The organism is Blautia sp. BCRC 81119, from assembly GCF_003184505.1.
GTDB lineage: Bacteria > Bacillota > Clostridia > Lachnospirales > Lachnospiraceae > Blautia_A > Blautia_A fusiformis.
Window position 1 is genome coordinate 1 of sequence record NZ_QJHD01000017.1, and the last position, 57,671, is coordinate 57,671.

Here is a 57,671-nt window from a genome sequence, read left to right on the forward strand (position 1 = left end):
ATAAATTCTGTCAGATAATTTCAAGTCTTTTTTAATGTTTCCACAGCAACTGCAAAGCTTTGATGATGGATAAAACCGATCAGCCACAATAAGCTGGATCCCTTTATCGCTGCACTTGTGTTCAAGCTGCTTTTTAAACTCAAAAAACCCCTGATTCTGAACTGCTTTTGATAAATGTCTATTTTTCATCATTCCACTAACATTCAAATCTTCAATACAAATAAATCTTGGTTTTCGACTTACAATTTCAGATGTAGTCTGATTCAAATAGTTCTTACGGATATTTGTTAATCTGTGATTTCGTTTTAATAAAAGTTTTTCCTTTTTGATTACATTATTTGTTTTGCAGTAACTTTCTCCTTTCTTATTTTTCTCGTAAGAGCGAGAGATACTACGCTGTAATCTGCGTTTCTGTTTTTCCAGTTTCTTTACTTTCTGACTTTTATTGATGTTCTTATACTTAGCTCCATCAGAGCAGATAGCCAGATCTTTGATCCCTAGATCTATACCAATCCCATCATCATTAAGTTTTTCTATGCAATCAGGAAATTCCACACATACGCTGATCCACCAGTTCAATCCGTCAAAGGATATTCGCGGATTCATATATTTAGCATCTGTAGGAATACGACCATGCTCTGCAAGTCTTACCCAATTTAGTTTTTGTTTATTTCTTTTCCTGCTCGAAGAAAATCCTTCAAACTTAACATGAGTATTGCTGAATTGTATCTTAATATTATCCTGATAGAACTTCGGCATTGCTCTCTTTTTTGACTTGAACCTTGGGAATTTCTGCAAACCTTTGAAAAAGTTCTTATAAGCAGTGCAGGCATCTTTGATCCCCTGTTTGGTTACATTATTTGAAATACTCAATAACCATGCGTATCCATCAGAATGTCTAAGCTTTGTAAATTCTTTTCTGAGTTCTGCATCTGAAATGAATTTTCCGCCTTTTTCATAGTTTTCTATTTCCCTTGCCAAAGCCCAGTTATAAGCAAATCTTGAAGCACCTGCGTACTGAAACATCTTAGTTTTCTGTACATTGTTTGGTATCAACATTACTTTTATGGCTTTTACCATCTACTTCCTCCTGTATCAGTTCCCGGATAAGTTTCTTAGCTTTATTCGCTCGTTTTCCTTGTAATTTGCAACTGAATACTGCGATCATCTGAACCAGATCTTCAACAAGTTCCTGCTGTTCGGATTTTTCAGTATTATCAATCTGTCGTTCCAGATCATCTTTCTGTTTATGGCTGGAAACGCGACAATATCCAATTGTAATGCGATTTTTAGGCTTTACATTTATTACCTGGTTGAGTTGCTCGTCAGAATAATATCTATAGCCGCTTACTGTAGTATGATGCGGATGAAGTTTTCCATTGGCATCCCAATTTCGTAATGTCTGGGCGGATACGCCTATAATTTTTGAAAATTCATGTATAGAATAATATTTACTCAAAGCATCAACTCCTTTCAATAATATTCTACTCTAATATCTTATAAAACCAAACATGTACTTATATGATTTTATAATTTATATTTAACTGTTAATAACCTCCTTATATAGAAATATAGAAATGAAAAACAGACTATAGGTGTAAAGTCCGATCCAGCTAATCTTAGCACAGTTTTTGACTGTGTGTAAAGAGAGGGAACGCAGATAAGTATCTTGTGCATCACGAAGCGTATTGCCGGTCACAGAATGAACAGCAATATGCTTCGCAGCGAATACGGATCGTCAATACACATCTGACGGTGAGAAAAACAGTACAGCCGGGAAATTTTTCGGCAGGAAAAACGCAGGATACAGAACGGTTTATAGGACTGTATAAAAAAATATGGAATTTTGCGTGCACATGTGGAAATGATAGCGTGCATGGAATTGTGTTAGGAACGGAAAAACAGATTATTCGGCAAATGACATTTATACATGTTTTGAGTTAGTAAAAACATACAAAAATACATATGTAAAAATGTTGGTTTTGCTACAAGGGGATAAATGAGCGCCAAAACATACTCAAAAATAGTAAAAATTGTGAGGGTATATAAAAAAAACGTAAAAGAAACTGGAAAAATGACGGATAATTAACAAAGTGTGAACAAAAAATGGATAAAATGAATAAAAAGTAACATTTTTCCATATTGAAATGACAATAATCCATTTATCATTTTTCCATGTGCAATTATAATAATATCAACGGTCAGGGACGTGAAAAAATATAAAAACTGACCAAAGAAAGAGGGAAAATAAGAAAGATTTAAAAGGAGGAAGAAGTTATGAATTTCAAAAGAGTAGCAGCATTATTGTTAGCAGGTGCCATGGTAATGACAGCAGTTCCGGTATATGCAAAAGGTGACGATGTTACACTTTCCGTATCCATCTGGGACACCAACCAGGAGCCGGGAATCAAAGAAATTCTCGCAGACTTCACAGAGAAGACAGGAATCAAGACAGAGATCTCCGTTGTTAAATGGGATGAGTACTGGACAATGCTCGAGGCCGGTGCACAGGGTGGTTCCCTTCCGGACGTATTCTGGATGCACTCCAACGAGAGTCAGAGATACATGTCCAACGATATGCTTCTTGATCTGACCGATAAGATCAAAGACAGCGATCTGATCGATCCGGAGAACTATCCGGAGGATATCTGGGGACTGTATACATACGATGATAAATATTATGCAGTACCGAAGGATATAGATACAATCGCTCTCTGGTACAACAAGACATTATTTGACGAGGCAGGACTTGATTATCCGACAGCTGACTGGACATGGGATGATGTTACAGAGGCAGCTAAGAAGCTTACTAAGGATGATGGTTCCCAGTACGGTCTCGCAATGAGAAATGATAACAACCAGGCCGGATACTACAACCTGATCTATGATAACGGCGGATACATCATCAGCGATGACAAGACAAAATCCGGCTGGGATGATGAGAAGACGATCGCAGCTATGCAGACACTGGAAGGATGGATCAAGGATGGCGTGATCCCGTCTCTTGAGACAATGTCCGAGAACAACGAGGACGTACTTTTCGAGGCTGGCAAGATCGCTATGACATGCCAGGGCTCCTGGATGCTTGCAGCATTTAAAGAGAACGAGTACACAGCAGCTAACTGTGATTGTGTAGAGCTTCCTAAGAACGCTGAGACAGGCAGAAGAGCTTCCTTATATAACGGACTTGGATGGGCAGCATCTGCTTCCGGTGAGCACACAGACGAAGCTTGGCAGTTGATCGAGTACCTCGGATCCAAAGAGGCTCAGGAGAAACAGGCTGAGCTTGGTGTTACAATGAGTGCATACAAAGATACATCTGATGCATGGGCTAAATCCGCAGACTTCAACCTTCAGGCTTATCTGAACATGATGGATGACATGGAGATCCGTCCATACTCCAAATCTACTGTAACATGGGAGAACGAGGACAACGAGATCCTTAAGGGCGTATACACAGGCGACATCACAATGGAAGAGGCTTGCAAGCAGATGGCTGATCAGATGAACGAGAAGCTGGCTGAGGAGTAAGCATTAAGAAACACCGATAATTAAGTGCAGTAATGAGAGGGGCCGCCGCACTCAGGTGCAGCGGCCTCATACATAGAAGGAATAGAAGGAGTGATTCTTATGGCTAAAACCACCAAGTCACAGGCACGGACAAAGAGAGAGCGCAGTGAGTTCCTCTGGGGCTGGCTGTTTATTCTCCCAACAACCATCGGATTGATCGTATTGAACATCATTCCGATCTTCCAGACTATTTACCAGAGCTTTTTCAAGACAGGAGATTTTGGTAAAGGAAATATCTTTATCGGTTTACAGAACTACCAGAAGGTTTTTGCAGATAAAGAGATCTGGCAGGCACTGATCAACACATTCAAATATGCGATCGTGGAGGTCCCTTTTTCCATTGTCATCGCACTTGTTCTTGCAGTACTTCTTAACAGAAAGATGAAGGGCCGTTCTATTTACAGAACCATCATCTTCCTTCCGATGGTAGCAGCTCCGGCAGCGGTAGCCATGGTATGGAGATGGCTGTTCAACTCTGATTATGGTCTTATCAATAACGTTTTCCATGTTCATGTAAACTGGGTTTCTAATCCGAAAATTGCAGTATTTGCAGTTGCGATCATCGGTGTATGGTCTATCATCGGTTACAATATGGTTCTTTTCCTGTCAGGACTTCAGGAAATCCCGAGAGATTATTATGAAGCAGCATCCATTGACGGTGCAACAGGCGTGAATGCATTCTTTAACATCACGGTCCCGCTTCTTTCACCAACCATTTTCTTCGTACTTGTTACCCGTGTGATCGGATCCCTTCAGGTATTCGACCTGATCTATATGGTTATTGACAAGTCAAACCCGGCACTTACCAAGACTCAGTCACTGGTTTACCTGTTCTATAAATATGCATTTATCAATAAGAACATGGGATACGGCGCTACGATCGTAGTAGTACTTCTTATTATCACCATGATCCTGACAGTATTCCAGATGATCGGTCAGAAGAAATGGGTATTCTACAACTAAAAAGGGGGGATTAACCATGGATAGTATGGAAACAAAAAAGAAATTAACCACTATTTTAATACATGTCATACTGATCATTGTGTCCATAACGATGCTTGTGCCATTTATCTGGATGATCCTGACAGCTTTTAAAACTGTAACGGAAGCAACATCTGTAGATCCTTTCACCATTTTCCCGAAAATATGGAGAAAAGACGCATTTATTTCTGTTATCAATAACATGAACTTCCTGCTTCTGTACAAGAATACACTGCTTCTGATCTTCTTCCGAGTAGTGTGTGCGGTTCTTACAGCAACTATGGCAGGCTATGCATTTGGACGACTGAACTTCAAGGGCCGTGATCTCTGCTTCAGTCTTGTACTGTTCCAGATGATGGTTCCGGTACAGATCTTCATCATCCCGCAGTACCTGATGGTCAGCAAGATGGGTATGCTGAATACGATCTTTGCCCTTGTATTCCCAGGTATTGTTACTGCATTCGGTACTTTCCTTCTGAGACAGGGATATATGGGACTGCCGAAGGATCTGGAGGAGGCTGCCAGACTTGACGGATGTAACATCGGTCAGACCTTCCTTTACATCATGGCACCACTTACAAGATCCAGTATGGTCGCACTTGGAATTTTCACAGCTGTATTCGCATTCAAAGATCTGATGTGGCCGATGATCGTTAATACAGATAAGGATATGCTGGTACTTTCTTCCGCACTTGCAAAGATGCAGGGCCAGTACGTATCCAAATTCCCGGAACTGATGGCTGCATCTCTGATCGCCTGCATTCCGATGATCGTGATCTACATGATCTTCCAGAAACAGTTTATCGAAGGTATTGCTACCAGCGGTGGAAAACTGTAATCAGAAATATTACATAAGGTAATACAAGACCGCTGACAATGTATATAACTGAGGATTTGGTTATTGAGGTTGTCAGCGGTATTTTTATCGAAGCAAATGCCAAAATGCACAGTTATTTGATGATTCTTAAGGAAAGAGGCGGATATTTTTATCCGCAGTAAACGAAAAAAGGAGAAAATTATGCCGATCAAATTTCACGAGGGATCAAAGACATTCCACATTTATAACAAACATTTAAGCTACATCACCTGTATCATGGAAAATGGCCAGATGGAGAATCTGTACTATGGAAAAGCTATCCGCGATAAAGAGGATTTCAGTTATCTTCACGAGGAGATCATGCGTTCCCTGATGGCTGTATGCGTTCCGGAACCGGGACTTCTTTCCATGCAGTATACCAAACAGGAGTATCCTGTTTACGGAACCGGTGATTTCAGAAATCCTGCCCTTACTGTTCGTCAGGAGAACGGAAGCGAGATCGTAGATTTCAAATATGTTTCTCATGAGATTTACGGCGGCAAGAAGAAGCTTGCCGGTCTTCCGGCAACCTACACAGAGAACGAGGAAGAGGCAACATCTCTGGACATTACACTTCATGATTCTGTGATGGACACAGACCTTGTTCTTACATATTCCGTATATGAGGATTACCCGGTGGTCACCAGAAGTGCACGCCTTGTTCAGAAAGGGAATCAGAAAATCCGTCTTGAGAACGTGATGAGTGCAGCAGTGGAGTTCCCGGATATGGATTATGAGATGATCCATCTTTCCGGTGCATGGGCACGTGAGCGCTATGTAAAAACACGCAAACTTGAGATGGGTATACAGGCTGTACAGAGTCTTGCAGGAACCGGCTCCAGCTCTGAGCAGAATCCGTTTATCGCGCTGAAGCGTCCTCATACAACAGAAGATACAGGCGAGGTTTTCGGCTTCAGCTTTGTGTACAGCGGCAACTTCCTTGCACAGGTCGAGGTTTCCACCTACGAGATGACACGAGTTATGATGGGAATCAATCCACAGGGATTTTCCTGGGAGCTTTCCAGAGATGAGGAATTCCAGACTCCGGAGGTTGTTATGGTATACAGCGATAAGGGCTTAAACGGAATGAGCCAGGCTTACCACAGACTGTACCGTGACCGCCTGATGCGCGGAAAATGGAGAAATCATGCACGCCCGATCCTTCTTAATAACTGGGAGGCAACCTATTTTGATTTTGATGAGGAAAAAATCCTCAATATTGCAAAAAAAGCCAAAGAGGTTGGGGTAGAGCTTTTCGTTCTGGATGACGGATGGTTCGGAACCAGAAACGATGATTACCAGGGCCTTGGCGACTGGTTCGTAAATAAGAATAAGCTTCCAAACGGAATTTCCGGACTTTCCCGCAAGATCGAGGAGATGGGCCTGAAATTTGGCCTCTGGGTAGAGCTTGAGATGGTAAACAAGAACAGCGACTGCTACAGAGCACATCCGGACTGGCTCATCGGAGCACCGGACCGTTTTGAGTCCCACTCAAGACATCAGCACGTTCTTGATTTTTCCAGATCTGAGGTTGTGGATTTTATTTATGATTCCATCTCCAAGGTTATCGAGGAATCTTCCATTTCCTACATTAAATGGGATATGAACCGCTACATGTCCGAGCCTTTCAGCCGCGGCGCATCTGCAGCAGATCAGGGCAAGACTATGCATAAATATATCCTTGGTGTATATGAGCTGTATACAAGACTGACAGAGAGATTCCCTGACATTCTCTTTGAATCCTGCGCAAGCGGCGGAGCAAGATTTGATCCAGGAATGCTGTACTTTGCACCGCAGACATGGACCAGTGATGATACCGATGCAGCAGAGAGAGAAAAAATCCAGTACGGTACCTCCTTTGTTTATCCGATCGTCAGCATGGGATCTCATGTATCAGCAGTACCGAATCATCAGCTGCACCGTACCACACCGCTTTCCACAAGAGCAAATGTGGCATATTTCGGAACCTTTGGCTATGAGCTGGATCTGAACCTTTTAAGTGCCAAAGAGATCGAAGAGGTAAAGGCACAGGTGGAATTCATGAAGGAACATCGTGACCTGATCCAGGTGGAGGGTGATTTCTACCGTATCTTAAGCCCGTTCGAAGGAAATGATACTGCATGGATGGTTGTTTCCAGAGACAAAAAGCAGGCAGTTGCCGGATACTATGAAAGACTGAACAAGGTCAATGCTTCCTGGATGCGTCTGCGCTTCAAGGGTCTTGACGAGGATCAGCTTTACAAAGTAAAATGGGAAGATAAGTGCCTGAAAGCTTACGGAAATGAGCTGATGTATGCAGGAATCCCGGTTGATCGTGACTACTGCAATAAGACAAACGGTGATTTCCATTCTGTATTGTATACAATTGAAGCAGAGGACTGATTTCTGTAAATGATGGAATAAAAATTATCTGCAGAAAAACATCCGCCTGACCAGAAAAATAACAGGCCGCCGGATATGGCGGCCTGTTATTGGGTGGCGAAGCAGCTCACAGGCGGAAACATAATATATGACATCAGGGAGGTGACAAGTTGCTTCACACAGTTGGTTTTACAAGCTCGGACAGCTTTAAATGTCTGGAGAATTTAAAGAAAGGTGCGGTGGATCTCTGTCTTACTTATTGTGGGTGGGAAAAATGCGATCCGGGACATCGATTTGGACCAAATAAAAGGATCTCTCATGTACTTCATATCGTGGAATCCGGAAGCGGAGTTTTTGAGATGGATGGCCATCAGTATCATCTGACAGGTGGAGAAGCATTTCTGATCCCATCCAGTGTGGAGGCCTGGTATGAGGCAGACATGGACAATCCCTGGACATATCGCTGGGTAGGATTTGAGGGAATGACTGCGGAGGAAGTGATCCATGTAAGCGGCTTCAGCCGGGAAAATCCGGTCCGAAGGATCCACTGCATGGAAAATGCTGCAAAATATATTGATGCAATGGTCCAGACCAACAAGCTCGTTTTTGAAAATGAACTGAAACGGAACGGACTTCTGATGCTTCTTTTTTCTGACCTGATCACAGATAACCGGGATGCATGTCTGAGAGAAGGCAAGCTTCTCCCATCCCACAGATATCCAAATTCCGTTTATGTGGAGCATGCAGTGGATTACATTGCAGCTAACTTTGACAAGCGGCTGAAGATCAATGAGCTGGCAGACCGCATTGGCGTCAACCGGAGCTATCTTACCAGCTCGTTTAAAAAAAGCCTCGGATGCTCGCCGCAGGAATATCTTATGAATCTTCGCATCGAGAAGGCAAAGACTCTTCTGAAAAATGGAGGTATTCAGGTCAGTGAAGTAGCTGCAAAAGTAGGGTATGGAGATCCGCTGGCTTTTTCCAAGGTATTCAAGGCAAGAACAGGAAGAAGTCCGAGAGAATACAAGGAAGAAAAGAGAAGACTTGTAGTGAAGGGAAAGAAGGGCGATTATATGGAATCTGAGTCCTGATAACTGGCAGTACCTTTTGTTGCTGGCAGACCTTTGTAATAAAAAATAACAGCTCTCTGTCCGAATCAGGATATATATGATCCTGGTATCGGATGGAGAGTTTTTGCATTATGGAAAATTACTTTGCAATGTTTCGAAAACATAAAAAAGCATAAAAACGAATGGAAGTAAATTTTATAGGAAATATGTTTTATAGGAAATTTCTGAACTGTATCAGTAAACGGGCATTTATATTTCATGCAACAAAACAACAATTATTGACATCAAAGTACATATTTTAAAGATGCTTCCGGTAGTATCATAAAACCATAATAATAACGAAGCGGGGCTGCGCCGCAGAATCAGCAGAAAATCAGGATTTTTGCCAAGAACAGAAAAATCTGTCACAGAAAAATCCAAAAAGACAGGCAGGAGGAACGAACATGATCAAAATTACATTTATGGGAGCAGGAAGCACGGTTTTCGCAAGAAATGTACTTGGAGACTGTATGTGCACACCGGCACTTCGCGAAAGCGAGATCGCACTTTATGATATTGACGAGAAGAGACTGGAGGATTCCAGAATTATCTTAAGTGCCATCAACCACAACGTAAACGAGGACCGCGCAGTGATCAAAACTTATCTCGGTGCCGAGAACCGTAAAGATGCACTTCGAGATGCAGATTTCGTAGTCAACGCCATTCAGGTAGGCGGATATGAGCCATGCACAGTTACAGATTTTGAGATCCCGAAGAAATACGGCATTAAACAGACTATCGCAGATACCCTGGGAATCGGCGGAATCATGCGTGCACTTCGTACCATTCCGGTCCTGGAAGAGTTTGCCCGGGATATGGAAGAAGTCTGCCCGAACACTCTGTTCCTGAACTACTCCAACCCTATGGCAATGCTTACCGGCTATATGCAGCGTTTTACAAAGATCCGTACTGTAGGCCTCTGTCACAGCGTTCAGGTCTGCTCCCAGAAGCTTCTTGAGGGAATGGGAATGGAAGACAAGATTGAGGGACGTACCGAGCTGATCGCAGGTATCAACCACATGGCATGGCTTCTTGAGATCCATGACAAAGATGGAAACGACCTGTACCCGGAGATCCGCAGAATTGCAGAGGAGAAGAATACATCCGGTGAGAAACATGAGGATATGGTACGTTATGAGTACATCCGTCATCTTGGCTACTACTGCACAGAGTCCAGTGAGCACAATGCAGAGTATAATCCGTTCTTCATTAAATCCAAATATCCGGAGATGATCGAGGAGTTCAATATTCCGCTTGACGAATATCCGAGAAGATGTATCAAACAGATCGAGGGCTGGGAAAAAGAGCGCGAGGATATCCTCAAGGATGGCAAGATCGGCCATGAGAGAAGTAAAGAGTATGCTTCCTATATTATGGAGGCTGTTGTTACAAACACACCGTACAAGATCGGTGGAAATGTTCTTAACAACGGTTACATCGATAACCTTCCGTCGGATGCCTGCGTAGAGGTTCCATGCTATATCGACGGAACCGGTGTACATCCGGTAAAAGTGGGCAAGCTTCCTACACAGCTGGCAGCTATGAACTCATCCAATGTCAGCCCGCAGCTCCTTGCTATTGAGGCAGCAGTGACCAAAGACCGCCAGAAAATCTATCAGGCAGCCATGATGGACCCGCACACAGGTGCAGAGCTGAACATCAAAGACATCCAGGCAATGTGTGATGAGCTGATCGAGGCACATGGGGATTATATGAAGATGTACCGCTAAGGCAGAAAATGATCGGAAGGCAGCAAAAACTTTGAAATAAATATGCAAGGCGACATATAAAGGCCGGAACACCAGAATGGGGAGGGTGTTCCGGCCTTTCTTTATATGGAACTTTTGATAAATAATAAAAACAACAGATCGCTGTCCAGGTTATGGAAGAACTGGAACGTCAGGGCAAAAAGATCCCGGAAGATGTTGCGGTAACCGGCTATGATAATTCACTATATGCAAGACAGGGACAGGGCATTACCACTATCACCCATCCCCAGGAAAAACTGGGAGATCGATGCTTATCCGGTTAATGAGATCGCAGAATATGTTCAGGATGTAAGTCAGGGAGATATTGATGTTCTGGTAGAAGAATATTATAATAAATACGATATGATTCTGGATGGACGTGCCCCTGAGGAATTTAAGAAGCATGTAGCAGTCCAGGCAGGGATCGAGATCGGTTTTGAGCGCTTCCTCGAGGAGAAAAATTATCAGGCTATCGTAACACACTTTGGTGATCTGGGCTCCCTGAAACAGCTTCCGAGACTTGCGATCCAGCGACTGATGGAAAAGGCTATGGCTTCGGTGGCGAGGGTGACTGGAAAACAGCAGCTATGGGTATTGAAGCGGTGGCGATACAACGATCCGGAATCTGCAGAATGAGCTGAGATGGAACAGCATGTATTTCAGCAAATAATACGGGAGGTTTTTTACAATGGGAGTAAATGAGGCAAAAACAGCAATTCTTGAGAATCGTACGGCTCTTGGTATTGAGTTTGGTTCCACAAGGATCAAGGCAGTTCTGGTGGACGATAAGAACCAGCCCATCGCATCCGGAGCCTATGAATGGGAGAACCAGTATGTAGATGGTATCTGGACATACAGCCTGGAGGAGATCTGGAAGGGTCTCCAGGGCAGTTACCAGGATATGGCAGAAGATGTTCAGAAAAAATATGGAGTGGAGCTTACAAGCGTAGGTGCGTTTGGTGTCAGTGCCATGATGCATGGCTATATGCCGTTTAATAAAGAGGGAGAGCTGATGGTCCCGTTCCGTACCTGGAGAAACAACATCACAGGAGAAGCCTCTGAGAAGCTGGCAGAGCTTTTCCATTACAATATCCCTCAGAGATGGAGCATCGCACACCTGTATCAGGCGATCCTTAACGGTGAGGAGCATGTAAAAGATATCGATTATATCACCACTCTGGAAGCCTATGTGCACTGGAAACTCACCGGAAAAAGAGTTCTTGGTATCGGTGATGCGGCAGGTATGTTCCCAATCGACAGTGAAACGAAGGACTATAACGAGGAGATGGTTCAGAAGTTCGATGAACTGGTTGCGCCTTATGGTTTCCCATGGAAGCTTCGCGATATTATGCCGAAAGCTCTGGTGGCAGGTCAGGATGCAGGAGTTCTTACTGAGGAAGGCGCAAAGCTTCTGGATATAAGTGGAAAGCTGAAAGCTGGAATCCCGATGTGTCCGCCTGAGGGAGACGCAGGAACCGGTATGGTTGCCACAAACAGTGTCCGTCGGCGTACCGGAAATGTTTCTGCGGGAACATCTGTATTTGCCATGATCGTCTTGGAGAAGGCACTTTCCAAACCGTATAAAGAAATCGACATGGTTACCACTCCGGCAGGAGATCCGGTTGCCATGGCACATTCCAACAACTGTACTTCGGATCTGAACGCATGGGTAAATGTGTTTAAGGAATTTGCAGAAGCTATGGGCATGGAAGTAGATATGAACAAACTGTTCGGAACTCTTTATAACAAAGCCATGGAAGGCGACCCGGACTGTGGCGGACTTCTTTCCTACTGCTATTTCTCCGGCGAGCATATGACCGGCTTTGAAGAGGGACGTCCACTGTTTGTACGTTCTCCTGAGAGCAAATTTACACTGGCAAACTTTATGCGAAATAATCTTTACACCTGCCTCGGCGCCATGCGTGTAGGTCTGGATATCCTTCTGAATCAGGAGCATGTAAAGATCGATAAGCTTCTGGGCCACGGCGGTCTCTTTAAGACAAAGGGTGTCGGCCAGCAGATCCTTGCAGATGCGGTAGATGCACCGGTATCCGTAATGTCTACAGCAGGAGAAGGCGGAGCCTGGGGAATCGCACTTCTGGCTTCCTATCTTGTTAATAAAAAAGATGGCGAGGATCTTGCAGATTTCCTGGATGAAAACGTGTTCAAGGGAAATGAAGGCAGCACACTCGCACCGGAAGAAGAGGGCGTGAAGGGCTTCAATGCTTTTATGGACCGGTATATGAAAGGCATTGGCATTGAGCGTGCAGCTGTAGAGTCGGAGGTCTGGTAGGCTTACAGGCTGGCTGCCAGCTTCCTGATATCTTCAAGCTTTGGACAGGCTTTCATGCTGCCTTTATCCAGCATATTCGGGACGGTGATGATTCCTTTATCCTCCCACTTGAGATAAGCGGTCATTCCCTTGTACTGTGCAATGGCCGCGTCAAAAACATGATCAGCGCCTGCGTCAAGAAGAAGTGCAGTTTTGTTAAAATGGAATCCTGTGCTTCCGCAGGCGTACAGACGGTCAATAACGGTCTTAAGCTGTGCGGTCATATCGAACCAGTAGACCGGTGATGCAAAAACAACCATATCGGTGTCGGAAAGCTCTGCGAGAACGTTTTCCATATCGTCATCCTGGACGCACTTTCCGCCGTGGGAGTAGCAGTATTTGCATCCGAGACATCCGCGGATGTTCATATTTGCGATATTAAGGATATTTACGGTGTGACCGTTTTCTCTGGCAGTTTCTGAAAAAGTATCTGCCATGATCTGTGTGTTACCGTTGTGGCGTGGACTGCCGTTTAAGATTGTGATCTTCATTTTGAATTCCTCCGTTTATTATGTATAGCCGAAGCAAATGCAGAAAAAAATCTGCATTTGCTTCGGCTATATTGTAACACAAAAATATAAAAGGAATAAAAAAATTCGGGTATAAGCTGGTTATTATATAATAAATAACCGTATATTGACACTTGCATCAGCGTGGTAATATAATCATTTTATAGATGACTAAAAATGTCAGAAATGGTCAAAAAAAGGAGGAAGCAGATATGAAAAAGTATTTGACAAAGATCAGTGCGGCATTACTGATCATGGCTATGTGCATTATAGGATTTGGTGTAGTTTCGGTACAGGCCTCTATGAACAGTGAATCTATAGACTACAGACTGGGAGAAACCTGTAAGGGAAAACATCATTCAAATGCATATTACAAATTTGTACTTAAACAGAAATCGCATGTCTCATTAAAAGCGACGACATTAGATGGGGAAGTATTGTTTTCAATATATAATTCTTCAGGTAAAGCAGTTATGGTGCCTGGTAATGTAACATTCAAGCAGAATAATGCGACTGGAAAAGGTAGTGCGAGGGTATCCAAAACTTTAAATGCAGGTACGTATTATCTGGAGGTATATGCCTGGGATAATGTTTATAGTGACCGGGAATACTATTTCAAAATCCAGGCAGAACCGTTGATCACTCTTTCACGTGGAAGTATTACATCGCTTAAAAGTAAAAAAGCCGGACAGGCAACGGTTGTCTGCAAAGCAGCATCCAATGCGATTGGATATAGAATTCAGTATTCTACGGATTACCGCTTCCGCAAAGGCGTAAAAACAATATATTCTCCCACAAGAACCAAAACCCTTACCAAACTGGCAAAAGGAAAAAGATATTATGTAAAAGTTTGCCCGTTTACCGTATATGATGATGGTGAATATGTTTTTGGGATGAATTCTTATGTGAAAGCAATATACGTGAGAAAAAAATAAATTTTATTGAAAATAATTCTCCGTAATGATATCATGAGACACGAAAAATACAGAAAAAATAAGAGAAACCGTACATATACAGGAGGAGAAAAAACAATGAAATTAACCATGCTTGGAACCGGAAATGCTCTGGTAACTGAGTGTTACAATACCTGCTTTGTGCTCAGCGATGAGTATGGACATTTTCTGGTTGACGGAGGCGGCGGAAATACCGTGCTTTCCCAGCTGAAAAAAGCAGGCGTTGATCTGATGGATGTTCATGAGATCTTTGTTACACATAAGCACGTAGACCATATCATGGGGATCGTGTGGGTGATCCGCATCATTTGCCAGAACATGAAAAAAGGCACTTATCAGGGCGAGGCAAACATCTATGCTCATGATGAAGTGATCGGACTTCTCAAAGACATGGCATTTAAGCTTCTGAATAAGAAGGAGACACAGTACATCGGTGACAGACTTCATCTGATCGAGGTAAAAGACGGCGAGGAAAAAACAATTCTTAATAAGAAAGTGACCTTCTTTGATATCGGTTCCACCAAGGCGAAACAGTTCGGTTTCCAGATGATCTATGACGGTGGTAAGGTACTTACCTGCTGCGGAGACGAGCCATACAATGAATGTGAAGAGAAATACGCAAAAGGCAGCGACTGGATGTTCCACGAAGCATTCTGTCTGTATGGACAGCGTGATATCTTCAATCCATATGAGAAACATCACTCCACAGTTAAGGATGCCAGTGAGCTGGCTGAGAACCTTGGAGTTAAGAATCTTGTCCTGTATCACACAGAGGATAAGAACATTAAGAAACGTAAAGAGCTTTACGGAGCAGAAGGCAGAGAGTATTATCACGGAAATTTGTTTGTTCCGGATGATCTTGATGTGATCGAAATGTAATAACTGTAAAAAGAAAGACTGGAAGTATGGCATATGCTGTATTTCCGGTCTTATTATGTTTGGAAACAGAGAGGATACTAATAAATTTCATAGTACATCTGTCAGGTAGAAAAATACTTGTATGGCAAAAAGGTATCGTTTACAATAAAGAATACACACATAGCATTGCAAGAGCATGTCAATAAGAACAGATCTGAAAATTACAGATTCAGATCCGGCAAAAATAAGATTTTACAAATTACGAGGTGACAGAACATATGCCAGCAACAGATAACATCACACTTGAAAAAAAATACAGAAAACTTCAGGAAATCCTCCGTTCCTTTGGAAGTGTAGCCGTAGCTTTTTCCGGTGGAGTGGACTCCACATTTTTGCTGAAAGCTGCACAGGAAACACTTGGTGACAAAGCTATGGCCATTACCGCATGTCCATGCTCTTTCACCGACAGAGAACTGAAAGAAACGCAAGATTTCTGCCAGGAAAATCACATTTGCCAGGAGATATGCAAGATCAACGAATTCGACATCCCGGGGTTCCGTCAGAATCCGCCGGACCGCTGCTATATCTGTAAAAAAGCCATCTTTACCAGACTTTGGGAAGCTGCAAAGGCGTGCCATATGAACATGATCGTGGAAGGTTCCAACATGGATGATCTGGGCGACTACCGTCCGGGAAAAAGGGCTATCCAGGAGCTTGGGGTCCGCAGTCCGCTCCAGGAAGCAGGCCTCTATAAAGAAGAGATCCGGGAGCTGTCAAAAGACATGAATCTTCCGACCTGGAACAAGCCATCCTTTGCCTGTCTTGCTTCCAGATTTGTATACGGTGAGACCATTACCAAGGAGAAGCTTCACATGGTAGATCAGGCCGAGCAGTTTCTGATGGATCTGGGATTCCATCAGTTCCGTGTTCGCATCCACGGTACCATGGCAAGGATCGAGGTTCCAGAAGAAGAGATCCTGAAAATTGCAGATAATGAAACAAGAACAAAGATCACAGAGAAATTCCGCACATTGGGATTTTCTTACGTGACTCTGGATCTTCAGGGCTTCCGTTCCGGAAGTATGAATGAAACACTGGGAAAATAAGTATCAGAAAATAAAATAATCCCCCGGAAATACCGCGCGAGAAGTATTTCTGGGGGATTGCTGCACGAATAGAACCGGAGGCTCCGTTACTGTGTTCAAATCTCAATTTTCGGATTGAGAATATCTGTCTGGCAGGCTGTATATCTTACATATAATCCTTCAGCACATCATGATCCCGCAGTACCTTCTCAACCACAGTACCCTTCACAACATTAAGAAGTGGTTTCTTCAGTGCATTTAGCGGCCCTGGCAGCTGGATCTCCAGCGGGGATTTTCCGTCCATCAGCTTCACACTGCTGTCCAGAAGCTCACGGATATCGTAAACGCTTCCCCATACTTCCGGAACCCCACGGTCTACACCGAAAAGTCCGTATACAGCCTCCATTGCAGTACGTACGGAATATTCTGTTGTGAATACGGTATCACGAGGAGTTTCCGCAAACTGGCCCAGGAATGCAAAGTTTACACAGCCATCCGGGATAACATCCGGGCGGTCACCTTTGGTACGGGGCATGAAGAATGCGGTGATGTACGGCATCATGGTCGGAACGCAGACAGCGCTGTTTTCTGCCATATCGTCGATCTGATCTACCGGAACACCCAGGTGGTACAGCCACTCGGCGGTAATTTCCTTACCGGTACAATCTTTCATCGGTTTCTTGATATAGTCACCAGGAACATCGGTAAACAGTCCGTAAACCCATACGCAGACCTTTTTCGGGTCCTGATCCTTGAACTGTCCCTGACGGTTGATGGTCCAGCTTAAGAGCCACTTGGAATCCTGGCAGCTTACGATACCGCCGGTAACAACCTTGCCGGTACGTGGGTCACGCTGGCAGATGTTGGTGATATACGGGATGATATGGTCGTCCAGAGTGGTGACAGTAGCGGATTCCCAGTTTGTCTTGGCAATGTCTGAGCAGAATTTCTCCGGATGTCCGAAGGACGGATCCTGAGCCGCGATATTTTTCCACAGGGACCAAACGCCACTGGTACGGACCTCCGCATCGCCGTTTGGCGCGTGGTTCTGGTCGCCGTAGATCGTACCCTCTGTACAGCTTCCGTTAGTGACGAAAACATAATCATTTTCTGTAAGAAGGATGCCCTGCTCCACATCTTTTACCTTGCATTCGATAGCAGTGGCGATCTTTTTGCCATCTTTAAAATTAAAGATCACGTTTGTGACCTCAGTATTAAACTGGAAGTCAACACCTGCATCCTCCAGATATTTTTTCATGGGAAGAATCAGGGATTCGTACTGGTTGTACTTGGTGAATTTCAGGGCGCTGAAATCCGGAAGACCTGCAATGTGGTGGATAAAACGCTGGAAGTAAAGCTTCATCTCCAGAGCACTGTGCCAGTTTTCAAATGCGAACATGGTCCTCCAGTACAGCCAGAAGGTGGAATCAAATACTTCATCATCAAATACATCTTCGATGGTTTTATCGTAAAGATCCTCATCCTTTGTCATGAACAGCTTCATGATCTCCATGCAGCCCTTCTGGCTCAGGTTAAATTTTCCGTCGGTGTGGGCATCCTGTCCACGGTTGACGGTTGCACGGCAGAGAGAATAGTTCGGGTCGTGCTTGTTCAGCCAGTAGAACTCGTCCAGAACAGAAGCACCCGGTTTTTCAAGGGAAGGAATACTGCGGAAAAGATCCCACAGGCACTCGAAATGGTTTTCCATCTCACGACCGCCACGCATGATATAGCCTCTGGACGGATCAAAGATTCCATCGCAGGCACCTCCGGCAATATCCATGGCTTCCAGGATGTGGATATGATCACCTGGCATCTGTGCGTCTCTTACCAGGAAGCATGCAGCAGCCAGGGAAGCAAGACCGCTTCCTACAATGTAGGCATGCTTGTCGTCCACACCTTCCGGTTTTTCCGGACGGGCAAAGGCTTCGTAGTTACCGTTGGAATAATAAATCCCTTTGCTGTTTTTGTCATGCTTTCCACGCTCGGTGTTGCGGTAGTTTGTAGTAGTTTCTTTCACATGGAGGTTTTCCTCTTCGTTGATCTCTCTTGTTTTTTTCATCAGCATGGCTGCGCCGGCTCCGGCTGCCGCAAGTGCTGCAAGTCCCATGAATCCTTTTTTATCTGACATATGACATCCACCTTTCGTAAATGAGATACCTGTTTGTATCGGATTAACTGTTCTTTGTTGCTGTTGAGGCTATGATAGCCCATCCGGAAAAAAGATTCTATTTACAAAATACCGAAAGTGTTCAGTTTTTTATCATTATGTCTGTTTTGATAAGTTTTTATTCTGTATGCATTTCTGCTGTTTTGTTTCTGGCGGCAAAATTGCGGATGGCGTTGTCGATGCTTCCGTACAGTGCGGTTGCGGTATCATCTGCGATTTCGCGATAATCTTCGCGCATGCCGTTTTTGATCCAGTCCAGCATGATCCCTACAAAGCTGTATTTATATAGATCTGAGATAAAAATTTTCTGTTCATCCGTGATGGGGATATCTTTTGATTTTTCTGTTACCACGCCCATAAGAAGATCGTAGGTAAGCTGGAACAGATAATTCTCGATCTGTTCCCGCCCCACGCAGCGGTATACATTTAAGATAAACGGCTTGTTTTCCATCACGGCATCAAAGATCTGCAGAAGCCCTTCATGCCAGGTGGAAGAGGTTTTTTTGCCCTGAAGGGCAATTCTGGCATCTTCCAGACAGCACCACTCCACAAGATCATAGATATCTTTGAAATGATAGTAAAAAGTCATGCGGCTGATCCCGCAGTCCGTAGTCAGGTCGTTGATGGTGATCTTATCTAAAGGCTTCTTAAGAAGCAGATGTTTCAGGGATTCTTCCAGGGCAAGCTTGGTTGCGTTTGTCATGTCTTGCGGCCTCCTTTGGCAAGGTTATAGTTATTAATATAACATGAAAGTGCACAGAAAATCCATGTTAAACAGTGACTTTTCTGTGAAATTATGATAGACTGAACCTGGAATATTTTGCGGAACAGAACGGAGCGTACTATGAAGAAAAAATCAGTTTGTATCCTGCTGATCTTTGCTGCCGTGATAGTACTTACTTATGTGACAGGAGAATCCTATTACAGAGGAATCAGTGAAAAAGCAGGGTTGGATAAACAGGAAGAGAAAATATATAAATATCAGTATGACATGATCGTGGACAGCCCCGATTCCCAGTTCTGGCAGGCAGTATATGACAGTGCGAAGAAAAAAGCAGCTCCCAATAATGTACTGATTGAGATCATGGGGCCGGACAGAGAAACATCCTATGATAAACTTGATTATATGAATATGAGTATTGCGGCCAAGGCGGATGGTATTATCCTGCAGTATAATGGAGAAGCCGGTCTGGAAGAAGCAATCAATACTGCAGTAAGAAACGGAATACCGGTGGTTACAGTCATGAGTGATGCGGTGCACAGCCGCCGCCAGAGCTTTGTGGGAGTCAGCGATTATCAGCTTGGCATGGCTTACGGGGAAATTGTTGCCAAATACGTGGATGAGAACACGAAGAAGATCCTGATCCTGCAGAAACGGGACATTGATGATATGAACGAAAGTCAGATATACACTCAGATCAGCAATGCGGTGAAGATGGCAGCTGGTTCTGAGGATATTGAGATCAAGGGAAGGAATCTTCTGTCAACAGGAACCTTTGAAACAGAGGAGGCAGTTACTGATATTTTTCAGCAGAAGCGGAATGTTCCGGATATCCTTGTGTGTATGGATGAGGAGACAACGGAGTGTGCAAGACAGGCAATTCTGGATTTCAACCTTGCAGGAAAAGTGAAGATCATTGGTTATTATACATCTGAGGATATTCTGGCGGCAGTTGAAAAAGGTGTTATTTCAGTTACCTGTGATGTGGACACGACCCAGCTGGGACAGTACAGTGTGGAGGCAGTTACCAGCTATATAGAAGATGGAAGAACCAATTCTTTCTACAACGTAGACATTAATTTTCTTGACAGAACAGCAGTGAAGAAGATGAGGAGGGAGGCAGTCACAGATGAAAAAGATCCGTTGGAGTGACTTTTCTCTTGTAAGCAAGATCATGATCGAGGTTGGCGTGCTGGCAGTTTTACTGTTCAGCATCAACATGCTGTTTTATGCGCGGATCAACAACTCCATGCAGGAGATGGATGATGTGTATGCCAGCAATGCCCAGATCACAGAGCTTGGGCAGGTTTTTGACGATGTGCAGGACAGTATGTACCAGTATCTGAAGGTAAAAAACTCTCAGGCACTGATGGATTATTATCAGAATGAGGCGAAATACAGGCAGGAGCTGGAGAAGTTAAATGAACGGAATATTGATGATTCCGTAAAACTTCTGGAGAAGAAGATACGTAAGATGTCGGAATCATATCTTTCCTGTACCGCAGGAACTGTAGCTGCCAAGAGAGGCAGGAATGTGGAGAAATATAAGCAGGAATATGATGAAAGTCTGGAGCTTTACAGTTATATCCAGAGTTCTATGGATGAGCTGAACAAGCAGCTTTTTAAAGAAAATTCCCAGACTTATGCAGCTCTCCGGGCGGTTATGAGATATCTGGAGATCAGTAATATGATGATCATGCTTCTGGTGGTGATCTGTGGAATGTTCCTTCTGATCATGGCAACAAGGGAGATGTTCCTGCCGCTGACTAATATGGCAGAAACTGCACAGCTGGTAGGTCAGGGGAATTTTAATGTAAAGATGCCCCCAGCAGATTCCAGGGATGAGCTTGGAACGGTAACAAGAGCCTTTAATACCATGGTGGATAATCTTGGTCTTTACATTGCCAGGACAAAGGCCAGCATGGAAAAAGAACAGCAGATGATAGAGAGGGAGCTTTTGATGGAAACACATCTCAAGGAGGCACAGCTTAAGTATCTCCAGTCTCAGATCAACCCGCATTTCCTTTTTAATTCCCTGAATGCAGGAGTACAGCTTGCAATGATGGAGGATGCAGAAAAAACCAGTATCTTTGTGGAAAAGATGGCAGATTTTTTTCGCTACAATGTAAAGAAGGGTGAGGAAGATGCCACACTGGAGGAAGAACTGGAGGCTGTGGATAATTACATTTATATTCTGAATGTACGGTTTGCCGGGGACATCCATTTTTCAAAAAAAGTGGAATGTGATGTGGAAAATGTACGTGTTCCCAGTATGATCCTGCAGCCGGTTGTGGAAAACGCAGTCAATCATGGAATCCGGAATATAGATTGGGAAGGACATATTGATCTCAGTGTGGAGAAATGGAACGACCATATTGAGATCAGTGTTCGGGATAACGGACTGGGCATGACCGGAGAACAGATACAAAGAGTACTGTCAAAAAAAGTCCACAGCAGTTCAGGCGAGGGTGATTCCACGGGAATCGGAATGAATAATGTGATCAGCCGTCTGGAACTATATTATGAGCGGGACGGATTAATGGAAATATACAGTGAAGGTGAAGGAATGGGAACAGAGGTAGTGATCAATATTCCTCTGGAGAGGAGCGAAAAAAATGTACAGAATCCTGATTGCTGATGATGAGGGGATCATGCTGGAATCCCTGAAAAATATTATAAGTTCCAACTATGGAAATGAATGTGAGATCCATACAGCCAAGACAGGCCGTGTGGTTGTGGAGGAGGCGGAGAAATATCCGCCGGATATCTGCTTTATGGACATTCAGATGCCGGGCTTAAGTGGGATCCAGGCAATCCGGGAAATTCAGAAATTTAACAGATCTGTGGTCTTTGTGATCATTACAGCCTATGATAAATTTAATTATGCCAAGGAAGCGGTAAATCTTGGAGTTATGGAATTTCTTACCAAGCCGGTAAACAAAAAGGTGATTTTGGAAACATGCTCCAAAGCTATGGAAAAGGTAGATTACACAAGACAGAAGCGAAGCGATGATCTCCGTATCCGTGAAAAGCTGGAGACAGTTGTGCCCATGATCGAAAGCGGATATATCAATAATATTCTTCTGCAGGATGATTTTCAGACATATCAGGATAATTACAGGGAGCTTCTGGATATCCGGGAAGAATATGGATATATGATCGTGGCTGAATTCGGGGATTCCACGGAAAATGGCGTTCTTACCAATGCGGTGGGGGCCAGTGTGAAGGCAAACAAATTTTATTCCACATTCCGGGAAATCGCTCAGGGATTTTTTGAATGTCTGGTAGGACCCATTATGGGAAACCGTATTGTACTGCTTGTTCCATACCGTAATTCCAGGGAGTCCTATGAGGAACGTGTGGAGGTTGTAACAAGAACCAGAAACATGGTACATAAGCTGGAAAGCAGGATCGACAGTAAATTTCGCTGTGGTATCGGCCGGGTGAAGGAGATGGGAAGCACCATGAAAGAATCCTTCAAGGAGGCCATGATCGCACTTCGGGAAAGCACCAGCCATGTTATACATATTGAGGATGTTCCGGCTGCACAGAAATATGACGGCGAATATCCAAGAGATCTGGAACGTCGCTATGAAAAGCGGGTGATGGATAAGGATGTGGCAGGAGCTTTAAGCTGTGCCGAGGAATTTATCAGGTGGATGGAGAAGCAGCCGGGAGTAGATCTGGAGGACATGCGCATCAAGATCCTGGAGCTTGTGATGGGAGTGGAAAAAAAGGCCTTTTTTGCAGGTACCGTGAAATATGCGATCAGCTGCCGCAGAAATTATATTCATGAGATCCAGGAATATACAGATATAGAAGGAATGAAAAAATGGTTCCTGGGCAAAACATCAGAAATCTGCAGTAACATGGAAAGTGCAAGGGAAAAAGAAGCGGTTTCTATTATCGAAAAAGCAAAGTCCTATATTCGGGACAATTACAAAAAAGATATTTCACTGGATGAGGTGTCACGGGAGGTGGATATCAGCCCTTATTATTTCAGCAAGCTTTTTAAGCAGGAGACCGGAGGAAATTTTATCGAGTATCTTACAGAAGTGCGGCTTCGGAATGCAAGAGAACTTCTCAAAGATTCAGGGCTTTCCATCAAGGAGATCTGTGCGGAATCCGGATACAGCGACCCCAATTATTTCAGCAGGATATTCAAAAAATACGAAGGCGTGACACCAAGTGAATTCAGAGAGAGGTTGAGGTAGACAATATGAGCGGGGGGAAAATGATCAGGAAGCTGTTGATCTTGCTGTGTCTGTTGACATTGATGCTGAATGGCTGTGCTTCCGAAAAAATAAAGCAGACAGCTGCACAGGAAAACGATACAGAGGAAGACAGTGGTGAAAAGAAAATTCAGATCGGTCTTACAGTGGATTCCTTTGTTATTGAGAGGTGGATTCGTGACAGGGATGCATTCGTGGCAACCGCAAGGGAATTGGGAGCGGAAGTGAATGTTCAGGATGCGGGAGCAGATACAAAAGAGCAGATCAGCCAGATCGACTATTTTATCAGGAAGCATATGGATGTGATCGTGATCATTGCCAGAGACTGCAAGGCATTATCTGAGGCTGTGGAGCGTGCCCACAATGTAGGGATCAGGGTGATCTCCTATGACCGTATGGTAAATGATGCGGATACAGACATGTATATTTCCTTTGATAACCGGAAAGTCGGAGAGGTCATGGCACAGTCCATGATGGAAGCGATCCCTGATGGCGGAAAGATTTTTATGGTCCAGGGATCTGCTTCAGATAACAATGTGGACATGGTAAAAGAGGGATTTGAAGACACTCTGAAAAACAGTGATCTGAAGGTGGTTTACGAAGCCAACTGTGAGGGCTGGGTCGCGGAGCTGGCAGCAGATTATGTGGAGGAGGCACTGGAAGAGTACCCCGATGTAAAGGGAATCATGTGTGGAAATGATGATATTGCCAGCCAGGTGATACAGGTTCTTGCGGAAAACCAGCTTGCCGGACAGGTGATCGTGGTAGGCCAGGATGGTGATCTGGCTGCATGTCAGCGTATTGTAGAAGGAACCCAGTACATGACAGCATTTAAATCTATCGAAGATCTGGCATGCCAGGCAGCTGAATATGCGGTGAAGATGGCAGAAGAGGGAAAGCTTCCGTCAGATGTGACAGATACCATGAACGATGGAAGCTACGATATCCCGGCGAAGGTGCTGGAACCGGTTGCCGTTACAAGGGATAATATTGATGAGGTGATCATTGACGGCGGTTTCCACAGAAGGGATGAAGTATATCTCAATACAGATTATGATACAGAGTAATGCAGAACAGATTGCATACCGGCATATATGTGGTGGTGAAATTCTGCAAGTAATGTGGCAGTGTAGCCATATGTGCAATAATACACAATTATGACAAAAATCAATAGCAGATTTTTGGTGCAAAAATGTCTTGCCTGATGCAGGGCATTTTTCTTTTGCAAAAAAATGTCTCTGTCATTGCCAACTATGTCCAGACAGTCCTGTGCTATAGTAACATCATCGAAGGAAACGTGATTCAAAAAACAAATAATGAAACGGAGGATTTTACAATGAAAAGAAAAATGGTATCTGCACTTCTTTGCGCAACAATGGTAGCTGGTATGGTGGTAGTTCCGGCAGCAACAGCACAGGCAGCAGACAAGAAACTGATCGGTGTTACCATGCCGACCAAGGATCTCCAGAGATGGAACCAGGATGGCGAGAACATGAAGAAAGAGCTGGAGGCAGCAGGATATGAAGTAGACCTTCAGTATGCATCCAACGACGTAAGCACACAGGTTTCCCAGCTTGAGAACCAGGTAGCAAACGGATGCGACCTTCTGGTTGTGGCATCCATCGACGGAAGCAGCCTTGGCGAGCCTCTGAAACAGGCCAAAGAAAAAGGAATTCCGGTTATCTCCTATGACCGTCTTCTTATGAATTCTGATGCAGTTTCCTATTATGCAACATTTGATAACTACAAAGTAGGACAGAAACAGGGCGAGTACCTGGTAGACGCACTGGATCTTGATAATCAGGATGGACCGTTTAACATCGAGCTGTTCACAGGAGATCCTGGTGATAACAACTGTAACTTCTTCTTCGGTGGTGCAATGGATGTTCTCCAGAAATACATCGATGACGGTAAGCTGGTAGTAAAATCCGGACAGACAGAGTTCGAGCAGGTTGCTACCGCAAACTGGGATAGTGCAAAAGCACAGGACAGAATGGATACCATCATCGCAGGTAACTACTCTGACGGAACAAACCTTGACGCAGTTCTCTGCTCCAACGATTCCACAGCCCTTGGTGTTGAGAATGCACTGGCAGCTTCCTACACAGGAGAATATCCGATCATCACCGGTCAGGACTGTGATACACCGAACGTTAAGAACCTTGTAGCAGGAAAACAGGCAATGTCCGTATTTAAAGATACAAGAGCTCTTGCATCTGCAGTAGTAAAAATGGTTGACTCCATCATGAAAGGTGAGGAGCCGGAAGTGAACGATACAAAATCCTATGATAACGGAACAGGTGTCATCCCGACATACCTTTGCGATCCGGTTGTTGTTACAACAGATAACTACAAAGAAATCCTGATCGATTCCGGATACTACACAGAGGATCAGATCAAATAATCATAATTTTTAAGAAAGAAATTTATCACATGCAGGCGGGGAATATAACCGCCTGCATGAACAGTGGAAAGGGAGGGAAATTGAGTTGGCTAAGATACTTCTGGAAATGAAAAATATCACCAAAACTTTCCCAGGTGTAAAGGCACTGGATAATGTTAATCTCCAGGTCGAGGAAGGCGAGATCCACGCACTGGTAGGTGAGAACGGTGCCGGTAAATCTACATTAATGAATGTATTAAGTGGTATATATCCGTACGGCTCGTATGAAGGAAATATTATTTACGATGGTGAGATCTGTAAATTTAACACCATCAAAGACAGTGAACATAAAGGAATTGTGATCATTCACCAGGAACTGGCACTGATCCCGTATATGACTATCGGTGAAAACATGTACCTGGGCAATGAAAGAGGCAGGAGCTTTTCCATTAACTGGAATGAAACTTATGGGGAAGCAGATAAATATTTGAAAATAGTGGGACTGGAGGAATCCTCCAGAACTTTGATCAAGGATATCGGTGTAGGTAAACAGCAGCTGGTTGAGATCGCAAAGGCACTTGCAAAGAATGCAAAGCTGCTCATTCTGGATGAGCCTACCGCATCACTGAACGAAGATGACTCCAAAGCTCTTCTGGATCTTCTTCTGAAATTCAAGAAGCAGGGAATGACCTCTATCATCATTTCCCATAAATTAAATGAGATTTCCTATGTGGCAGATAAGATCACAGTTATCCGAGATGGATCTACCATTGAAACACTGGATAAAAAGAAAGACGATTTTTCTGAGCAGAGGATCATTCAGGGAATGGTTGGACGTGAGATGACAGACCGGTTCCCGAAACGTCCAAATGTAAAGATCGGCGATGTTTCCATGGAAGTTAAGAACTGGAATGTTTACCATCCTCTGTATACAGAACGTAAGGTGGTAAATAACGTATCCTTTAAAGTACATAAAGGAGAGGTTGTCGGTATTTCAGGACTGATGGGAGCAGGACGTACAGAATTGGCCATGAGTATTTTTGGCAAGAGCTATGGAACTAAGATTTCCGGCCAGGTGTTCATGAATGGAAAAGAAGTGAAGCTGAATACAGTTCAGGAGGCTATTGACAACAAGCTCGCCTATGTTACAGAGGATCGAAAAGGAAACGGATTGATCCTTTCCAAGTCCATAAAGATGAACACTACGCTTGCAAACATGTCCGGTATCAGTAATGGAAAAGTGATCGATACGGATAAAGAATACGCAGTTGCTGAGGAATACAGGAAGAAACTGAAAACCAAGTGTCCGACAGTTGAGCAGAATGTCGGAAACCTGAGCGGTGGTAATCAGCAGAAGGTCCTTCTTGCAAAATGGATGTTTGCAGAGCCGGATATTCTGATTTTGGATGAACCTACAAGAGGTATTGACGTAGGTGCCAAATATGAAATCTACTGTATCATCAATGACCTGGTCGCAGCAGGAAAATCTGTGATCATGATCTCTTCTGAGCTTCCGGAAGTGCTTGGAATGTCAGACAGAATCTATATCATGAACGAGGGCAGATTCGTAGGTGAGGTAAGTGGTGAGGAAGCTACATCTGAGCTGATCATGTCCAGGATCGTGAAGTCAGGTAAAGGAGAGTAAGAAGATGGAGAAAAAGATTAGTTTTTCAGAAATATTAAAAAAATATACCATGGTCATTGTTCTGGTATTTGTTGTGATCATGTTTTCTGTGAACACAAAGGGCGTTATGCTTCTTCCGCAGAATGTAAATAACCTGGTAGCCCAGAATGCATATGTATTTATTCTTGCAACCGGTATGCTGTTCTGTATTTTAACAGGTGGTAACATTGATCTGTCAGTTGGTTCTGTTGTATGCTTTGTTGCTGCTGTCGGTGGTAAGATGATGGTTCTCAACAGTATGAACCCGTATCTCACTATGATCGTGATGCTTCTTGTGGGTATTGCCATTGGTGCATGGCAGGGATTCTGGATCGCTTATGTACGAATTCCTCCATTTATTGTTACTCTGGCAGGTATGCTTGCTTTTCGTGGCCTTTCCAACGTAGTTCTGGAAGGACAGACCCTGGCCCCGATGCCGGATGCTTATCTGGCTCTGTTCAATAACTATATTCCGGACTTCCTTGGTGGAGGTGAAGGATTTAACAGAACATGTTTTGTAGTTGGCATTATTGTCTGCATCGTCTATGTTGCACTTGTTATGAAAAACCGTGCAGACCGTGCAAAAAAAGGCTACAGTGTTGAGTCTTTCGGTGGTGTTGCAGTGAAGATGGTTCTGATCTGTGCAGTTGTTCTTGCATTCATGTTCAGACTTGCTCAGTACAAAGGTATCCCGAATTCCCTTCTCTGGGTTGTAGTGATCATCGCAATCTATACATACATTGCTTCCAAGACTACAACAGGTCGTTATTTTTATGCAGTTGGCGGTAATGAGAAGGCAACAAAGCTTTCCGGTATTGATACGAACAAAGTTTATTTCCTTGCTTACTTGAACATGGGTCTTCTGGCTGCTATCGCAGGTATGGTGACAATGGCCAGATTGAATTCTTCCAACCCGCAGGCTGGTACAAACTTTGAGATGGATGCGATCGGTGCTTGTTTTATTGGTGGTGCTTCTGCTTATGGTGGTACCGGTACAGTTCCTGGTGTTATCATTGGTGCACTTCTGATGGGTGTTCTGAATCTTGGTATGAGTATCATGGGTATTGACCAGAATATCCAGAAGGTTGTTAAAGGTATGGTTCTTCTGGCAGCGGTTATCTTCGATGTTGTCAGCAAGAGAAAATCTTTTATCGTAAAATAATAATAGTCAGCGAATCAGGACAGCAGGTTTTCGGAGTGATCCGGAACCTGCTGTTTTTGGGTGTATATACGGTTGTTTTATGTAAGGTTATTTTGTTACTGTTCACTGGTCAATGTCATTTAGTTAATTTTCAAGGTTAGATCTTATACATGAGGTCTAACCTCTTTTTTAGTTTTTCCCTAAATAGGGGTTGACACTTCAACTCAAATGTGCGGCCGCTCTCACTACTGATTGGTTTTTAGAAGTAGTGAGAGCGGCCCTTGTAGTTAAAGAAGCATCTGCACGATGCAAATACAACTACAAGGAGATTTTTTTATGCTACAAAACCAAATCAAAACCATATTTAAAAGGGCACTGAAAAAGTCTGATTCTAAAAAAGAATTGGGCTTTTTTGTGAAAATTTCGGTCGCCCGGCAAAGGAACCAGAAATGATGTTTAAACTGCTTTTCCTGAAAAAACTGTATGATCTTTCTGACGAAGCCCTGATTAGCAGCGCCCAGACGGACATGGCATATAAATTTTTCCTTGACCTGGAACCAGAAGCAAAAATGATAGATCCCAGTCTTCTCACAAAATTCAGAAAAACTCGTATTACAGAAGATATTCTGGAAGAAATGTTAAAAGAAACCATTCAACAGGCTTTGGATAAAAATCTGATCAAATCGGGAACCATTATCGTTGATTCCACCCATACAATTGCTTCTGTCTGGGCAAAATCTCCAACGCAGATTCTGCGGGATATGAGCAAACAACTTCGGAAAGAGGTTTATAAAACAGCTTTTGAATTATCAGAGCGATTTCCTGAGAAACCCTCTTTGGAAGCAGGACTGGATGAAGAAATTGCCTATACTAGGGAACTACTCCAGGTTCTGGAGGAAGGAATAAAATCCTGTGGAAATAAAAAGATACAGAAACTTTCTCATGAAATGAAAGAACTACTAGAAGATGAGCGGCTCAAAGAGATCCGATCCAAAGATGATAAAGATGCACGGTTTGGACATAAAACGGCAACCAGTACGTTCTATGGATATAAGAATCATCTTGCGATGACTGAAGAACGTCTCATTGCGGGGATCACTGTAACAGATGGAGGAGCACCAGATGGGCAGGAATTACCAAAACTGATAGAAAACGCGAAGGAAAATGGAATAAAAGTTACAGAAGTTATAGGCGATATGGCATATGTCAGTGATGACAATCTGGAAGTCTGCGGAAAAGAGATTACATTGATTGCCAGAACCAATACAGCAGTAGCTGCTGCAGCAAACGGGAACCTTGAGGAAGGTTTCTGCTTTAATAAAGATGCTGGGATGCTGCAGTGTCCTGCCGGAGAGCTTTCCACGCGTGTAGAAAAAAGAACGGCAAAAAATGGGAATACTTATTTAAGATATATATTTAGCAAAGTAACGTGTCGGAAATGTCCCCAAAGAGAAAAATGCCGTGTAGGAAGATCAAACGCTAAAACAAGAAGCTACAGTATCACGCAAGCAAGCGAGAAAAATCTTGAAAGGCTTAAATTTGAAGAAAGCGAATATTTTCAGGAGCGAATGAAGATTCGGCACAGGATAGAAGAAAAGAATGGAGAACTAAAGGAAGCTCACGGTTTGCGTAAAGCAGATTCGAGAGGTTTATTTGCTATGCATCTGCAAATGTATTTTACGGCATTTACAGCAAATGTAAAACGAATAGTAAGATTAGATGAGCTGGCTATGGAGTAAACCATAGCTTTTTATGATTTTCCTAAGTAAAGATTTGAAAATAATATAAAAGAAAAACTTCCACTTAAGAAGAAATGGAAGTTTTTCAGTGCCCTTCAAATACAAGGGGTGTGGCACTTTTATCTGCATACACGAAACATAGTAATGTTTTATCTCCGCTTACTTTTTTTCTGAATTCCTTTCATTTTCCGTTTTGTTATGAATTGATAGTCTGTTCTGAATCCACAGGTTTCGTGGAGATCGTCAGTGATTTTCTGACGTTCATATACCGGCATGAAACCCTGTTCTTCTACATCTGCAAATTTTATGTCTTTTAAAATATGGAGCAATTGTTCTGTAGTATAAGTTCCTTTCAAAGCGCGGTTTAATAACCGGATTTGTATAGGACTGAGTGATATAAAAGGACTCGGAATTTTTTGATTTTGATGTTGTTATACGCACAATAATTACCGCTTCCACTGTTATAGTACATATCACTAAATATTACTATATAATAAAAATAAAAATTTGACAAAAAAATAAGCCTGTTTCAAGGCTTTGCGGTACTTTTTTGAATTTCAATGTGTCAAACTCCCGTGTAACAAGAAAATAAAAAAATATAAAGTTTTAGTTGTTGCCCGTTATCTTTTCTGATATAATAAGTCCAAATCTTAATACTCTGCCGTGATAAAATGTGAAACTGTCACGAAGGAGGCTAAAAGGAGAAACTACAAATGAAAGAAAAGAAAGAACGGGCCAAACGTCTGCCCACTTTTGCGGAATCGATCACACCGATCGTCGCAATGCTCCTGATCCTTACCATCGGAAAAGGCGTATTCGGCTACAGCACAGAGCCGCTTCTGATCATGGTAGCTGCAATCGCAGCATTTATCGCGTTCCGTGTAGGCATTACCTGGGATGAGATGATGGATGAGATCTGCACCAAGATCGCAAAGGGCATGCCTGCCATCCTGATTCTTGTATGTGTTGGCGCTATGGTTGGTACCTGGATGGCATCCGGTACCATTCCGATGATGATTTATTACGGCGTCCAGATCGTAAACCCGAAATTCATGCTGGTTACCGCGTTCCTGATCGAGGCAGTGGTTTCGGTTGTTACCGGTACCTCCTGGGGTTCCGTTGCAACCATGGGTGTTGCCCTGATGGGAATCGCAAGCGCCCTTGGCGTATCCCTTCCGGCTACTGCAGGCGCCTGCATCGCAGGTTCCTACTTTGGTGACAAGATGTCTCCGCTGTCCGATACCACAAACCTGGCTCCGATCGCGGCAGGCAGCACACTGTATGAGCATATCGGACATATGTTCTACACCACTGTCCCAGCAACCATCGTTTCCCTGGTGGTATATGCCATTGTTGGTATGAACGCAGATGTAAGCGCAGATATTACTTCTGACACCGTTACTACTTTATTAAGCCAGCTTTCTTCCATGTACAGCTGGAACCTGCTGATCATCATTCCGGTAGTGATCGTGCTGGGCGGCTCCCTGCTTCAGAAGCCAACCATTCCGGTTATGCTTCTTTCTACTTTTGTAGCAGGCTTGGAGAGTGTCTTCATTCAGCACGTAGCGTTAGGAGATGTGTTAAAGGCAACCGTAAACGGTTTTGATGTATCCATGATCCACCGTGCAGGATTTGACACCGAGACCTGTTCCGAGGCCGTAACCAAGCTGTTAAACCGCGGCGGTATGAACGGCATTATGAGCACCACACTTCTGGTATTCTGCGCATTCTGCTTCGCAGGTATCATGAGCCGGGCTGGCTGTCTGGATGTGGTACTCCAGAAGATCTTAAGCGTGGCAAAGAGTACCGGTGCGCTGATCACCGCAACCGTTGCAGCCTGCATTACCATGGCACTGACCACCGGTAACTCTTACCTTGCCATTCTGATTCCGGGCGAGATGTTCCGTGACGCTTACAAAGAGCGCGGGCTTGCGGCAAAGAACCTGTCCAGAACCCTTGAGGATGCCGGTACCGTAGTTGTACCGCTGATCCCGTGGTCCGCAGCAGGTGCTTACATGGCTTCCACCCTTGGCGTAGAGACTTTGGATTACCTTCCATGGGCAATCCTGTGCTACACCGGCTGGATTTTTGCAATCATCTGGGGCTTTACCGGATTTGGTATTGCCAAGCTCGATGATGAGAAGAAAAAGGAGAACTAAATACGATGTCCAGAGTGCTTTTGATTAAAAACGCGAATCTGTATGATCCGGATCCAAAAGGAATCCGTGATATCCTGATCGTAGATGAAAAAGTATTTTCTGTGGCAGAACACATCGATCCACCGGAACTTTCTGCTCCGGTGGAAGTTGTTTCTGCAGATGGAAAAATGGTAATTCCTGGTTATGTGGACCAGCATGTTCATGTGATTGGCGGGGGCGGCGCAAAGCTTCTGGTTACACGGCTTTCTTCCCTGCATGAGGAAGTGCGTGATGCTGTAAAGGCAGGGGTTCCGGTGGAAAAAGCCATCCGCATCTGCGGGGAGAACCCGGCCAGAGCCAACGGATTATTCCCGAAAAAGGGCTGCATCCGTCCGGGCAGCGACGCGGATCTTGTGATCCTGGATGAGGAATTTCTGGTAGATACGGTATTTGTCCGTGGACAGAAAATGGTGGAGTATGGAAAAGCACTGGTAAAAGGCACCTTTGAGACAGACTGACAGAAGCTTTGAAATAGAAAAGCGGAAAAGAAAGAGACAGGAGAATTGACATTATGATCAAGTTACTGAAAAACGCGAATGTGTACGCACCGGAGAAACTGGGAAAGAAAGATATCCTTATTGAGGGGGAAAAAATCCTTCTGATGCAGGATACTATTGAGGGATATGAGGGACTTCCGGGAGTGGAAACCTATGATCTGGAGGGAAAGACCGTTGTTCCGGCTTACATTGACATGCACGTGCATATCACAGGCGGCGGCGGAGAGCAGGGGCCGGCATCCCGTGTACCGGAATCCCAGCTCAGTGAATTCTTCAAAAATGGTATTACCACGGTAGTCGGACTTCTGGGAACCGATGGCGTAACCCGCAGTGTGGAAAATCTGGTCGCAAAAGCTCGCGCCCTGACCGAAGAGGGCATGACCGTGTACACTCTGACCAGTTCCTATGGTTACCCGCCGACCACCCTGACCGGAAGTGTAGAGCGCGATATCATCCTGGTTCCACCGATGATCGGTGTGAAGGTAGCGGTATCGGACCACAGAAGCTCCAACCCAGGCGGAGAAGAGCTGATCGCGCTGGCTACTGCAGCGCGCAGAGCCGGCTTACTCAGCAATACCCCTGGCCTGGTAACCATGCACATGGGTGACGGAGAGGGAAGACTGGATCCGATTTTCTATGTGCTGGATCATTCCGACGTTCCAGCCAAGAACCTGCTGCCGACCCACATCTTACGCAATCCTGGACTGATTGATGCCGGCGCGGATCTGGTGCGCCGTGGCGGCTACATTGACTGCACCGCCGGCGCCGATGATGTGGAGGTCGAATCCGATGCTCTGAAGCTCTATGAGCTGTTGCACCGCGAAGATGTGAGCCTGGATCATGTAACCATGTCCAGTGACGCGTTCGGAAGCCAGCCGCGCTTCAACGAAGAGGGCGAGTGCATTGGCCTGACCTACGCGTCCCCGAAGTATCTGCACCGTACCATCCAGATCCTGGTAAGAGAGGGCATGCCGCTGGAGGATGCCTTACAGCTTCTGACCAGCACTCCGGCCGTACTCCTTGGCAAAGAAGGAATCAAGGGCTGTGTAGCGGAAGGCGCAGACGCAGACCTTCTGGTACTGGATGAGAATCTCAACATCAACAGCCTGTTTGCCCGCGGCAAGGTCGCTGTGTGGGAGCAGGAAGTGAAGATGAAGGGCAGATTCGAGCAGTAAGGAAAAACATACAGGAGAAGGACTGTGATTGACTTATTGGTGGTGCTTCTGCTTATGGTGGTACCGGTACAGTTCCTGGTGTTATCATTGGTGCACTTCTGATGGGTGTTCTGAATCTTGGCATGAGTATCATGGGTATTGACCAGAATATCCAGAAGGTTGTTAAAGGTATGGTTCTTCTGGCAGCGGTTATCTTCGATGTTGTCAGCAAGAGAAAATCTTTTATCGTAAAATAATAATAGTCAGCGAATCAGGACAGCAGGTTTTCGGAGTGATCCGGAACCTGCTGTTTTTGGGTGTATATACTGTTGTTTTATGTGAGGTTATTTTGTCGGTTTTCGTGGTTTTATGGGGGATGTGCTTGTTTTTAGGAGAACGTTATATTATAATAAGGGCAAGTGACAGAAAATACGAAATTATGTTGTCGGGAGGCTGTAATGGGAAATACAGTAACGATCTGTTTTGCAAATAATAAGGGCGGCAGCGGAAAGTCCACCAGCTGTTCCAATGTGGGAGCGGCACTGGCCGGCATGGGTAAGAAGGTACTGATGGTAGACGGTGATATGCAGCTGAATCTTTCCCTTTCTTTTTTTTCGGAGGAAGAAGTGCTTGAGATGGCAGCAGGGGAAAAGAATCTCTATTATGCTATCGGTCATCAGTCGGATCTCAGCGATTTTATCGTGCATACGAAGTATGAGAATCTGGATCTGGTTCCGTCGTCTACGCTGATGAGCTCCGTGGAATATGAGCTTTTTACAAAATGGCAGAGAGAGTTTATCCTGCGGAAATGTCTGCAGAAGGTTAAAGATTCCGGAGTGTACGATTACATTCTCATTGATGCACCGCCTACTCTTGGCGGCTGGGTGATGAATATTTTATGTGCATCCGATTATGTTCTTGTTCCGGTAGAGGCAAGTCCGTGGGGTATGTTTGGTCTTGCAAATATGTTTGATTTCCTCAATGAAGTCAGGGAGATCGCTCCGGATTTAAAGGTTTTGGGAATCGTAGTAACCAAGGCAGATGCCAGAAAGAATTATTTCAAACAGACTATGGAAACACTGAAAGAAATGGAAGGAATCTATCTTTTCGAATCTTTTATCCGTGTAGACAGCTCCATCGAATGGTCCCAGGACAGCAGTGAACCAGTTGTGGAGTTCAAAAAAAGCAGCCGCAGCGCAAAAGAGTACATAGCATTGGCAGAGGAGGTAATGAATCGTGTCAGTAGGTAAAGCAAGCATCGCAAGAGCAGTAAATGCAGAAAAAGCATCCAAAACAGAAACAAAAACAGAGGTAAAAGAGGCTGAGGTTAAAGCAGCAGAGAAGCCGTCAGAGGTAAAAGCTGAAACAGCTGAAAAAGCGGCAGAAAAAACTACAGCAAAGAAAACAGCAGCCAAAGCTCCTGCAAAGAAGACCACAGCAAAGAAAGCAGCCGCAACAAAAACAACAGCAAAGAAAACCACTACCAGAAAAACAACAGCACGTAAAACCGCAGCAAAGAAAACAGCTGCAGCAGAAACAACAGGAACTGTAGCCCAGAACGTGATCAGCGGAGGAAACGCCGACGAACTCCAGGCCAAATTCCTCACCCCAAAGAAAGATGAGCCGGACAACAACCAGCCAGTAGGAATTAAAGACGAGCTTCCGGTTTATCTGCTGTAATCTTTGATTGAATTTTTTGAAAAGATAGTAATTGACAAATAAAAAGACTGCTATATATCTATATCACTATTGATAAGGTATACAGCAGCCTTTTATTTTGCCCTATAAAAATCTCAGTGGGACAGCGAAGCGCCTCCCTCGTATCTTTCTACATATTGTAATATGCAGCATACAATCCATTCTTCTCAAGCAGTTCAGCATGAGTGCCTCTTTCGGCGATACCCTCCTCCGTGATCACAATGATCTCATCCGCATCACGGATCGTAGAAAGCCGGTGCGCGATCGTAATGGTAGTACGATTTTTTGAAAGCTCCTCCAGACTCTTCTGGATCCAACGTTCGCTTTCGTTATCCAGAGCGCTGGTGGCCTCATCCAGGATCAGGATCGGAGGATTCTTAAGGAATACACGTGCAATGGAAATCCGCTGTTTCTGTCCGCCGGAAAGGCGTGTGCCACGTTCTCCGACATAAGTGTCGTATTTATCCGGAAGCTCCATGATAAAGTCATGGATACTCGCACATTTGGCGGCTTTGATGATCTCTTCATCGGAAGTTCCGGGCTTTCCGTAGGCAATATTATCCTTGATGGTTCCATCAAAAAGATAGACATCCTGCTGTACCATACCGATCTGGCTTCGAAGGCTCTTAAGAGTCAGCCCGCGGATATCCTTTCCGTCTACAGTAATGGAACCGCCGGTCACATCATAAAATCTGGGCAGGAGAGAGCAGATCGTGGTTTTTCCGCTTCCGGAAGGTCCCACCAGGGCAATGGATTTTCCAGCCGGGATATCAATAGAGATATCGGAAAGCACAGGAGTTTCATCATCGCTGTAATGAAAAGAAACATGGTCGTAACGCACATGTCCTTTCACGTCCGTAAGCTCCGCAGCGTTGTCTGCATCCCTGATCTCGGATTCTGTTTCCATCACATCCAGGAAACGGCGGAAACCGGAAAGACCCTTCTGCATCATTTCCACAAGTTCCACCAGGATCTGGATGGGGCTGATAAAGATTCCAATATACAGGGCATACATGGCAAGATCTGCAGTCTGCATTTCACCCTGAGCGATCAGATAGCCGCCGTAAACAAGAGTTACCAGGTACATCATGCCCTGGAAGAAAAGATTGGAACTCATGAAGCTTCCCATGCAGTGATAATTATCTCTTTTGGAAACAAGGAACGCTTCATTGCTTTTCTTAAATTTGGCACGTTCGATGTCCTCGTTTGCGAAGGACTGCACCACGCGGATTCCGGAAAGCGTATCCTGAAGACTAGCATTTACATCTCCGATCTTACGACGGTTTTCCATGAAGGTTTCCTGCATTTTTGCATTCTGGCGGAAGGAAAACACAAACATTACGATCACCAGGAGGATCAGCGGCAGTGCAAGCTTCTTGTTGATAAAGACCAAGAAGATAAAAGCACCGACGATCTTTACCAGAGAGATAAAAAGATTCTCAGGACCATGATGTGCAAACTCGGAAATGTCAAAAAGGTCACTGACCAGCTTGCTCATCATCTGACCGGAATTATTCCTGCTGTAATAGGAAAAAGACAGCTCCTGGTAATGGTCAAAAAGCTCCCGGCGCATATCACGTTCCATCTTTGCACCCATCATATGTCCCTGATAGGTTACATAATATTTGCAGAGACTCTGCACAATGTACATAACAAAAAGAGAAGCTGCAATCACAGGGAGGGCATGAAGAATAATATCCTTATCCTGTGTAAAGAGAGTTTTTGTCATAGTACGAAGAATCTGGGGATAAGCAAGATCTACCAGACTGATAACGGCTGCACAGATCAGGTCAATAAAAAAGACCGCTTTGTACGGGCCGTAGTAGTGGATGAATTTCTTGATGGTATTCATCGGAAAAGTACCTCCGTTTTTATGAAATGTATAGTGTGGTCTGGGCAAAAAACATTGCTGCCGGACATTCTATGTTCATCTTATCATAAGTAAGAATAAAGTCAAGATAAGTGAATTTCCGGTCTGTTTCGTTTCTGCATACTTTCTGAGAATAGAAGCTATATGGCTGCTGTTCACAGGTAATATTCCGCGAGGGATTGCTGGCAACGGAGCGGATCGTGATATGAGGAGATATCTTTTTGGGAAAAAATTAAATTACTCCTTGACACAGAAGAACAAAACCCGTATAGTGTATTTCAGATTTGGTGTGTAACTGATAAGCAGGCATTAACCAGTCATAAATGTTATTATTTGACGTTTATGGGGGTTGGTGTCTTTTTTTGTTGCCCACTTAAAAGACTCCCGCTCCAAAACGTCGAAAGAAAAGGAGAGAAAACATGAAAGACAAGATTTTCGGAGTTTTGCAGCGAGTGGGACGTTCCTTTATGCTTCCCATAGCAATCCTTCCTGTGGCAGGCCTGCTTCTTGGATTCGGCAGTTCCTTCACAAATGAAACAACCATTGCAACCTACGGACTTCAGAAGATTCTGGGAGACGGAACGATTTTACATGCACTCCTGATCATTATGAACAAAGTCGGAAGCGCGGTATTTGATAACCTGCCGCTGATCTTTGCAGTAGGTGTGGCCATCGGTATGGCAAAAAAAGAGAAAGAGGTAGCAGCTCTTTCTGCACTGATCGCTTACTTCGTTATGAATGTAGCCATCAATGGTATGCTGGTAGTAAATGGTAAGATCACAGCAGACGGACAGATCGCAAAAAGCGTTCTGGAAGGTACTGTAACCTCTGTCTGCGGCATCCAGTCCTTACAGATGGGTGTGTTTGGCGGTATCATCGTCGGCCTTGGTGTTGCGGCTTTGCATAACCGTTTTCATAAGATCGTGCTTCCAAACGCACTTTCCTTCTTCGGCGGTTCCAGATTTGTGCCCATCATTTCCACCATTGTATATATGTTTGTGGGAATCCTGATGTATTTCGTATGGCCGGCAGTCCAGAACGGTATTTATGCTCTGGGCGGTCTTGTAACAGGCAGCGGCTATATCGGAACTCTGATCTTCGGTATTATCAAACGTGCGCTGATCCCCTTCGGACTTCATCACGTATTTTATATGCCATTCTGGCAGACAGCCGTTGGCGGGACTATGGAGGTTGCAGGCCAGATGGTACAGGGCGGACAGAACATCTTTTTCGCCCAGCTTGCAGATTCCGCAAATGTAGCGCATTTCAGCGCAGATGCAACAAGATATTTTTCCGGAGAGTTCATTTTCATGATCTTCGGTCTTCCGGGAGCAGCTCTTGCCATGTACCGCTGTGCAAAGCCTGAGAAGAAAAAAGCAGCAGGCGGACTTCTTCTTTCCGCAGCCCTTGCATGTATGCTTACAGGAATCACAGAGCCACTGGAGTTCTCTTTCCTGTTTGTAGCTCCTGCATTGTTTGCGGTACAGGTTGTTCTTGCAGGCGCGGCTTATATGATCGCACATATGCTGAACATTGCAGTAGGACTTACCTTTTCCGGAGGTTTCCTTGATCTGTTCCTGTTCGGGATCCTTCAGGGAAATGCAAAGACAAGCTGGCTCAGGATTATCCCGGTAGGTATCATTTACTTTATTCTCTATTATGTGATCTTCACCTTCCTGATCAAAAAGTTCAACTTCAAGACTCCGGGACGTGAGGATGACGACACAGAAACAAAGCTTTATACAAAAGCAGATGTAAACGCGAGAAAAGAAGCCGGAAAAGCCGGTGAAGCAGCAGGAAGCACATCCGCAGATCCGGTAAGTGAAGCCATCACAGCCGGTCTTGGCGGAAAGAAAAACATCAGTGATGTGGACTGCTGTGCAACAAGACTCCGTATCACCGTCCATGATGCAGCAAGAGTTAACGACGACATTCTGAAAACAACAGGCTCCAGAGGAATCGTGAAAAAAGGCCAGGGCGTGCAGATCATCTACGGTCCGCAGGTAACTGTGATCAAATCCAAGCTGGAGGATTATCTGGAGACAGCGCCGAATGAATATTTTGAAGGTGCAAATGAGAAAGAAACAGACAATGCGGAAAATCAGGCTCAGTCTGATACAGAGCGTACAGCAGAAAGTACAGGTGAGGCTGCTCAGAACACAGCTCCGACATCCGAAGCCAACATGCAGCCGGAGAAAAAGGTTCTCAGAACAGCGATTGTCTACAGCCCGGTAACCGGTATCGCTGCAGACCTTTCCACAGCGCCGGATGAAGGCTTTGCGGAAGGAATGATGGGAGAGGGTGCTGTAGTCACACCGAAGGACCCGGTGATCTGTGCTCCGGAAGACGGCGAGGTAGAGTTTATTTTTGACACAAAGCATGCCATCGGATTCCAGACAGATACAGATCTTCCTATGCTCCTCCATATCGGCATTGACACTGTAAAGCTGGAAGGAAAAGGCTTCGAGATCCTGGTAGAGCAGGGACAGCATGTAAAAAAAGGCGAGCCGTTGATGAAGATTGACATCCCGTATCTTACAGAAAACGCTCCGTCCTTATGTTCTCCGATCCTTTGCACAGAGATCGAGGATAATCAGAGAGTACGCCTTCTTGCCAATGGAGAGATCAAGGCAGGAGAGCCGCTGTTCGCAGTAGAGACTGTGGAAGAATAGGAAATTTTTCAGCAATAATATAGAAGATTGGTTTTGTGAAAAGCGCGCCTAATGCCCGGGCGCGCTTTTCCTGTGGCAAAGAAAATAACTGTCTGTCAGAAGGACTTTACACAAAAGAAAGATTCTGTTACGATAAAGAAAATCAACAGCTGCAGACAAAAATGTCGACTGAAAATCCGGGGCAGACAGTGGTGGAATGTGGAAAAGCAGCAGGATATATAAAAATGGTGGGGAAAAAGATGTACAGAGTGAGCAAGGTATTAAACAATAACGGCATCATTGCCATAAATATGGAAGAAAACCAGGAATATGTACTTCTGGGAAAAGGTGTGGGATTTGGAAAGAAGGTCAGCCAGCGTTTTGAGGCTTCGGCAGACTGTACTATTTACAGGCTGGCTCAGGAGACAGAACGTGGCTCAGCAAAAGAACTGGCAAAGAGCGTAGCACCGGAATTTCTGGAGATCGCAGATGAGATATTGAGAGAAGCTGAGAAGACCTTTGGGGATACCATAGACAGAAGGATCCTGTTTCCCCTTGCTGATCATATTTCCTTTGCAGTGGGACGTATCCGGAATCATGAGCAGATCAGCAATCCTCTGACTGATGATATCAAGGTGCTTTTTTACAGCGAATTCAAGGTGGCGGAGGTATTGAAGAAGATCCTGAAGGAGCGGATGGATATTGAGATCGACGAGCATGAGGTGGGATATGTGGCACTTCATATTCACTCAGCACTTGGAGATGAAAAGGTGTCTGTTGCCATGCAGACAGCAAGAACGGTACGGGAATGCATCGCCATGATCGAGATGGCCACAGGAAGAAAGATCGATGTGATCTCCCTGTCCTACAACCGTATGATGAACCATATCAAATATATGGTAGCCCGTGTCTCCACAGGGGAGACACTGAAGCTGGATATGAATGAATATATAGAAGAAAAATATCCGGAATCCTACAGGATCGCAGAGGATGTCTGCGAGAGTCTGGGCAAAAGCCTTGGGAAAAAGCTGGACCCTATCGAGATTGGTTATCTTGCCATGCATATTGAGCGGACAGTGGAGCAATAAATATAAATGGCTGATCCGCCTCAGGGATTTACACAATAAATTCAATAGCTTTTTTGACAGCAGTACTCATGGCAGTACTGCTGTTTGTGACTAAGCAGACCTCTCTCTGAGGGAGCGGCTCCTTAAGCTGAAGGGCAAAAATCTTCCCGTCATTGATCACTTCCCGTGCAAGGGGCTCGGGGTAAAAGCCGATTCCCAGATTGTGGACGATCATGGGAAGGACCTGGTCTGTAGTTGCTGCCTCGATGTCAGGATGAAAAGAAACACGGTTTTCCATAAAGTAATTCATATACATTTCTCTGGTGCTGGTCCCTTCCGCAAGACCTACAAAGGGCAGATCCTGAAGCTCATGGATGCTGATAGGGGCAGTGGTCAGATCCTTATATTTGCTTCCGCATACAAGGATCTCCCGGTAACGCAGGAGACTTTTTTTCTGTAAAGGTTTGCGGATGGAGATCGGAGTGGTGACAATAGCGAAATCCACCGCATAATTTTTCAGTGCCTGTACTGCCTGAGGAGTAGAATGGTTAAAGAGGCGCAGGCGAACATGGGGATATTGCTCGCGGAACAGCTCCAGCTTTTCCAGAAGGATCAGACGCAGGGCATTTTCGCTGGCGCCGATGGAAACCAGACCATGCTCCAGCTCTCCGTTCTGGCGGATCTCCTCCTCGCCTAGGGACAGCTGCTCAAAAGCCAGGGCAACGTGTTCATAAAGCTGGCGGCCTTCCGGTGTAAGTGCGATTCCTTTGTTGGAGCGGAGAAAGAGCGTACATTTCAGCTCCTGCTCCAGGTTGTTCATACAGCGGGTGATATTTGGCTGATTGTTGTGAAGAGCTCTTGCTGCCTTGGTAAAGCTCTTATACTGGGCTACATAATAAAAGATCCGGTAGTAGTCGTAAGTGATCATGTATTGTCTCCATCCTGTGATATGATTTTAATATGTTTACGATATTAATAATACTTTTTACATTTGCTTCTGAGCAAACTATAATACACCCGAGGAAAAAAATCAATGACAGGAGTGATTTAGAGTGGTTTCAGGAGGCAGAAAGCTGCAGAGCGCAGACCGGCAGATGTCAGAAGCTTTTATCACAAGTGTATTTCTGGCAATGTCCGGCGGATTTCAGGATGCCTACACATACTTTACAAGAGATGAGGTGTTTTCCAACGCCCAGACAGGCAACGTGGTTCTGATGAGCCAAAATTTTATGACAGGACAGTGGGGAGAGGGCTTAAGGTACCTGTTCCCTGTTTTAGCCTTTGCCATTGGTGTTGTAGCGGCGGAGCGGATCCAGAGTACCTTTAAATATGCAAAAAAACTTCACTGGAGGCAGATGATCCTGCTGATCGAGATCCTGATCCTTTTTGCGGTGGGATTTATGCCGGGAGAATTGGATATGCTGGCAACCGTACTGGTATCCTTTTCCTGCGCCATGCAGGTACAGACCTTCCGGAAGGTGGGTGGTTATTCCTATGCAAGCACCATGTGCATTGGAAATTTACGAAGCGGCACGGCGGCGTTGTCCGTGTATTGTCGTGAAAAACGTCCGGAACAGTTGAAGCAGGCTCTTTATTATTTCGGAATAATTTTCTTTTTTGCCATTGGAGCCGGCGGCGGAGGAAATCTGTCCATGAGGCTGGGGATCCCGGCAATCTGGGTATCGGATGTTTTGCTTCTGCTCAGCTTTATTCTGATGTTTTCCAGTAAACATAGAGATTAGAAAGGGTGAGGAATTGTGGAAAACAGCACATTATTCCCAAGAGAGGAAAAGGCGGAGCTTTTATTTGAAAAGATCCTGAAGGATCCGGAGGCGTGCAGACGGCTGACGGAGACCTTCTATGAATCCATGGATGCGGATACAGACATAGAATGCGGATATCTTCCTCCGGAAAAATTCGCCTATGCATTGCTGGACGCATATAAAAACCGTGATCTGACAGCTCTCCTTATGGCGATCTGCCAGAACAGTATGTTTGATCTTCTGCGAAATTCTTTTCTGGCACCGTTCAGGTTCAATGCAGATGGACAGGAGAATCCGGTGTTTCTCACAGATGAAAACGGAAATTTTCTGCGGGAAAAGGGAATCCATGTAAGTGACAGGGATTACGACCGGTTCCGCAGGATATACAGGGAGAAACCTGGTGTAAAGATGTATCTGGCGTATGGCTATCGGAAGCGCCATTCCTATGATGAAGCTACCATGGAAGTTGAAGAGTATAAAATGGGCGAACATATCGGTGTGCTGCTGGTGTATGAGCTTCCGGACAGCATAAAGGAAAAGGAAACGGAGGCACAGGCCTATGCGGCTGTATGGGATATCATGATGGCAATTCAGAAGAAGCTTCCAAGAGCCTTTGTGTATTATGGGCAGGATTCTGTGGAGGATGGTGGCAAACGTTATGACGGACTGGGCGTTTTTCTACCCATCCATAAATTTGCGGACCGCCTGGAAAAAATGATCGGGATTGCTGATGAGATCGTAATGAAATAGAATGTACAAAAAAAGGACTGCTTTTGTATTGCTCCGGTTATCAGAAGGATAGCTGATGACCGGAAGCTACAGAAAGCAGTCCTTTTTGTATGCCCGTCAGGTGCAGTAGCGGAACATTTTGTCCGTAAGGATCCTGGCGAAAATAAGGCCCAGGGGAAGAGCAACGATGATCAGGATCGCAGCTGCAAACCAGGAGGCGGAAACATTCAGGGACATGATCCCCAGATTGTAGATTGCCCGGTAGAGATAAAGTCCGGGAACCATGATCACAATGGATGGCACGGTAATGGAAATCCTGGGATATCCCACTTTGGTTTTAATGAGGGAGGCCAGAAGTCCGGCTGTCAGTGCTCCGAAAAAAGCCGCGGCAGCAGGTGGGAAACCGGCAAGATCAACAAGCTCCAGACGCAAAGTGTTGGACAGTGCGCCGATGAAGGCGGCAGCTGCGGCTAGACGGACAGGGCTGTTGAACATGACCGAAAAGCCGAATACCCCGCAGAAGCTTGCCAGAAGCCGGAACAGGATCCTCTGAGCTGCCGAAAGCTCCAGAGGCAGGAAATCCACAGGCTTCAGATGAAGAAGCAGTGCCATCAGCCAGGCAGAGACAGCAGCCACCATTACAACAATAATGGCGTAGGCCAGTCGTTCCAGACCGGAACGCATATCCAGCTTGGCAAGGTCGATCCCGCTTGTGATAAACGGAAAGCCCGGAATGATAAACAGCATGGAACAGATGTACCCGGCCTCATGCTGGACGGAAATGTGGAACAGAAGCTCTGCCAGCTTCAGGAAGCCTGCATATACAAGACAGGCGGAGGAAACAGAAACTGCAATGCACATAAACAGAGTAAAATGATGCTTGCCAAGCTTGCAGCGGATGGCGTTTCCGATGCCTGCGCCTGCAAAAGCCAGGATCATTTCCAGCGGGCCACCGCCCAGAAGAAAAGTAAATGCACCACAGGCCAGTGCAGAAGCCAGTCCCAGGGCGGCAGGGGAATAAAGCCCGTGGATCCGCTCGATCTCATCTAACTGACTGTGCAGTGCTTCACCGCTCATATGGATACCCTCCGCAGGAAAATCACTGACAAAATGTTCCAGCCTGTTCAGTCTGGAAGTATTTACGCCGGTGGTAGTCAGACTAAGTGCATGGGAAAAACTGCTCTCACCGTCAAAGCAGGTGTAGCTTATAGACATCAGTCCGATATCTGCGGAACAGGTGATACCAAGTGCTTCTGACAATGTATTCATGGAACTCCGTACCCGCCAGGCACCGGTCCCACAGGAGAGAAGCATCATGCCTGTACGGCCGATCAGGGAAGCTTTTTCGGAAAGAGAAGCTTCGGTAATGGGCTGGCTGTTCTTGGTACTTACGTAGTTGTGCCAAGGGATTTCCATATGATTACGTTTGATCAGAATATCTGACATAGAAATCACTTCTTTCTATATATTAAAATCATATAGTTACTATTATAAATATATATAATAACTATAATCAGATATATTGTAGCCATTATTCTGAAAAAGTCAAGTATAGATGGAGTAAAATCTGACAGTACCAAAACGTCACTGTTAAAGATTTATCATTTTTTTGCGGAAAATGAATTTTTTTGGTTGCTTTTACGTACAATTTATGTATAATTGTGGATAGGGATGTTGGAATGACCAATTCCTATGGCAGGATGACAAAAACCTGCAGCAGTAGGTGGCTATCATAATTACTATTAAAGAAGAGAGGTAAATGTTAAGATGGCAAAAATCGATTTAACAAAGTATGGTATTACCGGAACAACTGAGATCGTGTACAATCCTTCCTACGAGACATTATTTGAGGAAGAGACCAAACCGGAGCTTGAAGGATTTGAGAAGGGTCAGGTCAGTGAGCTTGGTGCTGTCAATGTAATGACAGGTATCTACACAGGACGTTCCCCTAAAGACAAATATATCGTTATGGATGAGAACTCCAAGGACACAGTTTGGTGGACATCCGATGAGTACAAGAACGATAACCATCCGGCAACTCAGGAAGCATGGAATGCAGTTAAAGATCTTGCCAAGAAGGAGCTTTCCAACAAGAAACTTTTCGTAGTAGATGCATTCTGCGGAGCTAACAAAGACACACGTATGGCTATCCGTTTCATCGTTGAGGTTGCATGGCAGGCACACTTCGTAACAAACATGTTCATTCAGCCGACAGCTGAGGAGCTTGAGAACTTTGAGCCGGATTTCGTTGTTTACAACGCATCCAAGGCTAAAGTTGAGAACTACAAAGAATTAGGACTTAACTCTGAGACAGCTGTAATGTTCAACATTACAAGCCGTGAGCAGGTTATCGTTAATACATGGTACGGCGGAGAGATGAAGAAAGGTATGTTCTCCATGATGAACTACTATCTGCCGCTGAAGGGCATCGCTTCCATGCACTGCTCTGCAAACACAGACCTTAACGGAGAGAACACAGCAATCTTCTTCGGTCTTTCCGGAACAGGTAAGACAACACTTTCCACAGATCCTAAGCGTCTTCTGATCGGTGATGACGAGCATGGCTGGGATGACAACGGAGTATTCAACTTCGAGGGTGGATGCTACGCTAAGGTTATCAACCTTGACAAAGAGTCTGAGCCGGACATCTACAATGCGATCAAGAGAAACGCTCTTCTTGAGAACGTAACACTTGATGCTGAGGGCAAGATCGACTTCGCTGACAAGAGCGTAACAGAGAACACACGTGTTTCTTATCCGATCAACCACATCGAGAACATTGTTCGCCCTGTATCTTCTGCACCGGCAGCGAAAGAGGTTATCTTCCTGTCCGCAGATGCATTCGGCGTACTTCCTCCAGTATCTATCCTGACACCGGAGCAGACACAGTACTACTTCCTTTCCGGATTCACAGCTAAGCTTGCTGGTACAGAGCGTGGAATCACAGAGCCTACTCCTACATTCTCCGCATGCTTCGGACAGGCATTCCTTGAGCTTCATCCGACAAAATATGCTGAGGAGCTCGTTAAGAGAATGGAGAAGAGTGGTGCGAAAGCATACCTCGTTAACACAGGATGGAATGGAACTGGAAAACGTATCTCCATCAAAGATACTCGTGGTATCATCGATGCTATCCTTGACGGATCTATCCTTAAAGCTCCGACAAAGAAGATCCCATTCTTCAACTTCGAGGTTCCGACAGAGCTTCCGGGCGTAGATCCTGCAATCCTTGACCCACGTGACACATATGCAGATGCTGCAGAGTGGGAGACAAAGGCTAAAGATCTTGCTGCAAGATTCGTTAAGAACTTTGCTAAATATGAAGGAAATGCAGCTGGTAAAGCACTCGTTGCAGCTGGCCCGCAGGCATAATCAGTCATTCCAACTGAATACAGATCGTAGACTTAACCGGGAGCGGATTTATCCGCTCCCGGTTTTTTGACAAACAACTGAGGATTTATTATTTGATATAGAACTGTGCAGTGCGAAGCATGTTTCCAGACATGGAATAAACAGAAAGTTGAAGATATCTACCTGTAAAATAAAAAACTTTGGCTTGACTAACAAAGGACATATGGTGTATCCTTTCTGAGAAGTTAAGCGGGAGACCAGTAAGACTGTAAAAATTCTCTTTGCACTGCATTACATTCGAACAGGATGCGAGATCAACAGTACAAACTGAGCAGGCGATGCTTTTCGGAATCGAAAATATTAATCCGAAGGCATGGGGCCGGGCCGCAGGAAGCGGCAGCGGATATGGAATGTGACTTTGCTTTCAGACATATCTGCGGGACAGTGTATGTTTCGCAGGTATGTCTTTTTTACTGCAAAAATATGGATGGTACAGATGGTAGAAGTTGAGGTATCCATATATATAAAAGAAAGAACACCGGCGGAAAATCGCACTGCAGCGAGTAGTGAAGGAACCGCCGGTTTTTTCACGGAAAATGTTGTGCCATAAGAAGAACCTGATCATATATTTAAAAGGAGGTCCTGTTTATGGAACACACAGAAAACAAAACAATTATACATGATACAGAAAAAACAGCTTCATGGGAACAGCAGACAGCAATGAAGGTATCCGGGATCAGTATTCTGGTAAACCTTTTATTATCTGTATTTAAACTGATCGCAGGTATTGTGGCACATTCAGGAGCGATGATCTCGGATGCCATTCATTCTGCATCAGATGTGGGAAGCACCTTCATCGTAATTATCGGTGTCCGTCTTTCTACAAAGAAATCGGACAAAGAGCACCAGTACGGACATGAAAGAATGGAGTGTGTTTCTTCCATTGTCCTTGCAGGAATGCTGCTTGTCACTGGTCTCGGGATCGGAATTACCGGTGCCCGTGATATCGTAAAAAGCACATCCGGCGGAACCATTGCCATTCCGGGAACACTTGCACTGATTGCAGCAGTGGTATCCATTGTGGTAAAAGAGTGGATGTTCTGGTATACAAGAGGTGCTGCAAAGAAGATCAATTCAGGAGCCCTGATGGCAGATGCATGGCACCATCGTTCAGATGCACTTTCCTCTATCGGAGCGTTTGTCGGTATTTTAGGTGCAAGACTGGGATACCCGATCCTGGACCCGATCGCCAGTATCGTGATCTGCGTTATGATCGCCAAGGCATCGATCGACATTTTCAGGGATGCCATTGATAAGATGGTAGATCATTCCTGTGATGCAAAAACTGAGGAATCCATGAAGAGAGAGATCCTCAAGGTACCGGGCGTCAGAAGAGTAGACCTTCTTAAAACCCGTCTTTTCGGATCTAAGATGTATGTGGATATCGAGATCGCAGCAGATGGAAGTATTTCCCTTTTTGATGCACATGATATTGCGGAAAATGTACATCATACGATCGAGAATAAATTCAAAGATGTAAAGCACTGTATGGTGCATGTAAATCCGATCAACGGATAAAAAAACAAGCTGCCGGAGCGACTGTGATCGTCATCCGGCGGCTTGTTTTTGTATAGAGAAACACCCGGTAGGGGAGCTACCGGGTGTTTCGAGGGGAGTATAAATAATTAAATAAGGGGTTATGTAAAAAAAATTTTTGAAGGGTAAATTCTTTTTACAAGAATGATTATAATATAAACTGGAAAAAAAAGCAATATGATTTTGGCGAATAATCTCCAAACTTTTTGGGATACTATTTCCTGTAATAAAAAGCGGCAGAAAGCTTGGGAAAGCCGTAAAATCAACTTCATCAGGAGGTAATTCAAATGGCGAAAAATTACGAAACAGACAGAAATGAGTCTAATTATGCAGGAAAAAATCACGGGGAAAGTGCTTCCAGAAACTGCGGGAAAAACAGCTCTAAGAACAGTTCGGGAAATTCTTCCAGAAACAGTTCCAAAAGCAGCTACGGAAACAAAATTTCCGATGAATATGATTCTGAGAAGGACAGAGGCTCTGACAGATATTAAAGGATAAGAAAAGCGGGAAAAGTCAGAGATGGCTTTTCCCGCTTAAATACATATAAGGGAACATTCACCCGGAAGCTTCCATATAATATACCAAAAAGAGGAGATTTTTTCCATGTTTCAGATCGAAACTATCTCTGCAAAAATGCTGGATTATTATGTGGAGCGCAGCGACGCTGTTATCATAGATCTCCGGGATTCTGCCGCCTACAGAAGGGGACATGTCCGGAACGCGGTAAATATTCCATACAGAGAGCTGGAGGAATATCTTGAGAAAAAACAGGATCAGAAATATCGTTTTCCCAAAGATAAGCTGCTGATATTTTACTGCGACCGCGGCGGCGCCAGCATGCAGGCTGCCCGGAGCCTGGCAAGACAGGGCTGTCGTACCAGGTCCGTGATTGGTGGATTTGCAGCCTACAGAGGGAGAAATCTTGTGCGCGGATAAAAAAAACGGACAATATCAAATCAGATTGCGAATGCATATCTGTAACAAATCTTGTATTTTAAAGGAAATCATGATAATGTAAAGAACAGAGATAAAAACCAATACAAATTACAAGGAGAAAAGCTTATGAAATATATGTTTGCGTCCGATGTACATGGTTCGGCATATTACTGCCGGAAAATGCTGGAAGCATATGACAAGGAGAAGGCGGAGAGACTGGTGCTTCTGGGAGATCTGCTTTATCACGGACCAAGAAATGACCTTCCGAAGGAATACGCACCAAAGGAAGTCATCCGCCTTTTAAATGAGAGAAAAAACCAGATCTATGCAGTACGCGGAAACTGTGAGGCAGAGGTGGATCAGATGGTCCTGGACTTCCCGGTTATGGCAGATTACTGTATCCTTGCCATCGAAGGAAAAACGATGTACGCCACACACGGTCATATCTATAATAAGGATAATCTTCCGCCGATGATGGACGGAGACATTCTGATCCACGGTCATACACATGTGCTGAAGGCAGAAAATATGGGGAATTATATCCTTCTGAACCCAGGTTCCGTATCCATTCCAAAGGAAGGTAACCCGCCGACCTATGCAATTCTTGAGAACGGAATTTTTACCATTAAAGATTTTGAAGGAAATACAGTACGGGAGATCACTTTATGAATCTGTGGGAATTAACGGCGCCCTGTCATTTTGGAACAGAGGCGGTGCTGAAGCGTGAAATACTGGATCTTGGCTATGAAGTGACCAGGGTGGAAGACGGAAGAGTAACCTTTGAGGCTGATGCCCAGGGTGTGGCAGACGCCAATCTATTCCTTCGTACCACAGAACGTGTGCTTCTGAAAGTAGGCGAAGTAAAGGCCGAGACTTTTGATGAGCTTTTTGAAAAGACCAAGGCTCTCCCATGGGAGAATTACATACCGAAAAACGGTAAATTCTGGGTAGCCAAGGCAAACTCCATCAAAAGTAAGCTTTTCAGTCCATCTGATATCCAGTCCATTATGAAAAAAGCCATTGTAGAGCGTCTCAAAGGCATCTACGGGATTTCCTGGTTTCCGGAAGACGGTCCGGAATTTCCTATCCGTGTGGCCTTTATGAAAGACGTAGCTCTGATCGGAATCGACACTTCAGGAGTATCCCTCCATAAGAGAGGGTATCGCCAGATGACTGTCAAGGCACCTATCACCGAGACGCTTGCCAGCGCTCTTTTGATGCTCACCCCCTGGAAAAAGGATCGTATTCTTGTCGATCCGTTCTGCGGAAGCGGCACCTTTCCTATTGAGGCGGCAATGATGGCAGCGGATATGGCGCCGGGACTGAACCGTCATTTTCTGGCCGAGAGCTGGGAGCATCTGATCCCGAAGGAATGCTGGGAGGATGCAAGAGAAGAAGCCAGAGAACGTGTAAATCTTGATATTGAAACCGATATCCAGGGCTTTGATATCGATGCAGCTGCCATCAAGGCAGCACGCGCCAACGCAAAAATGGCAGGAGTGGACAGACTGATCCATTTCCAGCAGCGCCCGGTCAGTGAACTCCGCCATTCCAAACCCTTTGGTTTTATCGTGACAAATCCGCCATATGGTGAGCGGATCGAAGAAAAATCCAATCTCCCTGCATTGTACCGTGAGATCGGTGAAAGCTATAAGGGGCTGGATCGCTGGTCCATGTATCTGATCACTGCCTATGACAAGGCAGAGAATGACATCGGCCGAAAGGCAGATAAAAACCGTAAGATCTATAATGGAATGATGAAAACCTACTATTACCAGTTTCTTGGACCACGTCCGCCGAAGAAAGGAAGTATTAAAGAATGAAAAAGATCATTTTTGCTACCGGAAATGAGGATAAAATGAAGGAGATCCGAAGGATACTTGCGGATCCTTCTCTGGAGATCCTTTCCCTGAAGGATGCAGGGATCCATGCGGATATTGATGAAAATGGAAAAAGCTTTGAAGAAAATGCCATGATCAAGGCAGAAGCAATCAGTAAAATGACTGGCGAGATCGTTCTGGCAGATGATTCCGGTCTGGAGATCGACTATCTGAACAAAGAGCCGGGAATCTATTCCGCACGCTATATGGGTGAGGATACTTCTTATCATATTAAAAACGCAAACCTGATCCAGCGTCTGGAAGGTGTACCTGATGAGAAACGTACTGCACGTTTTGTATGTGCTATTGCGGCAGCTTTCCCGGATGGCAGAAGAAAGACAGTCCGTGCTGCCATGGAAGGCCGCATCGGCTACGAGGAAAAAGGGGAGAATGGCTTTGGCTATGACCCTATCTTTTATCTTCCGGAATATGGCTGTACTTCCGCAGAGCTTTCCATGGAAGAAAAGAACAGGATCAGCCATCGTGGAAAAGCTCTTTGCCTTATAAAGGAAGAGCTTGTATGAAGGTGCTGATCGTAAGCGATACTCACGGAAGAGATGAAAACCTGGAGATCGCGATAAATCGGGAGGCTCCTTTTGACATGCTGGTACATTGCGGAGACGTGGAAGGCAGAGAATTTTATATCGAAGCCCTTGCAGAATGTCCCTGCAGTATTGTGTCCGGAAATAATGATTTTTTCTCGGATCTTCCGAGAGAAGATGTGATCGAGGTCGAGGGAAATAAGATCCTGGTAACTCACGGTCATTACTACGGTGTATCCATGGCCTTTGATCAGCTGGCAGAAGCTGCCCGCTCAAGGGGATGCAATGCGGCTTTTTTCGGACATATCCACGTACCGGTTGTTGAAAAGGAAGCAGGTGTGCTTCTGGTAAATCCCGGAAGTCTGGCTTATCCCAGACAACGGGGACGCCGTCCAAGCTATGCAGTAATGGAGACAGATGGAAAGGGCGAAATGCACGTAGAGATCCGTTACCTCTGATTCCGGCAGAAAAAACAAATAAACTGTCATAATTGATAAAATTTGTGCCAATATTCAGCATATATTAGTCAAAAACGATTGCGAAAGTCAGCTATGTGCTATATAATGAACAAGTAGTTGTTTTCTAGTAATATAGAGCATTCTTTAGGGTACTGACCATGAATGGGTCTCGTTCCTGAGAATGCAGCAGAGCGGAATGAGAAGGTCCGCTTTACATAAATGAAGGGGGAAAATACGCATGACTGCGGTTATTATAGGAAGTATCGGCTTTTTATGCTGCTTCCTGTATGATCATAACAGTATCCGACTGAAAAAAAGCTTTCTCCACCCGTTTTTTAGCATAGGATGTTTCCTGATCGCAGTGTCAACAGGTCTGGTGATCCGGAACTGCTGGCCGCGGCGGGGAAGTTCTTTTTTTATTTCTGCTGTTTTTCTGGCAGCAGCGCTCCTGTTTCTGGGACTGTTGATCTATACATTGTTTTTTGCGCTGCCCTTTGATGAGACATATGTCAAAGAAAATCATGAAAGGCTGGCCTATACAGAGGGTGTTTATGCACTCTGCCGACATCCTGGCGTTCTGTGGTTCGCCGGATTTTATTTTTGCCTGGCCGGATTTCTGGGATCCGGGAAGGCAATGGGGGCTTTTGGGGTCCTTATTGTGTGGAACATATTGTACATTTTTTACCAGGACAGGATCGTGTTTCCGGAAACATTCAGTAATTACGGAGCGTATCAGCAGACAACTCCCTTTCTGATCCCAGACCGAAACAGTACAGCTGCCTGCATAAAAACATGGCGAAAAGGGGGGAAAAGGCGGTGAGTCTTGGCGAAAAGCTTCGAAAACAGCAGTATGATGCTATCTGGAAAGAATATTGCGGATTTCTTGATCTGACAATGCAGGATTACATGAAGATCCAGAATCGCCTGATGGAAGAGCAGATCCAGCTCTGGTCAGACTGTGAACTGGGCAAAAGCATTCTGAAGGGCAGGAGACCATCCGGGATCGACGAGTTCCGTCGGCTGGTACCTCTTACCACTTATGAGGATTATGCGGATATGCTCCTCCAGAAGAGAAGTGAAACTCTTCCGGGGAATCCGATCATCTGGATACAGACGACCTGGGAAGGCGGACGCCATCCGATAAAGGTAGCACCATACACAAGAAGTATGCTGGATACCTACAGGAACAATGTAGTTGCCTGCCTCATATTAGCTACAAGCCGTGAAAAGGGCAAATTTGATGTGGAGGAAACGGACAAGATCCTTTACGGACTGGCACCGCTGCCTTTTGCTACCGGCCTTTTTCCACTGGCGCTGAAAGAAGATATCGACATCCGTTTTCTTCCGGAAGTGGAAGATGCGGTAAATATGAGCTTTGGTGAGCGGAATAAAGAGGGCTTCAAGATGGCCATGAAACAGGACGTGGAATTTTTCTTCGGACTTGGAAGTGTGGCCTATGCAGTAAGCCAGAGCCTCACCGGAAGCGTATCATCAGGAAAAAGCAAAATCTCCTTTTCGGAACTTCTACAGTATAAACCAAAGATGCTGAAAAGGATTCTGAATGCCAAAAAGATCTGTAAGAAGGAGAAACGGGAGCTTCTTCCGAAAGACCTTTTTCAACTGAAGGGATTTATGGTGGCAGGAACCGACAACCAGTGCTATAAGGATGATCTGGAGGAAATGTGGGGAGTTCGGCCCATGGAGCTTTTTGCAGGAACGGAACCTTCCATTATAGGAACCGAGACCTGGACCAGGAACGGAATGTACTTTTTCCCGGATACCTGCTTTTATGAATTTATCACCGAAAAGGATATGCTCCATAATTATGAGGATCCCACGTTCACTCCTCCGACCTATCTTATGGATGAGGTTGTTCCCGGGGAGAAATATGAGCTTGTGATCACTGTGTTGAAGGGCGGAGCCTTTGCCAGGTACCGTGTGGGAGATATGTATCGGTGCGTGGGTCTTACCAACCAGGAGGATCGGACACAGATCCCAAGATTTGAGTACATAGACCGTGTTCCGTGGATCATTGATATCGCAGGCTTTACCAGGATTTCGGAAAACGGTATCAAAAGTGTGATCCAGCTGTCCGGGCAGCCGGTTACGGATTGGATCGCAGTGAAAGAATATAATGAGAAAAAACGCCCATATCTGCATCTTTATATAGAAGTAAAAAAAGAAGCGCTGATGTATCAGGCTATGAGCACGGATATTCTGAAAGAACTTCTGACCACGTATTTCAAATATATCGATCAGGATTACCGGGATCTGAAGAAAATCCTGGGAATGGATCCCCTTGTGGTGACCATCCTGCGCTGTGGTACCTTTCATCTGTATGAGTCCAGAAAAGGACGGAAACCACGGCATATGAGCACTCCTTATTATGAGGTGGCGGAACTTTTGAGACTGCAGGATGAGATCGGATTCGGGAATATGAGGAAGTAACTATGGAAAGCTATATATCATTTTCAATCATTTCAGTTTTTTTCTATACATTTATGATACTGACTCTTCTGGCTGGTAAGCGCAGCCGGATCATCAACAGTTTCATGTGTGTGCTGGGAGGAATGCTCTGCTGGACGCTGGGCTCTTTTCTGATGCGTATGGAAGCAGGCCCCTCTTACATCCTGTGGTATTATGTGTCTCTGGCAGGAATCCTGTTTCTGCCATATTTTTACTATGTGTTCATCAGCGAATTCATGGGAGTGCGTATGGGCAGAAAAAGCAAGATCCCATTGTTTTTGATGATGCTGCTTTTTGCGATCAATATCCCGGGCGGGATCATCCTGCGCTGGCCGGATCTGATCCGTAAAAACGGTGGTGCGCATTTTGTTTATAAGATCACACCCTGGTTCCTTCTGTTCTTTGTGGTGGCAGGGATCACCATTATCCAGATCTTTATCACCATGTACCGCGGATGCCGGAGACATCCCGGATACCGCAAACAGATCGAACCGATCCTTGTGGGGATACTGATCATTTTTGTGGGAAACCTTGCGCTGGCAGTGCCGGCATTTTCCGGATTCCCCATCGATATTGTCAGCGGCCTGATCAATGCTGTCCTGATGCTTTATGCACTGACCAGAAGACGGCTGTTCCAGATGCGCCGTCTTGCGTCAGATGGGGTTTGCTTTGGTGTGGGCGTGGTCCTGACGGTAGTACTGTTTATCAATCTTTCACCGTACCTGATGAGCTATATCCGAATGCTGCTCCCTGCAGCCAGTGAGTATCATGTGCTGATCTTTTCTTTTGTTTTTCTCATATCTGCATGGCTGGTCACCGTGCTGTGGAAATGTCTGATGAACAATGTTTTTATCAAAAAAGAGATCCAGCAGTCTCAGGAGCTGAAAGATTTCAGCCAGTCGGTTTCCAGGACACTCCGGGTAGGAGAGATCCTGCGCAATACGGTAAATGTGCTGAAGGAAACTACCAATGCAGGACGGATCTATATTTGTCTGAAGGACAAAAAATCAGGGGAATATCAGGCAGTTTACAGTGACCGTCCATTAAATGATCTGGCCTTTTCACTGAAAGCAGATAATCCGGTGGTCACCTGGCTTACCAGAAATGAGGACTGTGTGGTGATCCGGGATTTTCGTTCTTCCACAGCCTACAAATCCATGTGGGAGTCGGAAAAACATATGTTTTCAGAGCTGGGTATCGAATACTGTGCAGGTCTTCGACAAAATGATGATCTGGCCGGGATCATTGCGATTTCCGGTGACGGACACAGGAATCTGAACCATAATGACCTTGCCATGCTGTCTTCGGTCAGCTCAGTAGCTTCCATTGCCATCAAAAATGCCAGACTTTATGAGGCGGCATGGACTGAGGCAAGGACCGATGAACTGACGGGCCTTCTGAACCGGAAATATTTTTATGAGATCCTGGATGAGGAATACGAAAAAAATAAAGAGGGTTCGCTTGCATTGATCCTGTTCAATATTGATGATTTCAAGCTGTACAATCAGCTGTACGGAAATCAGCAGGGAGATGTTGCACTTCGAAAGGTGGCAGATATCATCCAGGCAAGTGTGGGAGAACAGGGATATGTGGCACGTCACAGTGCCAAGGAATTTGCGGTCCTGATGCCAAATTACGATATTTTTTCCGCCAGAAATCTGGCAGAATCCATACAGAAGCAGATCCTGCATATGCGCAACGATTCTGCAGACTACAAGCTGAAGATCCTTACGGTAAGCGTGGGGATCAGTGCGGCGCCTTATGCGGCACGCTCAGCAAAGGAGCTCCTGGATAATGCGGATCTGGCAGTATATCATGTAAAGCGCAGCGGTAAAAACGGCATCGAGATTTTTGACACCATGCTGAAGGAAAGCCTGGATGAAGAAAATGCTGGTAAGAAATCCGATCATGAACATATTTATCAGTCCTATGAATCCACGATCTATGCGCTGACTGCAGCCATTGATACCAAAGATCATTATACCTTCGGACATTCCAACAATGTGGCTTATTACGCAACAAGTCTTGCGAAGGCGCTGAACTATACAACGGAAATGGTGGAGATCATCCGTCAGGCGGCGCTTCTTCATGATGTTGGAAAGATCGGGATCCCGGAGCATATCCTGAATAAAGAAGGCAAGCTTACGGATGAAGAGTATGAGATCATGAAAGGTCATGTGGAAGCGTCCATCGGGATCATCCGTCACCTTCCGTCGCTGGATTATGTTATCCCTGCGGTTATCGGTCATCACGAACGTTATGACGGAAACGGCTATCCAAGGAGGATCGCGGGAGAAGATATCCCGGCATCTGCAAGGATCCTCTGCATCGCAGATTCCTTTGATGCCATGACATCCAAACGTTGTTATAAAGAACTGATGCCAGCGGAAAAAGCTCTTCGGAT

46 protein-coding genes, 4 pseudogenes and 1 riboswitch (1 of these 51 running past the window's edge) are annotated in these 57,671 nt (G+C 44.9%); of the genes and pseudogenes, 41 read left to right on the forward strand and 9 right to left on the reverse strand.

The annotated features are described in order from the left end of the window. Together DMI82_RS10895 and DMI82_RS10900 are read right to left on the reverse strand one after the other, a co-directional pair. The coding region (locus DMI82_RS10895) for an RNA-guided endonuclease InsQ/TnpB family protein (RefSeq protein WP_110103294.1) at positions 1-1,080 on the reverse strand (1,080 nt) is incomplete at its 3' end. Next, positions 1,028-1,459, reverse strand: coding sequence for a MerR family transcriptional regulator (locus tag DMI82_RS10900; protein WP_110103295.1), 432 nt, complete (start codon positions 1,457-1,459; stop codon positions 1,028-1,030). The genes DMI82_RS10900 and DMI82_RS10895, both read right to left, overlap by 53 nt. Before the next feature lie 818 nt (positions 1,460-2,277). Here DMI82_RS10900 and DMI82_RS10905 point away from each other — a divergent pair. The 9 genes and pseudogenes from DMI82_RS10905 to DMI82_RS10945 all read left to right on the forward strand — a co-directional run bounded on the left by DMI82_RS10905 (position 2,278) and on the right by DMI82_RS10945 (position 12,918). Continuing rightward, positions 2,278-3,531 (forward strand): ABC transporter substrate-binding protein, encoded by a 1,254-nt coding sequence (locus tag DMI82_RS10905; RefSeq protein ID WP_092070268.1) that lies wholly within the window; start codon positions 2,278-2,280, stop codon positions 3,529-3,531. Positions 3,532-3,630: 99 nt separating this feature from the next. Continuing rightward, positions 3,631-4,533: a carbohydrate ABC transporter permease gene (locus tag DMI82_RS10910; RefSeq protein WP_021650445.1), complete on the forward strand. Its 903-nt coding sequence runs from the start codon at positions 3,631-3,633 to the stop codon at positions 4,531-4,533. Positions 4,534-4,549: 16 nt separating this feature from the next. Then, positions 4,550-5,389 (forward strand): carbohydrate ABC transporter permease, encoded by an 840-nt coding sequence (locus tag DMI82_RS10915; protein WP_021650444.1) that lies wholly within the window; start codon positions 4,550-4,552, stop codon positions 5,387-5,389. Positions 5,390-5,569: 180 nt separating this feature from the next. Further along, positions 5,570-7,789, forward strand: coding sequence for an alpha-galactosidase (locus tag DMI82_RS10920; RefSeq protein ID WP_044960737.1), 2,220 nt, complete (start codon positions 5,570-5,572; stop codon positions 7,787-7,789). A gap of 149 nt (positions 7,790-7,938) precedes the next feature. Beyond that, the gene (locus DMI82_RS10925; RefSeq protein ID WP_110103296.1) at positions 7,939-8,859 is read left to right on the forward strand and encodes an AraC family transcriptional regulator; all 921 of its coding nucleotides are present in this window, start codon (positions 7,939-7,941) and stop codon (positions 8,857-8,859) included. 422 nt (positions 8,860-9,281) lie between these two features. Further along, the gene (locus DMI82_RS10930; protein ID WP_022426688.1) at positions 9,282-10,607 is read left to right on the forward strand and encodes an alpha-glucosidase/alpha-galactosidase; all 1,326 of its coding nucleotides are present in this window, start codon (positions 9,282-9,284) and stop codon (positions 10,605-10,607) included. A 152-nt stretch (positions 10,608-10,759) separates the two neighbouring features. Further along, positions 10,760-10,909, forward strand: a complete 150-nt coding sequence (locus DMI82_RS20685) for a substrate-binding domain-containing protein (RefSeq protein WP_110103297.1) — start codon at positions 10,760-10,762, stop codon at positions 10,907-10,909. Then, positions 10,884-11,251: pseudogene (locus DMI82_RS10940) on the forward strand (L-arabinose isomerase family protein); the annotation flags it as partial. The gene DMI82_RS20685 and the pseudogene DMI82_RS10940, both read left to right, overlap by 26 nt. 62 nt (positions 11,252-11,313) lie before the next feature. Next, positions 11,314-12,918 (forward strand): xylulokinase, encoded by a 1,605-nt coding sequence (locus DMI82_RS10945; RefSeq protein ID WP_110103298.1) that lies wholly within the window; start codon positions 11,314-11,316, stop codon positions 12,916-12,918. Between the two features lie 2 nt (positions 12,919-12,920). On the opposite strand, the gene DMI82_RS10950 is transcribed toward DMI82_RS10945, so the two are convergent. Then, positions 12,921-13,448 carry a flavodoxin family protein gene (locus DMI82_RS10950; protein ID WP_110103299.1) on the reverse strand — a complete coding sequence of 176 codons (528 nt, stop codon included), beginning with the start codon at positions 13,446-13,448 and terminating at the stop codon, positions 12,921-12,923. A 230-nt stretch (positions 13,449-13,678) separates the two neighbouring features. On the opposite strand from DMI82_RS10950, the gene DMI82_RS10955 reads away from it, so the two are divergent. The 3 genes from DMI82_RS10955 (at position 13,679) to larE (ending at position 16,383) form a co-directional block, all read left to right on the forward strand. After that, positions 13,679-14,401 (forward strand): fibronectin type III domain-containing protein, encoded by a 723-nt coding sequence (locus DMI82_RS10955; RefSeq protein WP_110103300.1) that lies wholly within the window; start codon positions 13,679-13,681, stop codon positions 14,399-14,401. Between the two features lie 96 nt (positions 14,402-14,497). Continuing rightward, positions 14,498-15,298: an MBL fold metallo-hydrolase gene (locus DMI82_RS10960; RefSeq protein WP_022426660.1), complete on the forward strand. Its 801-nt coding sequence runs from the start codon at positions 14,498-14,500 to the stop codon at positions 15,296-15,298. Positions 15,299-15,555: 257 nt separating this feature from the next. Continuing rightward, a complete protein-coding gene (gene larE, locus DMI82_RS10965; protein WP_110103301.1) occupies positions 15,556-16,383 on the forward strand; it encodes an ATP-dependent sacrificial sulfur transferase LarE in 828 nt (275 codons plus the stop codon). 145 nt (positions 16,384-16,528) lie between these two features. Here larE and DMI82_RS10970 read toward each other — a convergent pair whose 3' ends face one another. After that, the gene (locus DMI82_RS10970) at positions 16,529-18,493 is read right to left on the reverse strand and encodes an oleate hydratase (RefSeq protein ID WP_110103302.1); all 1,965 of its coding nucleotides are present in this window, start codon (positions 18,491-18,493) and stop codon (positions 16,529-16,531) included. A 157-nt stretch (positions 18,494-18,650) separates the two neighbouring features. Next, positions 18,651-19,235 (reverse strand): TetR/AcrR family transcriptional regulator, encoded by a 585-nt coding sequence (locus DMI82_RS10975; RefSeq protein ID WP_110103303.1) that lies wholly within the window; start codon positions 19,233-19,235, stop codon positions 18,651-18,653. Positions 19,236-19,376: 141 nt separating this feature from the next. On the opposite strand from DMI82_RS10975, the gene DMI82_RS10980 reads away from it, so the two are divergent. The 8 genes and pseudogenes from DMI82_RS10980 to DMI82_RS11015 all read left to right on the forward strand — a co-directional run. After that, positions 19,377-20,405, forward strand: a complete 1,029-nt coding sequence (locus tag DMI82_RS10980; RefSeq protein ID WP_022426664.1) for a sugar ABC transporter substrate-binding protein — start codon at positions 19,377-19,379, stop codon at positions 20,403-20,405. Beyond that, the gene (locus tag DMI82_RS10985) at positions 20,383-21,891 is read left to right on the forward strand and encodes a sensor histidine kinase (protein WP_022426665.1); all 1,509 of its coding nucleotides are present in this window, start codon (positions 20,383-20,385) and stop codon (positions 21,889-21,891) included. The genes DMI82_RS10980 and DMI82_RS10985 overlap by 23 nt, the downstream gene beginning before the upstream one ends. Further along, a complete protein-coding gene (locus tag DMI82_RS10990; RefSeq protein WP_022426666.1) occupies positions 21,869-23,467 on the forward strand; it encodes a response regulator transcription factor in 1,599 nt (532 codons plus the stop codon). Before DMI82_RS10985 ends, DMI82_RS10990 begins: the two co-directional genes overlap by 23 nt. Before the next feature lie 5 nt (positions 23,468-23,472). Next, positions 23,473-24,552 carry a sugar ABC transporter substrate-binding protein gene (locus DMI82_RS10995; protein WP_022426667.1) on the forward strand — a complete coding sequence of 360 codons (1,080 nt, stop codon included), beginning with the start codon at positions 23,473-23,475 and terminating at the stop codon, positions 24,550-24,552. Between the two features lie 308 nt (positions 24,553-24,860). Then, positions 24,861-25,889 carry a multiple monosaccharide ABC transporter substrate-binding protein gene (gene chvE / locus DMI82_RS11000; RefSeq protein ID WP_227574350.1) on the forward strand — a complete coding sequence of 343 codons (1,029 nt, stop codon included), beginning with the start codon at positions 24,861-24,863 and terminating at the stop codon, positions 25,887-25,889. A gap of 85 nt (positions 25,890-25,974) precedes the next feature. Continuing rightward, positions 25,975-27,513, forward strand: coding sequence for a multiple monosaccharide ABC transporter ATP-binding protein (mmsA, locus tag DMI82_RS11005; RefSeq protein WP_022426669.1), 1,539 nt, complete (start codon positions 25,975-25,977; stop codon positions 27,511-27,513). Between the two features lie 4 nt (positions 27,514-27,517). Then, positions 27,518-28,693, forward strand: coding sequence for a multiple monosaccharide ABC transporter permease (gene mmsB, locus DMI82_RS11010; protein ID WP_059086778.1), 1,176 nt, complete (start codon positions 27,518-27,520; stop codon positions 28,691-28,693). A 389-nt stretch (positions 28,694-29,082) separates the two neighbouring features. Continuing rightward, positions 29,083-30,411, forward strand: a pseudogene (locus tag DMI82_RS11015) (IS1182 family transposase); the annotation flags it as partial. Positions 30,412-30,560: 149 nt separating this feature from the next. Here DMI82_RS11015 and DMI82_RS20800 read toward each other — a convergent pair. Beyond that, a pseudogene (locus DMI82_RS20800) lies at positions 30,561-30,788 on the reverse strand (IS1634 family transposase); the annotation flags it as partial. 336 nt (positions 30,789-31,124) lie between these two features. On the opposite strand from DMI82_RS20800, the gene nhaC reads away from it, so the two are divergent. From nhaC to DMI82_RS20090, 6 genes and pseudogenes are all read left to right on the forward strand, one after another. Continuing rightward, positions 31,125-32,570, forward strand: coding sequence for a Na+/H+ antiporter NhaC (gene nhaC / locus DMI82_RS11025; protein ID WP_015526033.1), 1,446 nt, complete (start codon positions 31,125-31,127; stop codon positions 32,568-32,570). Between the two features lie 5 nt (positions 32,571-32,575). Next, positions 32,576-33,067 (forward strand): amidohydrolase family protein, encoded by a 492-nt coding sequence (locus tag DMI82_RS11030; RefSeq protein ID WP_015526032.1) that lies wholly within the window; start codon positions 32,576-32,578, stop codon positions 33,065-33,067. Between the two features lie 53 nt (positions 33,068-33,120). Continuing rightward, positions 33,121-34,281, forward strand: coding sequence for a beta-aspartyl-peptidase (iadA, locus tag DMI82_RS11035; protein WP_015526031.1), 1,161 nt, complete (start codon positions 33,121-33,123; stop codon positions 34,279-34,281). A 35-nt stretch (positions 34,282-34,316) separates the two neighbouring features. Further along, a pseudogene (locus DMI82_RS11040) lies at positions 34,317-34,517 on the forward strand (sugar ABC transporter permease); the annotation flags it as partial. A gap of 201 nt (positions 34,518-34,718) precedes the next feature. Then, positions 34,719-35,510: a ParA family protein gene (locus DMI82_RS11045; protein WP_015526030.1), complete on the forward strand. Its 792-nt coding sequence runs from the start codon at positions 34,719-34,721 to the stop codon at positions 35,508-35,510. Continuing rightward, a complete protein-coding gene (locus DMI82_RS20090; RefSeq protein ID WP_021650455.1) occupies positions 35,497-35,940 on the forward strand; it encodes a hypothetical protein in 444 nt (147 codons plus the stop codon). The genes DMI82_RS11045 and DMI82_RS20090 overlap by 14 nt, the downstream gene beginning before the upstream one ends. 148 nt (positions 35,941-36,088) lie before the next feature. On the opposite strand, the gene DMI82_RS11055 is transcribed toward DMI82_RS20090, so the two are convergent. After that, positions 36,089-37,810, reverse strand: coding sequence for an ABC transporter ATP-binding protein (locus tag DMI82_RS11055; RefSeq protein WP_110103304.1), 1,722 nt, complete (start codon positions 37,808-37,810; stop codon positions 36,089-36,091). A gap of 437 nt (positions 37,811-38,247) precedes the next feature. Between DMI82_RS11055 and DMI82_RS11060 the strand changes: the two genes are divergently transcribed. Next, on the forward strand, positions 38,248-40,500 hold the full coding sequence (locus tag DMI82_RS11060) for a PTS transporter subunit IIABC (RefSeq protein WP_110103305.1): 2,253 nt from the start codon (positions 38,248-38,250) through the stop codon (positions 40,498-40,500). 239 nt (positions 40,501-40,739) lie between these two features. Beyond that, entirely contained in the window at positions 40,740-41,567 is an 828-nt protein-coding gene (locus DMI82_RS11065; RefSeq protein WP_110103339.1) for a PRD domain-containing protein, read from the forward strand. A gap of 28 nt (positions 41,568-41,595) precedes the next feature. Here DMI82_RS11065 and DMI82_RS11070 read toward each other — a convergent pair whose 3' ends face one another. Next, the gene (locus DMI82_RS11070; RefSeq protein WP_110103306.1) at positions 41,596-42,474 is read right to left on the reverse strand and encodes a LysR family transcriptional regulator; all 879 of its coding nucleotides are present in this window, start codon (positions 42,472-42,474) and stop codon (positions 41,596-41,598) included. 166 nt (positions 42,475-42,640) lie between these two features. Between DMI82_RS11070 and DMI82_RS11075 the strand changes: the two genes are divergently transcribed. Both DMI82_RS11075 and DMI82_RS11080 read left to right on the forward strand, forming a co-directional pair. Beyond that, positions 42,641-43,288 (forward strand): YoaK family protein, encoded by a 648-nt coding sequence (locus tag DMI82_RS11075; protein ID WP_110103340.1) that lies wholly within the window; start codon positions 42,641-42,643, stop codon positions 43,286-43,288. 15 nt (positions 43,289-43,303) lie between these two features. Then, positions 43,304-44,059 (forward strand): DUF4866 domain-containing protein, encoded by a 756-nt coding sequence (locus DMI82_RS11080; RefSeq protein ID WP_186582391.1) that lies wholly within the window; start codon positions 43,304-43,306, stop codon positions 44,057-44,059. A 96-nt stretch (positions 44,060-44,155) separates the two neighbouring features. On the opposite strand, the gene DMI82_RS11085 is transcribed toward DMI82_RS11080, so the two are convergent. Next, positions 44,156-45,484, reverse strand: coding sequence for a threonine/serine ThrE exporter family protein (locus tag DMI82_RS11085; protein ID WP_110103308.1), 1,329 nt, complete (start codon positions 45,482-45,484; stop codon positions 44,156-44,158). Between the two features lie 321 nt (positions 45,485-45,805). Here DMI82_RS11085 and pckA point away from each other — a divergent pair, with 321 nt between their 5' ends. The 11 genes from pckA to DMI82_RS11145 form a co-directional block, all read left to right on the forward strand. Further along, positions 45,806-47,410 (forward strand): phosphoenolpyruvate carboxykinase (ATP), encoded by a 1,605-nt coding sequence (gene pckA, locus DMI82_RS11090; protein ID WP_015526024.1) that lies wholly within the window; start codon positions 45,806-45,808, stop codon positions 47,408-47,410. A gap of 296 nt (positions 47,411-47,706) precedes the next feature. Further along, positions 47,707-47,836, forward strand: a riboswitch (NiCo riboswitch). 201 nt (positions 47,837-48,037) lie between these two features. Further along, positions 48,038-48,967, forward strand: a complete 930-nt coding sequence (locus tag DMI82_RS11100; RefSeq protein WP_110103310.1) for a cation diffusion facilitator family transporter — start codon at positions 48,038-48,040, stop codon at positions 48,965-48,967. A 305-nt stretch (positions 48,968-49,272) separates the two neighbouring features. Continuing rightward, positions 49,273-49,476, forward strand: coding sequence for a hypothetical protein (locus DMI82_RS11105; RefSeq protein ID WP_022426534.1), 204 nt, complete (start codon positions 49,273-49,275; stop codon positions 49,474-49,476). A 112-nt stretch (positions 49,477-49,588) separates the two neighbouring features. Then, on the forward strand, positions 49,589-49,921 hold the full coding sequence (locus tag DMI82_RS11110) for a rhodanese-like domain-containing protein (protein ID WP_015526020.1): 333 nt from the start codon (positions 49,589-49,591) through the stop codon (positions 49,919-49,921). 126 nt (positions 49,922-50,047) lie between these two features. Continuing rightward, positions 50,048-50,590, forward strand: a complete 543-nt coding sequence (yfcE, locus tag DMI82_RS11115; protein ID WP_022426532.1) for a phosphodiesterase — start codon at positions 50,048-50,050, stop codon at positions 50,588-50,590. Then, positions 50,587-51,744, forward strand: a complete 1,158-nt coding sequence (locus tag DMI82_RS11120; RefSeq protein WP_021650290.1) for a THUMP domain-containing class I SAM-dependent RNA methyltransferase — start codon at positions 50,587-50,589, stop codon at positions 51,742-51,744. The genes yfcE and DMI82_RS11120 overlap by 4 nt, the downstream gene beginning before the upstream one ends. Beyond that, positions 51,741-52,325, forward strand: a complete 585-nt coding sequence (locus DMI82_RS11125) for an XTP/dITP diphosphatase (RefSeq protein ID WP_110103311.1) — start codon at positions 51,741-51,743, stop codon at positions 52,323-52,325. Before DMI82_RS11120 ends, DMI82_RS11125 begins: the two co-directional genes overlap by 4 nt. Further along, positions 52,322-52,801, forward strand: coding sequence for a metallophosphoesterase family protein (locus tag DMI82_RS11130; protein ID WP_021650292.1), 480 nt, complete (start codon positions 52,322-52,324; stop codon positions 52,799-52,801). Before DMI82_RS11125 ends, DMI82_RS11130 begins: the two co-directional genes overlap by 4 nt. Before the next feature lie 238 nt (positions 52,802-53,039). Then, complete coding sequence (locus DMI82_RS11135) at positions 53,040-53,621, forward strand: hypothetical protein (RefSeq protein WP_110103312.1); 582 nt, start codon at positions 53,040-53,042, stop codon at positions 53,619-53,621. Next, positions 53,618-55,249, forward strand: coding sequence for a GH3 family domain-containing protein (locus DMI82_RS11140; protein ID WP_110103313.1), 1,632 nt, complete (start codon positions 53,618-53,620; stop codon positions 55,247-55,249). Before DMI82_RS11135 ends, DMI82_RS11140 begins: the two co-directional genes overlap by 4 nt. Positions 55,250-55,251: 2 nt before the next feature. Continuing rightward, on the forward strand, positions 55,252-57,671 hold the 5' portion of the coding sequence (locus DMI82_RS11145) for a histidine kinase N-terminal 7TM domain-containing diguanylate cyclase/phosphohydrolase (RefSeq protein ID WP_110103314.1). The gene runs 124 nt beyond the window's last position; 2,420 of the gene's 2,544 nt are visible here — the first part of the coding sequence; the start codon lies at positions 55,252-55,254; its stop codon lies off the right edge, out of view.

Excerpts from the sequence above, each read along its gene's own strand:
- larE (WP_110103301.1), top strand. The coding sequence starts at position 15,556 with ATGCCAGCAACAGATAACATCACACTTGAAAAAAAATACAGAAAACTT.
- DMI82_RS10950 (WP_110103299.1), bottom strand. The coding sequence starts at position 13,448 with ATGAAGATCACAATCTTAAACGGCAGTCCACGCCACAACGGTAACACA.
- DMI82_RS10995 (WP_022426667.1), top strand. The coding sequence starts at position 23,473 with ATGAGCGGGGGGAAAATGATCAGGAAGCTGTTGATCTTGCTGTGTCTG.
- DMI82_RS10910 (WP_021650445.1), top strand. The coding sequence starts at position 3,631 with ATGGCTAAAACCACCAAGTCACAGGCACGGACAAAGAGAGAGCGCAGT.
- DMI82_RS10985 (WP_022426665.1), top strand. The coding sequence starts at position 20,383 with ATGAAAAAGATCCGTTGGAGTGACTTTTCTCTTGTAAGCAAGATCATG.
- DMI82_RS10980 (WP_022426664.1), top strand. The coding sequence starts at position 19,377 with ATGAAGAAAAAATCAGTTTGTATCCTGCTGATCTTTGCTGCCGTGATA.
- DMI82_RS10905 (WP_092070268.1), top strand. The coding sequence starts at position 2,278 with ATGAATTTCAAAAGAGTAGCAGCATTATTGTTAGCAGGTGCCATGGTA.
- DMI82_RS10970 (WP_110103302.1), bottom strand. The coding sequence starts at position 18,493 with ATGTCAGATAAAAAAGGATTCATGGGACTTGCAGCACTTGCGGCAGCC.
- DMI82_RS10945 (WP_110103298.1), top strand. The coding sequence starts at position 11,314 with ATGGGAGTAAATGAGGCAAAAACAGCAATTCTTGAGAATCGTACGGCT.
- DMI82_RS10975 (WP_110103303.1), bottom strand. The coding sequence starts at position 19,235 with ATGACAAACGCAACCAAGCTTGCCCTGGAAGAATCCCTGAAACATCTG.
- DMI82_RS11075 (WP_110103340.1), top strand. The coding sequence starts at position 42,641 with ATGTCAGAAGCTTTTATCACAAGTGTATTTCTGGCAATGTCCGGCGGA.
- mmsB (WP_059086778.1), top strand. The coding sequence starts at position 27,518 with ATGGAGAAAAAGATTAGTTTTTCAGAAATATTAAAAAAATATACCATG.
- DMI82_RS20685 (WP_110103297.1), top strand. The coding sequence starts at position 10,760 with ATGGAAGAACTGGAACGTCAGGGCAAAAAGATCCCGGAAGATGTTGCG.
- yfcE (WP_022426532.1), top strand. The coding sequence starts at position 50,048 with ATGAAATATATGTTTGCGTCCGATGTACATGGTTCGGCATATTACTGC.
- DMI82_RS10930 (WP_022426688.1), top strand. The coding sequence starts at position 9,282 with ATGATCAAAATTACATTTATGGGAGCAGGAAGCACGGTTTTCGCAAGA.
- DMI82_RS11030 (WP_015526032.1), top strand. The coding sequence starts at position 32,576 with ATGTCCAGAGTGCTTTTGATTAAAAACGCGAATCTGTATGATCCGGAT.
- iadA (WP_015526031.1), top strand. The coding sequence starts at position 33,121 with ATGATCAAGTTACTGAAAAACGCGAATGTGTACGCACCGGAGAAACTG.
- DMI82_RS11100 (WP_110103310.1), top strand. The coding sequence starts at position 48,038 with ATGGAACACACAGAAAACAAAACAATTATACATGATACAGAAAAAACA.
- DMI82_RS11055 (WP_110103304.1), bottom strand. The coding sequence starts at position 37,810 with ATGAATACCATCAAGAAATTCATCCACTACTACGGCCCGTACAAAGCG.
- pckA (WP_015526024.1), top strand. The coding sequence starts at position 45,806 with ATGGCAAAAATCGATTTAACAAAGTATGGTATTACCGGAACAACTGAG.
- DMI82_RS10955 (WP_110103300.1), top strand. The coding sequence starts at position 13,679 with ATGAAAAAGTATTTGACAAAGATCAGTGCGGCATTACTGATCATGGCT.
- DMI82_RS11065 (WP_110103339.1), top strand. The coding sequence starts at position 40,740 with ATGTACAGAGTGAGCAAGGTATTAAACAATAACGGCATCATTGCCATA.
- DMI82_RS11060 (WP_110103305.1), top strand. The coding sequence starts at position 38,248 with ATGAAAGACAAGATTTTCGGAGTTTTGCAGCGAGTGGGACGTTCCTTT.
- nhaC (WP_015526033.1), top strand. The coding sequence starts at position 31,125 with ATGAAAGAAAAGAAAGAACGGGCCAAACGTCTGCCCACTTTTGCGGAA.
- DMI82_RS11135 (WP_110103312.1), top strand. The coding sequence starts at position 53,040 with ATGACTGCGGTTATTATAGGAAGTATCGGCTTTTTATGCTGCTTCCTG.
- chvE (WP_227574350.1), top strand. The coding sequence starts at position 24,861 with ATGGTAGCTGGTATGGTGGTAGTTCCGGCAGCAACAGCACAGGCAGCA.
- DMI82_RS11045 (WP_015526030.1), top strand. The coding sequence starts at position 34,719 with ATGGGAAATACAGTAACGATCTGTTTTGCAAATAATAAGGGCGGCAGC.
- DMI82_RS11130 (WP_021650292.1), top strand. The coding sequence starts at position 52,322 with ATGAAGGTGCTGATCGTAAGCGATACTCACGGAAGAGATGAAAACCTG.
- DMI82_RS10990 (WP_022426666.1), top strand. The coding sequence starts at position 21,869 with ATGTACAGAATCCTGATTGCTGATGATGAGGGGATCATGCTGGAATCC.
- DMI82_RS10960 (WP_022426660.1), top strand. The coding sequence starts at position 14,498 with ATGAAATTAACCATGCTTGGAACCGGAAATGCTCTGGTAACTGAGTGT.
- DMI82_RS11085 (WP_110103308.1), bottom strand. The coding sequence starts at position 45,484 with ATGTCAGATATTCTGATCAAACGTAATCATATGGAAATCCCTTGGCAC.
- DMI82_RS11125 (WP_110103311.1), top strand. The coding sequence starts at position 51,741 with ATGAAAAAGATCATTTTTGCTACCGGAAATGAGGATAAAATGAAGGAG.
- DMI82_RS11105 (WP_022426534.1), top strand. The coding sequence starts at position 49,273 with ATGGCGAAAAATTACGAAACAGACAGAAATGAGTCTAATTATGCAGGA.
- DMI82_RS10915 (WP_021650444.1), top strand. The coding sequence starts at position 4,550 with ATGGATAGTATGGAAACAAAAAAGAAATTAACCACTATTTTAATACAT.
- DMI82_RS11110 (WP_015526020.1), top strand. The coding sequence starts at position 49,589 with ATGTTTCAGATCGAAACTATCTCTGCAAAAATGCTGGATTATTATGTG.
- DMI82_RS11120 (WP_021650290.1), top strand. The coding sequence starts at position 50,587 with ATGAATCTGTGGGAATTAACGGCGCCCTGTCATTTTGGAACAGAGGCG.
- DMI82_RS11070 (WP_110103306.1), bottom strand. The coding sequence starts at position 42,474 with ATGATCACTTACGACTACTACCGGATCTTTTATTATGTAGCCCAGTAT.
- DMI82_RS10920 (WP_044960737.1), top strand. The coding sequence starts at position 5,570 with ATGCCGATCAAATTTCACGAGGGATCAAAGACATTCCACATTTATAAC.